Below are 57671 nucleotides of genomic sequence, written 5' to 3' on the forward strand. Positions count from 1 at the left end.
GCGCTCCGAGCGCTCGCCGATCGCCGCGCTCGTGACTGAGCTGCTCGAACGGGCCGAGATCTAGCGGAATCTGGCTGGCATTCCACGGAGTGAGGGGAGTCGTCGGATAGGGTCCAAGGGTGACCCTCCGACTCCCCGAGCTCTGGCAGACGAGCCCGGTCGCGTTCTGGCTCGTTGTCGCATGCCTCGCCTACTTCGTGTGGATGGCGGCACGCCTCGCCGTGATCGATATTCGCAGCCATCTCCTGCCGAATCGGATCGTGCTGCCGAGCTATTGGGCGGCCCTGCCGCTTTCCATTGCTGCCGCGTTCGGTTCGGCAGGGGCGTTCGACGGCGGCGCAGTCGTCCGGGTGCTCGGGGCGGGCGCGGTGCTGTGGGCCGTCTACTTCGTGCTCCGCGTCATCTACCCGGCCGGGATGGGCTTTGGTGATGTGAAGCTCGCCGGGGTCCTTGGCCTCTATCTCGGGTACCTCAGCTGGGAGCATCTCCTGTGGGGCACGGCAGCCGCGTTCCTCCTCGGGGGGCTCTACGGCGTCGTGCTCATCGTGCTCCGCCGCGCGACTGGGAAGACCGCCATCCCGTTCGGCCCTTTCATGCTCGTCGGCGCCGCGGTAGCGCTCCTCCTGCCCGCCTAGCCGTTCAGTGGTCATCTCCCGCCGGTTCGGGGACGAAGTGTGCCCTAGCGTGGGGATCGAGGGCCCATTCGATGGCGCGACGGTGCAGCGGCGGCAGCTCGGGGAGGGCATCCGACTCGAACCAGCGGACCTCGAGGTTCTCGTCGTCGTTGACGCGGGCCTCACCGCTGACGTATTCGCAGGCCATGACGACGTCGAGATATTGCGCGTGGTCCCCATTTGGGTAGACGACGGGGGCCGTCGTTCCCACGCCGGCAAGGTGGCTTACGCGGACAATGACGCCGGTTTCCTCCTGCACCTCGCGGACCGCCGTCATCGCAGGTTCCTCACCCGGCTCGACGATCCCCGCTGGAACCGTCCAGCGCCCGTTGTCGGCGCGGCGCACGAGGAGCAGCCGCCCGCCGTCGTCCGTAACCACCGCCTTGACGCCGGGCAGCCACAGCGGATGGACGCCAATCATGTCGCGGAGGGCCAGGATGAATTCGGGGGTGGGCACGCGCTCAAGAGTACCCGCGGGAGGTGACGGGTGGATGGTGGCGCACCCGCGGGAGGTGACGGTTGGATGGTGGGGCACCCGCGGGAGGTGACGGGTGGATGGTGGGGCACCCGCGGGAGGTGACGGGTGGATGGTGGGGCACCCGCGGGAGGTGACGGGCGGATGGTGGCGGACCCGCGGGAGGTGACGGGTGAATGGAACGACGACGACGGCGGGCGCCGCCGGGGGATGTTCCCCGAACGGCGCCCGCCGCGGTGTTGGGTTCTGGCTCTCGCCGAGTTGGCGGAAGACTTTAGGCCTTCGCCTGGCCCGTCATCGTGGTGACGTCCAGAGCCTTGTCGAGCTGCTCTTCGGTGAGCTCGCCGCGCTCGACGAAGCCGAGGGCGAGCGTCGCTTCGCGGATGGTGAGACCCTCCTTGACGGCCTTCTTGGCGATCGCGGCGGCGTTCTCGTAGCCGATGAACTTGTTCAGGGGCGTGACGATCGACGGCGAGGCCTCCGCGAGGAAGCGGGCGCGGTCGACGTTCGCGGTGATGCCGTCGACCATCTTGTCCGCCATGACGCGCGCGGTGTTGGCGAGCAGGCGGATCGACTCGAGCAGGTTCGCGGCCATGACGGGGATGCCCACGTTGAGCTCGAAGGCGCCATTGGTAGAGGACAGCGCAATGGTCGTGTCATTGCCGATGACCTGAGCGGCAACCATGATCGCGGCCTCGCAGATGACCGGGTTGACCTTGCCGGGCATGATCGACGAACCGGGCTGCAGATCGGGGAGGGCAATCTCGCCGAGGCCCGTGTTGGGCCCGGAACCCATCCAGCGCAGGTCGTTCGAGATCTTCATGATCGAGTACGCGATGTTGCGGAGCTGGCCGGACGCCTCGATGAGCCCGTCGCGGTTCGCCTGGGCCTCGAAGTGGTTCCGTGCCTCCGTGATCGGGAGCGCAGTGTCCTCGGCGAGGAGCTTGATCACGCGCTGCGGGAAGCCGGCAGGCGTATTGATGCCGGTGCCGACTGCGGTGCCGCCGAGCGGGACCTCGGCGACTCGCGGAAGCGAGGCTTCGATTCGCTCGATGCCGTACCGAACCTGGGCCTCGTAGCCCGAGAACTCCTGCCCGAGGGTCACGGGAGTGGCGTCCATGAGGTGCGTGCGGCCGGACTTGACGACGTCCTTGAACTCCTCTGCCTTACGTCCGAGCGCGGCAGCGAGGTGCGTCAGTGCGGGGACGAGGTCGTTGAGCAGGGCGTTGGTCGCGGCAACATGCACCGACGTCGGGAAGACATCGTTCGAGGACTGCGACGCGTTGACATGGTCGTTGGGGTGTACGACCTTGTCCACGCCCTTCTCCTGGAGCGCCCGGGTGGCGAGCTCGGCGAGGACCTCGTTCATGTTCATGTTCGAGGAAGTCCCGGAGCCTGTCTGGAACACGTCGATCGGGAAGTGGTCGTCGAATTCGCCTGCGGCCACACGGTCGGCGGCGTCAGCGATGGCGTCGGCGAGATCCCCATCGATCACGCCGAGATCCTCGTTGGCGCGCGCCGCGGCCTTCTTGACCCGGGCGAGGGCCTCGATGTGCTTGCGCTCGAGGGTCTTGCCCGAGATCGGGAAGTTCTCGACGGCGCGCTGCGTCTGGGCACGGTACAGGGCGGCCGCGGGCACCCGCACTTCGCCCATCGTGTCGTGTTCGATCCGGTATTCGGCAGAATCCTGCACGGCAGAGTCAGTCATGGCACCCAGACTAGCCCCCGGCAGAGACCGTTCCGAACCGGCTTTTCGACGTTGCGACGCGGCCTTGCGCCCTCAGACGTTGCCGAGGCCCGAAACGAGCTCGGCCTTGCCCTCGTCCAGGTGGTAGCAGACGCCGAGGACGGCGGTCCGGCCTTCCTCGACGGCGCGCGCGATGACCTGGGACGTCTCGAGGAGTCGCTCCCCGGTCTGCTTGACGTGTTCGACGACGGTTTCGTCCACGGTCGTGACGCCGTTGCGCTGGGCCGTGATGACGGATGGCATGATCCGCTCGACGAGGTCCCGAACGAAGCCCTGCGGCATGGTGCCGGAGGAGAACGCGTTCACGCTCGCCGTGACGGCGCCGCACGAGTCGTGGCCGAGGATCACGATGAGCGGGACACCGAGCGGATCGATGGCGTACTCGAGCGAGCCGAGCACCGCGTCGTCGATGACCTGGCCGGCCGAGCGGACCACGAACGCGTCGCCGAGGCCGAGGTCGAAGATGATCTCGGCGGCGAGGCGGGAGTCTGAGCACCCGAAGATGACGCAGAACGGATTCTGCGTCGAGACGAGCTCGCTGCGCCGGGCTGCGTTCTGATTGGGGTGAATCGACGTTCCGGCGACAAAGCGCTCGTTGCCGTCTCGGAGGGTCTGCCAGGCTTCTGCGGGAGTGAGGGTCTCAGACACGCCCTCCACTCTAGACCCATCTGTCTACCTGTGACTGTCAGTTACCGCCTGTTGCTGCCACACCGGCCGCGACGACGTCGAATTCGGTGAAGCTCGCCGAGCCGCTCACGATCACGGTCGTCTTGCCGACCTTGCCGACGTAGCTCTTCTCGACGCCGGGCTTGTCGTACAGCGTCCAGGTGACCCCGCCCGCGCTCCGGGTGCCGGTGACCGGGGCCTGGTTGACCTGCTGGGTGATCCACGTGGGGTTCGCAGATGCAGTCTGCTCGATGGACACGAATTGCTGCTGCGGAGTGACCCAGCCGACGTCCCAGTGGTTGACGCCGTCCGACGATCCCGACATCCACCGCGCGTAGTTCGCAGAGTAGCCAGCGGGCAGCGAGGGAGCCGCTGGCGAGAAGCCGGCCACGCCCTTCGCGTCTGCGGCGATGGCGGAGACGTTGACCGACGGACGTTGGACCTGAGTCCCTGAGTTGCCGCTGATGAGCCAAATGGGAACGATCGCGAGCAGGGAGACTGCGAGGGCCATGATCATCCCGGTCACCGAAGCGGTGGCGCGCTTGGCTGCGCCGGGGGTCAGGACGGGCTTGACCACTGGCTGATCGGTCTGGGCCTGGGCATCTTCGTGCGTGCTGCTCACCCGTCCATTGTCCCGCATATGGGACGTACCCCCCGACTTCGCGTTTCTCGTCACATCGCGACCCATGTGACTCCCGTCATCGCCGGGGACCGCTGCCGCCCCGCAGACTATGATCAAAAGAAATCCGACTCGAAGAAGAGGTCACCGTGTCCCCTGCGCCGATCGACAGCCAGTACTCGACCCTTTCCAGCTCTCTCACCCTCGGAGCCGACGAGCCGGACCGCAACCTTGCCCTTGAGCTCGTGCGCGTCACCGAGGCCGCCGCCATTGCCGGCGGCCACTGGGTGGGCTTCGGCGACAAGAACCGTGCCGACGGCGCCGCCGTCGACGCTATGCGCTCCTTCCTCCACACCGTCCACTTCAACGGCGTAGTGGTCATCGGCGAGGGGGAGAAGGACGAAGCCCCCATGCTCTACAACGGCGAGCGTGTCGGCGACGGCACGGGCCCGGAGGTGGACGTCGCCGTCGACCCGATCGACGGCACTCGCCTAACCGCGCTCGGAATCAACAACGCGCTCGCTGTACTCGCGGTCGCCGAGCGCGGCACGATGTTCGATCCGTCGGCTGTCTTCTACATGGAGAAGCTCGTGACGGGACCCGAGGCGGCGGACCTCGTTGACCTCCGCCTCCCGGTGAAGCAGAACCTCCACCTCATCGCGAAGGCGAAGGGCGTGAAGGTCAACCAGATCAACGTCTGCATCCTCGATCGGGATCGCCACAAGCCGCTCGTCGAAGAGATCCGGGCGGCGGGCGCGCGCACCAAGTTCATCATGGACGGCGATGTCGCCGGTGCGATCGCCGCGGCCCGCTCGGGCACCGGCGTGGACGCCCTCATGGGTATCGGCGGCACGCCGGAGGGCATCGTCGCGGCGTGCGCTATCAAGTCGCTCGGCGGCGTCATTCAGGGCCGCCTGTGGCCCACGAGCGATGAGGAGAAGCAGAAGGCGCTCGACGCCGGGCACGACCTCGAGCGTGTTCTCACCACCAATGACCTCGTGAAGAGCGACAACTGCTATTTCGCGGCGACCGGCATCACCGACGGAGACCTCCTCAAGGGCGTCCGGTATGAGAAGGACCGCGTCAAGACCCAGTCGATCGTCATGCGTTCGAAGTCCGGAACCGTCCGCTTTGTCGATGCCGAGCACCACTCGAGCAAGTGGGAGCCCTGGGCGCGCCAGGCGTGATTCCCGGCACGCTGGCCCACTTGCCGCGCGCCTGATTCACCCCTCGCGGCTAGACTGGCCCGCGGCCTTTGCCTTCCCCACAGCAGGAGGATCATGACCCCCGCCAGCAGCCCGACTTCCAGCAGCCGGACCGCCAGTAGCCCGACTTCCAGCAGCCTGACCGTCCGTGCCTGCACGGATCAAGGGGCCTGGGACAACCTCGTCAACGAGCACGGGGGGCACCCGCTGCAACTGTGGGGCTGGGGCGAGGTCAAGGCCGCGCATCACTGGCAGGTCGAGCGGCTCACGGTGTCCGACGGCGACACCGTGCTCGGGGGAGCCCAGGTCTTGTACCGCGCGCTGCCGTGGCCGCTCAGGTCGCTCGCGTACCTTTCGCGCGGGCCGGTCTGCGCGCCGGAGGACGCCGCGAAGGTCGTCGACGCCGTCGCCCGTCATGTGCGTGAGACGCGCGGTTCGGTCGCCCTCGTCGCTGAGCCCGACTGGGATGCGGGGTCGGTGGGGGAGCAGGGACTCGCTGCTGCGGGATTCCGCCGGACCGAGAGCACGATCCTCATTCCGCGCACTCTCATCCTCGACCTCGCCCAGAGCGAGGATGAGCTCATGGCGGCGATGTCCCGCACGACACGGGCGAACGTCCGCAAGAACCTCAAGAGCGATCTCAAGTTCCGCCGGGTCGCCGGCGAGGGGGAACTCGAGAAGGTCCTCGCCATCTACCGCGAGACGGCGGAGCGGGCGGGCTTCGGCATCCACTCGGACGCCTACTATCGCGACATCTGGCGATTCCTCGGGGAGGACTCGCCGATCGTCGCGGCGTTCGACGACGGCGAGCCAGTCGCATTCGTCTGGATCGCCAAGAGCGCCGGGACCGCTTTCGAGCTCTATGGCGGCGTGACGGCGGCGGGTCAGAAGGCCCGTGCGAACTACGGCGTCAAATGGGCCGCGTTCACCGAGATGAAGGCTGACGGGTGCACCCGCTACGACCTCAACGGTCTGCTGAACGACGGCATCTCGGACTTCAAGAAGCAGTTCGCGCCCCACGAGAACCTGCTTGCGGGAACTTGGGAGCTGCCCCTCTCGCCCCTGTACCCGGTGTACGCGACCGGGATGCCGCTGGCTCGCCGAACCCTGCAAAAGGGCAGGTCGGCGGCGAAGGCTGCGGTCGTGCAGGCGAAGAGCGCGGTGCAGCAGGCGAAGGGAACCGCCGCCCGCGCGAAGCAGCTCGTCCGCCGGTAGTCCAGGCCCGGGGCGGCCCGGCTGTCAGTCAGCCGAGCTTCGTCGCGAGTCCCGTTGTGACGGCGAAGGCGAGGACACCGCCGTCGCCCGGGTGCGCGAGTGCGGGAGCTTCGACGTCGGGCACGAAGGCCGCCTCGCCGCGGGAGAGGACGAGATCTCCCTTGGGCGTATCCAGCGTCAGTGATCCGTCCACGACGAGGACGACGGCGGCCCCCGCCTGCGCGACCGGCACCGGCTCCGGCCGGGGAGCGTCGAGCCCCGCCTCGACGGCTGGCACGTGGATGCGCTGGAGCTGGAACTCTGCGAACCCCGGCCGGTAGAGCTCCTGGCCGAGGGCAGACTCGTCCGGGCGCACGATCGGCACCGGGATCGACTCGAAGGCGACCGTCCTGAGGAGCTCGGGGACATCGACGTGCTTGGGGGTGAGGCCGCCGCGGAGCACGTTGTCTGAGGAGGCCATGACCTCGATTCCGAGCCCCGAGAGGTAGGCGTGGACGTTCCCAGCGCCAAGGGAGAGCGCCTCACCGGGTTCGAGCGTGATCCGGTTGAGCAGGAGCGAGACGAGGACGCCCGGGTCCTCGGGATAGTCACGGGCGAGTGCCGCGACGGTGAGGAGCGCGGCGTCGTCCGTTCCCGAGCCTTCGATCGCCCCGGCGGCTGCCTGGACTGCGGAACGGACCTGGCTGCCGCCCGTAAGAAGGCGCGCGAAGGCACCTCGAATCGCCTCGCCCTCGTCCGGGCCGCGCAGGAGTTCGGCGACCTGTTCCGTGACCTCGGCCGCCTCCTGGCCCGCGAGGAGCGCGGTGAGCAGCTCGAAGCGAGCCGCCGCATCGCCCGGTGAGCGGAAGCCGCACAGGGCCTCGAAGCGGCTCAGCGCAAAGATCATCTCTGGTTTGTGGTTGTCGTCCTTGTAGTTGCGGTGCGGCGCTCCGCGTTCGACGCCGGAGGCCTCCTCCGCCGCGAAGCCGGCCTGAGCCTGGGCGAGGGTCGGGTGGACTTGGAGCGAGAGAGGGCGCTCCGCGGCCAGGACCTTGAGGAGGTACGGCAGGCGAGGCCCGAAAGCGGCGACGCTCTCGGCGCCCAGAGCAGCCTCGGGGTCACGGGAGATGAGCTCGTCGAGCGCGGTGTCCTCGCGTTCGCCTTCGCCCCTCACCCTCGAAGGCGAGTCAGGGTGCGCGCCGATCCAGAGCTCGGCTTCGGGCCCTCCAGAGGGCGCCCGGCCGAGGAGCTGCGCGATCGCGGTCGTCGAGCCCCAGGCGTAGGGGCGGAGGGTGTTCAGCAGGAGGTGCATCGGCTGCTCTGGCTGCCTCTCAGGTAGGTCCCCTCAGAGGGGAGTGCACTGGCCGTTCCCGGCCATGATCGCATCGAGCGTCTGGTTCTGCCCTGTCTTGAACAGGTAGTCGAGGCGTGCCGCGTTGACCGGCACTCCGTCCGGCCCCACGAAGTTGTACTGGTTCGCGGGTGCCTGAGCTGTCACGAGCCGTGCGGGGATCGCGACGGGGACGGCGAGCCCAACGCCGCCGCGCGAAGGGCCGCCGGCTGCCTTCGGGCTCGGGGATGCGTTGGCGGCAAGGACGGCCTGCACCTTCTGATGGATCTGGCCGAAGTCGGGGTACGTCGGGAAGCTCGCATCGAAGTCGGGAGGACCGATGACGAGGCGGGTGACCGGCTGGCCCTTGCCCTTCATGGCCAGGTCCACGAAGCTTCCCAGCTGGGAGGCCGAGATGTTCGACTCGACGACTTTCGTTCCCGCGTTCGCAATCGATTCGAACTTGGCAACGACTGTCGCGGGATTGAGCTGCTTGATCATGGCCTGCTGGATGCACTGCTGCCGGGCGATGCGGTCGTAATCGCTCGCGAACTCGCGGGAGCGCCCGTACCAGAGGGCGTGGAAGCCGTCGAGCGTCTGGGGCCCTGGTGAGATCCAGCCCACGGGCTGGGCGTGATCGCCGCTGTCATCGAGGGCCGCTCCGCTCATCGGGACCCAGCCGCCTGCGTCGACCCGGATCCCGCCGAGGGCGTCGACGAGCTGGGCGAATCCGTCCATGTCGACGAGCACGTAGGCCTGCACTTTGATCCCGAGCGTTCCCGAGACCGCCTCCATGGTGGCCTGGGCCCCCGGGTCGCGCACCCCCGGGTACAGGTTCGCGTACTTCTGGGTCACCTCGGTGTTGATCGCGTTGATGAGGCAATCGTTGCCGCAGTTGTAGCCGTCCGGGTACACGGTTCGCATGGGCGATCCGTCCGCGAACTGCGCGTTCTGCAGGTTGCGGGGCACCGAGATGAGGGCAGTGCGCCCGGTCGAGGCATCGACGCTCAGCACGGAGAGGCTGTCCGGCCGGCGTCCCGTGCGGTCGGCGCCGGCGTCGCCGCCCATGATGAGGAAGTTGTAGCGACCGTCAACAGGTGCGATGGCGGGGCCGGCCGAGAAGATGCTCCCGACGGCGCCGCGAGCCACGTTCGTCAGGTAGGCGGCGTAGGCAAGCGTGCCGCTCGTAGCGACGAGGCATGCGACGAGGGCGACGACGGCGATTGGGCGCAGTCGGCGTGCCAGCAGCGGCACGCGCATGAGACGGAGCGTGTCGACCCAGAGGAACGCCCACCCGGCGGCGAGCGCGAGAAGGACTCCGATGAGCACAGCGGACGAGATGGGATCCGTCACGAGGGTCAGGAGGAGGCCGCGGTTGATGAGTCCGACAACGAGCGCAATGAGCAGGGCGGCCCACACGCCACACGTGACGGCTACGGCACGGCGTCCGAGCCTTCGGCTTCCGGCGACGAGCTGCGCGCTCCCGGGCAGCACGAGGGTGAGGGCTAGCAGGGCTATTGCGCGTCGGGTGCGAAGGCTCTCGGGGGCCTGCTCGGGATGCCTGAGCGGTTCGGTCAGTCGGCTCCGCGGGGGTGCGCCGTCGGGTGCTGTCTGCTGGCCGTAGATCACCGGGCCCCCTATCCGGGCTCTCCTGGGGCGGCTTCGGCTGTGCCGTGGCCCGAGGCTGCCGCGCTTTGGCCTGATGCTTCCCCTGGCGGGAAGACTTCGGCGACCTTGCGGCGCAGCGATTCACCCTTGCGGGTCGCGGTGGCGTTGAGGTCGTCGGCGAACCGGGCGAGGTCGGCAGCTAGCCGGTCCGCGAGCGCGTCGGTACCGGAGGCGAGGAGCCGCACGGCGAGGAGGCCCGCGTTGCGGGCCCCGCCAATGGAGACGGTCGCAACGGGAACGCCCGCCGGCATCTGGACGATCGAGAGGAGCGAGTCCATTCCGTCGAGCGTCTTGAGCGGGACCGGAACCCCGATGACCGGAAGCGTGGTGACGGCGGCGAGCATGCCGGGGAGGTGCGCAGCACCGCCGGCGCCCGCGATCACGACCCGCAGCCCCCGCTCGCGTGCGGAAGCGCCGTAGGCGACCATCTCGTGCGGCATCCGGTGGGCCGAGACGACGTCGGCCTCGAACGGCACGCCGAACTCGGCCAGGGCTTCGGCGGCTGCCTCCATGACGTGCCAGTCCGAATCGGACCCCATGACGAGGCCGACGAGCGGCTGGGCGGCTCCGGGGTTACTCATGGATCTCCTTCGGAGCATCGGAATGGTGAGCGCTCGGCGCTCCATCGCGGACGACCGCGGCCACGTGGGCCGCGCGGGTTCGGAGATCCTCGGGCTCGGAGCCCTCCCCGCCGACGAGGTTCACGTGGCCGATCTTTCGGCCCGGCCTGACGGACTTGCCGTAGGTGTGCAGCTTCGCCTCGGCATCAGCCGAGAGAGCAGCGGGGAACGCGGAATAGAGGTCGGTGTTCTCCCCGCCCAGGATGTTCTTCATGACGGCCCACTCGCCGAGCACGCCTGTGCCGCCTAGTGGGAGGTCGAGGACCGCGCGGAGGTGCTGCTCGAACTGGCTCGTGACGCATCCGTCTTGGGTCCAGTGGCCGGTGTTGTGCGGGCGCATGGCGAGCTCGTTGACGAGGAAGCCCGGACCCCGGCCAGGCGTTTCGAAGAGCTCTGCTGCCATGACGCCCGTGACTCCCAGTTCGGTCGCGATGGCGAGTGCGGCCGACTGCGCGGCTTGCGCGACGGCCGGATCGAGGCCGGGGGCGGGCGCGATGACTTCGTCGCACACGCCGTTGACCTGCACTGTGTGCACGACCGGCCACGCGCGGGACGCGCCGCTCGGCGTGCGAGCGATGAGTACTGAGAGCTCGCGGGAGAAGGGGACCATCTCCTCGGCGAGAAGCGGGCTCATCGCGCCGAACCAGTCGATGGAAGCTGCGGCGTCGGCGGAGAAGCCGAGGACCCGCACGCCTTTTCCGTCGTAGCCGCCCCGCGGCGTCTTGAGGACAATCGGCCAGCCGATCTGGTCGCCGAACGCGACGAGGTCGTCGACGTGGTGCACTGCGGCCCACCGCGGGTTGGGGAGGTCCAGCCGATCGACGGCAGCACGCATGCGGAGCTTGTCCTGGGCGTGCACGAGCGCCGCGGGGCCGGGCTGGACGTTGACACCCTCGGCGATGAGCGTCAGGAGATGCTCCGTGGGCACGTGCTCGTGGTCGAAGGTGAGGACGTCGACGCCACGGGCGAACTCGCGGAGGTCGTCCAGATTCCGGTAGTCGCCCACTGGGGCGGTCGCTACGGCTGGGACCGCCGAGACGTCTTCGGCCTCGGCGAGGACGCGCAGTTCGAGTCCGAGGGCAGTGGCGGGAGGGGCCATCATGCGGGCCAGCTGGCCGCCGCCGACGACTCCGATCACAGGGAAACTCACCCGCCAAGCCTACCGAACCGGGAGGCTCGTCCCTGTGAACCCTGAAAGCAGCCTGAGGGCGGCTCGGCTTCGCGCGTAGAATAGTTGCCTGAGCGCCGCGCAGCCAGATCTTCCCCGAGCTTCCATGGTTCACCGAGTCTGGCTTGCAGGACCGGCTTCTAACGGCTGGTGCCCAACGCGGCGACGGGCCCGAGGCAAGGGGCCGCAGTGCACGGACTCGGAGGAACATGATTAACGCCATCTCGGATCGACTGAACGGTCTCGTCTCGCTCTTCTGGCGGGAAGTGGCGAAGTTCGGAGTCGTCGGCGGCCTCGCGTTCGTCGTCGACTCCGTCATCTTCATCTGGCTCCTCAACGGCCCGCTCCACAGCGGCGAGGTCTGGGCCAAGTCGATCGCGACGATCGTGGCGAGCATCTTCTCCTGGGTCGCGAACCGGTACTGGACGTTCCGCCACCGGAAGCAGGCGAACGTGGTGCGCGAGGCGGTTCTCTTCGCCGTCATGAACATCGTCGGCCTTCTCATCGCCGATGGCTGCGTCGCCTTCACGAAGTACATCCTGCAGATGACCGACAAGGTCTCGATCTTCGTTGCCGGCAGCATCGTGGGTCTCATCCTCGGCACGATCTTCCGCTTCTTCGCCTACCGCTTCTGGGTCTTCAATCAGGAGCTCGACACGGAGCCCGGCTATCAGGGCGACCACGAGATCTTCGAACACGACCCCACCGGGAGCCTCGCCGCGACGGGGAAGCCTGCGCAGGGGGCTACAGCGCAGGGGGCTACAGCGCAGGGGGCTGCAGCGCCCGGGGCTACGCCACCTGGTGCGCCCCGTAGCGGGAACGAGCGGCACAAGGCCTGACGGCTACCCCACGCTGATTCGTTCCGTGGCCCGCAGCCTCGGGGTGTCCTCGACATCCGGATGACGGAGGACGGCCGAGCCGTCGGCTGCCCAGATTCCCAGGAGGGCCGCAAGGACTTCCCGGAGCGGCCGCCCAGCATCGACGAGGACTCTCGCGCCCGGCTCGGCCTTCTCCGCGAAGCTCTCGAGCAGCTCCGACTGCGTGAAGCGCTCCTCGCCGAGGTGGGCTGCGTCGTCGTCCGCGCCCGGCGGGTCGAACGGCTCGAAGGAGTCAGCGAATTGGCGCACGAGCGCCGCGTAGTCGAGGTCGCCGTCGGAGAGCTCCCCGCGGTAGGCGACATCGAGCGCGCCGAGGGCGACGACGATGTGCGCCGTGCCGCCCGAGGAGTCGCCACCGCGATCAGCGGAGAACACGATGTCCGCCTCGCCGTCCACGAGCACGCCCCCTGCCTGCCATCCCGCGAGGGCGATGACCGCGCTCTTCCAATGCGGTGGGAGGTCGAGGCGGATACGCGTGCCTGGTTCGGCGTCGAGTTCCTCCACAAGGAGGTTCGAGGTCTTCGCGGCCCAGTTGTCGAGCACGCGGCCCGAGAGCTCGACCCGCTCGCCAGCGGGTCCATACCAGGTGAGCCGAGGAGCCGACGAGTTGCCTCCTCGGAGACGGTGCAGGACGGACGCGACAGTGGATTCCATGGGTCTATTCTGGCCTGACCTCGGACATCGTCCTTCGGAGCTTCCCCGAATCGTCCATTTCAGCCCACGCGCTCGGGCGTGGCGAAGCGGCGGCCCAGCAATTTCGCTGGCTACAATTCCCGCCCCGCGCTTGACCGGACAGACTTACACACGTGTAATTAGAACCGGACAGTAACTGCGCCGGCAGATGGGGCCAAGCCGGGAGCCTCCCGGAGTCTGGTGCCTTTTCAGGCAGGCGGGCGTGGACGACCACCTAGGAGGAGCACCGTGGGACAGGCGGAGCGTTTCCAGAACGAAGAAATCGAGGCCGCACAGGCCATGTACGCGCGTCCCCGGGGCATCCCGGCGGACTGGTACGTGGACCCGGCCGACCCCGAGGCGGGTGAGCGGTACCGCGAGATGTCGGCCGCCGCGCTAGAGGACGCAGCGACCGCGTTCCTCTCCCAGCACGCCGCATTGGGGGACAGCGTGCTCGCCCCCGATGAGCTTGCCGACGATGAGCTTGCCGACGATACCGAGGAGCCGGGCGAGGAGCGCGAGGCCGAGGTCGTCTCGCTTCTCGAGCGGCAGTCGCCGGGCCGCGTGCCGATGGTGCGCCCGGCGGAGCCCGTGTGGCTCGGCCTCCTCCAGTCCGCGGCACCCATCGAGGGCGAACTCGCGTGGCAGGCCGACGCGCTGTGCGCCCAGACGGACCCCGAAGCGTTCTTCCCCGAGAAGGGCGGCTCGACCCGCGACGCCAAGAAGGTGTGCAGCTCGTGCACCGTCCGGGCGGAGTGCCTCGACTATGCGCTCTCCAACGACGAGCGCTTCGGCATCTGGGGTGGCCTGTCGGAACGCGAGCGGCGCCGCCTGCGCAAGCGGGCGGTCTGATCCTGGACAGCGTGCACGTTACCGCAGTCGTCGTCGCCCACGACGGCGTCGGCTACCTTCCAGACACCCTCGCGGCCATCGCCGCGCAGACCCGTCCTGCCGACGTCCTCATCGGCGCCGACGCCGCCTCGCGCGACGGCTCCGGCGACGTCCTGCGCCGTTCGCTCGGCGAGGGCTCCGTCGTCGACGCCCCGGCAGCTTTCGGCGCCGCGATCGCCGCAGCCCTCGCCGTCGCCCCCCGTCCCACGGGCGGCGCAGGGCCTGTCGAGGAGTGGATCTGGCTGCTCCGCGACGATGCCGCCCCCGAACCGCGCGCGCTTGCCGAGCTGCTCCTCGCCGTCGAGCGCGCCCCCGCAGTCGCGGTCGCTGGCTGCAAGCAGCTCGACTGGGACGAGCCGCGACGGCTTGTCGACGTCGGGCTCTTCGCGAGCAGGTGGGCCGAGCGCCTCCCGCTCATCGACGACGACGAGCAGGACCAAGGGCAATACGACGACCGCAGCGACATGTTCGCTGTCAACTCGGCCGGCATGCTCGTGCGGCGCGACGTATGGGACGCGCTGCGGGGCTTCGACCCCGCGCTCCCCTGGACGGGCGACGACGTCGACTTCTGCTGGCGCGCGCGCCTTGCAGGGCACCGGGTCGTCGTCGTGCCCGCAGCCCGCATGCGCCACGTCGCGGACCGCCCCGAGAACGCTCCGACGCCGTTCGCCGAGCATCGCGCCGAGGTCTACACGCGGCTCAAGCACGCCTCGTTCTGGTCGCTCCCGTTCCACTTTGTAGGGGCGTTCTTCGCCGGGTTCTGGGCGCTCATTGCTGCGCTCGTGAACAAGGAGCCGAGCGTCGGCGTGGCGCGCTGCGCCGCCGCTCTCGCCGCACTCGGCGGCGTCATGCCGCTGGCGCGGGGGCGCCGGGCTGCCTCCCGCAGCCGCGCCGTCGCACGCCGCACCGTTCGCGGGGTGCGCGCCTCGCGTGAAGAGATCCGCAGCCACCGGCGCGCGTTCCTCGAGTACTCCGATCCTGACCGGGTGATCGGCGACGGTTCCGGCAGCGATGACGCCCACGCCGAACCGACCGGCGATTCGGACGACGATTTCGCATCCCTCGCGGTCGCGGCGCGCGGCTGGGCGGGGACAGGCGCCATCGTCGTCGCGGTGCTCGCCCTCGCCAGTTCAGTGATCGCGCTCGTCCCGCTCCTCGGCGCGCAGGCCGTCACCGGCGGGGCACTCCTGCCGGTCTCGACGGACCTCGGTGCAATCTGGCAGCACGCAACATCGTGGTGGACCCAGCTCGGCGCCGGACAGCCGGGCCACGGCGACCCGTTCGACCTGATCCTCTGGGCGCTGGGCGTTCTCGGCGTCGGGGATCCGAACCGCGCCGTCGCCTGGACCCTCGTGCTTGCTCCCGCGATCTCAGGAGTCGGGGGCTGGGCTTTCGCGTCTGCCCTTACGTCACATCGCTGGCCGCGCGTCGTCGCAGGCCTCGTATTGGCGGGGGCGCCCGCACTCCAGGAGTCCGTAGCGCAGGGCCGGCTCGGCGCCGTCGTCGCGTATGTCTTCCTCCCGTGGGCCGCGCTCGGCGTGATCCGCTCTGTCGGAGCCGCGAGAGTCCGCGGGACCATCGGCGTGGAAAGGACTCCGCGCCCCGGTTCCGGGGGCGTCCCGTCCTGGACGGCTGCCGCTGCCGGCGGTCTCGCCCTCGCAGTCGTGACCGCCGGTTCGCCCTGCCTGCTCGCGCTCGCCATCGTCGTCGTTGTCGTCGCCACGGTCGCGCTGCGGAAGCGCGCTCGCTCGCTGTGGTTCATCCTTGCGCCTTCGGTCGTGCTGTTCCTCCCGGTCTGGTTCTCTGCTCCCGACGATCCGAGGGCATGGCTCGGCGATCCCGGAGTTCCCTCGGCCTACGCGCCCGCGGCGCCGTGGCAGCTTGTGCTCGGGCAGCCGGTGGCATTCGATGCCAGGGCCGGGCTCGGAGGTGTGGGGTGGCTGCCTTCAGGAGTGCCTTGGGCTGTCATTGAGGCGCTGCTCGTCGGCGTTCCCGTTCTTGCCGCGGCTGCCGCCGCTATGGTGGCCCTCCCAGGTCGTCGCGGTGCGCTCGCGCGCTCGGCTGGCGCCGTCGCGGTCGGCGCGCTCGCACTCGCCTGGGCGGTCTCGCGCTTGCCGGTGGCCGTTGCGGGAGACAGCCTCGTGCCCGCCTTCGCGGGCCCAGCGGTTGCAGCAGCCTTGATCGCCCTGCTCGCAGCGGCCGTGGTGGGCGTGGACCGAGTGCTGGATCGTCGTGAGGCAGCAGCCCAGATGCGGGGACTCAGGTCCGCCGGAGCCGACCGCCTCCTGATCGTAGGGACCGTCGGCCTTGTCGTGGCGCTCATCCTTGCTGTTGCGGGCCCAACGGTAGGCCTCGCTCGCTGGGCGGCGGCCGGGATCGCTCCCGTTGCGGCTCCCCAAGGAAGTCTCGGCAGCCCCCTCCAGGTCGCCCCGAGCCAAACCCGTACGCTCCCCGCGACCGCAAGCGACCTGGGTCTCGGGGGCGAAGAGACCAAGACGCTCGTCCTCCGCAGCACCGCTCAGGGCGGCTTCACCGCTGCGCTCATGCGAGGCTCGGGCACTACGCTCGACGCGCTGACGGCTGTCGCCTCGGCGAGTCGGGTCACGGGAGACCTCACCTCGCCTTCGATGGCAGCAGACGACGCCGCCGACTCCGCGATCCGCCGCGCCGTCGCCACGGTTTCGAGCTCCTCGGGCGTGGACCCGCGGCCGGATCTCGACGCGTTGGGCGTGGGCTTCGTCGTGCTCCAGCAGCGCGACTCCGCGGACGCGGTCACGGCGTCCCAGATGGACGCAGTTCCGGGCCTCGTGGCAGTGGGGCAGACCGACGTCGGGTGGTTGTGGCGCGTGACGCCTCCCGGCCAGCAGGGAGCCAAGGACACCGCGATCGCCCATCGGGCGAGCATCGTCGACGTGAAGGGCAACGTTCTCGGCACCCTCGACTCTGGACCGGAAGAGGTTCACGCGTCCGTCCCCGCAGGCCCCGAGGGGCGCCTCCTCGTTCTGGCAGAACGCAGCGATCCCCACTGGTCGGCGTGGATCAATGGCCACCGTCTCACCTCGACGACCCAAGGATGGGCTCAGGCGTTCACCCTGCCTGCCTCAGGCGGACAGGTCGACGTCCGTTATGACCAGCCGGCCGCCTTCCCGCTCGGCCTGCTCGCCGCCGTCGTCCTCGTCCTCGCCGGACTCACCGCTATCCCCACCCGTCCCGCGCCCCGGCGCAGGCCCGGGGGTTCGCAGGGGCGTGCCGGTGCCCGGCGAAGCACAGGTGCCCCGGGACAGGAGGGAGAGCCTGTTGAACGTCCCGCGAAGCCTGCCATGCAGCCCGCGGGGGAGCCAGCGGGGGAGCCAGCCGCTGAGCGTCCCGTGAAGCCTGTTGGTCCCGTGAAGCCTGCTGTGCAGCCAGCTCCCGCGGCGCGTCACAGAGACGCCCCCCGCGACGAGCGTGGCGATCGCGACCAGTCAGGCGAAGGCGACGAGCCGGGTCAACGCGACGAGCGTGTGGAACACAACCAACCGGGCGAACGCGACCAGTCGGGCGAAGGCGACGAGCCAGGTCAACGCGACGAGCGTGTGGAACACAACGAGTCAGGTGAACGCGAGCAGTCAGGCAGCCGCGACGAGTCAGCTCAACGCGACGAGTCAGGTCAACGTGGCGAGTCAGGCAAGCGGGACTCGCGGCGCGACGAGACAGCAAGGAAGACCAATGACGCGCGAGTCTAAGGCGAGTAACCAGACCAAGCGCCGTTTGCGGCGTGCCCTCGGTGTGGCTGCCGGTGTCGTTGTCTTGGGTGCAGGAACGGGGCTCGTGGTAGCGGCCAACGCCGTGCCAGCCCCTGCGGCGCTTCGCCCAGGAACGGCCCCTTCGGTTGATGTTCCTGTGGGCCAGACCGTGGGCGTCTGTCCGGGCCCTGCCGAGCTCCTGCAGGGAACCCCCGTGCAGGGCGACCCCCAATTCAGCCCAGCCAGCACCACGGCATCGAGCCTGCTCACGGCGGCCGTGCTCGGAGAGCCCTCGGGCGCACTTCCGGCAAGCTCGATCAACGGTGTGGACGGGTCCGTGCTCCAGAAGGTCAGCGACCCGCAGAAGGCTAGCGCCACTCCGCCGTCGTCTGCCCCCGCGGTCGTCGCGAGCCGAGCCACGACCGGCCCTGCGCTCCTGACTGCCTCGGCCCTCGAGGATCGGCCGTCCTCGGCCGCCGCACTGTTCCGGTACACCGCCACCGATGGTGACCTTCGCGGTCTCGCCGCCGGGCCCTGCGCATCGCCGTCGAACGACCTCTGGCTCGGCGGGGCGAGCACCACCGTTGGCCGTACATCGGTGCTCTACCTCACCAATCCGACGACGACTCCGGCGAGCGTCGACCTCGACTTCTACGGGGACCAGCCTCTCGGTCAGGTCCCGGCTGGGAGCCGGGGGATCCAAGTGCCGCCCGGGACAACCAAGTCGTTCGTGCTCGGAGGTTTCGAGCCGGGGCAGCGCAATCTCTCGGTGCACGTCCGCAGTTCTGGGGGACCCGTCGCGGCCGTCATCCAGCAGAGCACGCTCCGCGGGCTTACTCCCGGTGGCGTGGACTTCCTCACTCCGGTCGGTGCGCCCTCGACGCGCGCCGTCGCGACCGGGGTTGAGCTCCAGGATCCTGCGGCGTCGAGCGCTCTCGCATCGCAGGATGGGTTCGACGATGCGACGGCCGCGCTCCAGGTCACCGTGCCGGGGGCGGCCAACGCAATCGTCCAAATCCGCGTGTTCGGTCAGAACGGGCCGGTCACACTGCCCTCGGGGGCGGTATTCACGGCCAAGGCGGGGTCCGTGACCGAGATTCCACTCGCAGGCCTTCCTGCGGGCAAGTATTCGATCTCAGCGGCTTCCGATGTCTCATTCACAGCGAGCGTCCGAATGGTCAAGGGGACGAGTCCGGCGCAGCCCTTGGACTTTGCAGTCTCCGGAGCACAGCCGCGGCTCGGCGACGGGCACGTGGTCCCCGTCGGCGAGGTGGGCCAGCGTACCCTCGTCTTCGCCGTCCCTGACGGGAGGGCGCGGATCACGGCCACACCGATCAGCGACGACGGAAAGCTGCACGCGCCGGTGACTCTCGACGTAGCGGGCGGCACCACGGCTACGCTGCAGGTGCCCGACACGGTCGACGGCGCGAAGACGGCCGCCTACTCGGTCTCGTCCTCCGGGGATCCCGCTTACGGCTCACTGCTCCTCGAAGCAGACCAGGGCAACGGCATCTCGGTCGCGTCGATCCTGCCGCCCGCGGGCGGGCGGGAGTCCATCCCGGTCACGCTGGGCTACTGAGAACGGCGTTGGCCACGCTGAGATCGGCCCGCGTCCGGCTTCAGCGGTAGCCGCGGTAGTAGGGGTCGAGCGATTCGGGTTCGACGTTCAGGAGCACGGCGGTGTACTCGACGACGACGTCATGGACCAGATCCTGGGCCTCGCTCGGCGAGGGCGCCTCGGTCTCGACGACGCGGCGGTAGATCGTGATTCGCGCGGGGCGGCCTTGGGCGGCCCGCGCGACATTCCCCTGGGGGACGCGGCCGCCGTCGCGGAGGATCTTCTCGAGACCCGGTGGGATCTCCTCCACGACGTACTCGACGTTGTCGAGTTCGCTGCCTCGCAGTTCTTGGAGCCGATCTGCCGAGTCAAGCACCCAATCCTCGAATCGTTCCCCCCGGGTGCGGCTTCCCGGCAGGATCGCGGGCATGATCTCGCCCCGTAGTCCCCGTCCGTGCCGGTTGCGGCGGCGTTCACGGAATCCGCGGTGGCGGCCCCCGCCCTGCTCGCCGGCGGGCGGGAGAGGGCGAATGCTCAGGCCCAAGGGCCCCGGCGTGGAACGATCCTGCATGTATCGAGAGTAGTCCTGCCCTCGAACCCCGCGCTAACCGCGGCGCTCCGGCCGAGTCGCTCACGACACACGCGGCGAGCGCAGAGTAGGGTACTGGCTGTGCGAGAAGTCCGCCATTGTTCCCGATCGGCCTGCCGTGAGCCTGCGGTCGCCACGTTGACCTATGTGTATGCGGATTCCACGGCCGTGCTGGGACCGCTCGCCACGTTCGCGGAGCCGCATACCTATGACCTGTGCGCCAAGCACGCGGACAAGCTCACCGTTCCGCGTGGTTGGGAAGTCCTGAGGCTGGCGCTCCCGGCGCGGCAGCCCAGCCCCGATGACCTCCTTGCGCTGGCCGAGGCAGTGCGAGACGCGGGCGAGGACGACGACGTGCCCGCCGAAGCGCCCCAACGTCCCAACCGCGAGGGCCAGAGCATGCTGACGCCGCCTCCCGGGGTTGAAATGCCTTCCGGGGGACGCCACCTGCGGATCCTCCCCGAGATGTACTGAACCTGACACGCCGTGCTCTATGTGAACCTAGCTCTAAGTGAACCTAGCCGAGCCTGAACGGAGCGCTCTCCCTGCACCCGCGGCTGCCGGTAGGCTTGGGCACATGCCGTACATCAGCTCTTCGATCCTCGCTGTGCTGCGCTGCCCTGTGACTGGCAGCGCCTTGGTCCAGGAGGGTGACGAGCTTGTGGCCAGCGCAGCCGGACCCGACGGTGCTGTTCCGCGCTACCCGATCGAAGACGGCATTCCGGTGCTGCTCCCGCCAGCTGGCTCCTCGGTCGAATCCGGCGCCTAACTCCGGCGCCCGCCCGAGCCGGCAGCCCAAGTCTTTCTCTCCTCACCCCGCCACCCCTCCCGCCGTCAGGAGCATTCGTGACCTTCGACTACCGCGTTGCCGACATCTCTCTGCATGAGGCCGGCCGCCATCAGATTCGCCTGGCCGAGCACGAGATGCCGGGGCTCATGGCCCTGCGGGAAGAGTATGGGGAGTCGCAGCCGCTCAAGGGTGCTCGCATCGCCGGATCCCTGCACATGACGGTGCAGACTGCTGTGCTCATCGAGACGCTCGTCGCACTCGGCGCTGAGGTTCGCTGGGCGTCCTGCAACATCTTCTCGACCCAGGACGAGGCAGCGGCCGCGATCGTGGTGGGCACGGGCACTCCCGAGGATCCTCGTGGTGTCCCGGTCTTCGCGTGGAAGGGCGAGTCGCTCGAAGAATACTGGTGGACGGCCGAGCAGATCCTCACGTGGCCGGGCGCCGAGGAGAACCCCGAGCTCGGGCCCAACATGATCCTCGACGACGGAGGCGACGCGACGCTCCTCGTCCACAAGGGTGTCGAGTTCGAGGCGGCAGGAGCCGTGCCTCAGGCCACCCCTGATGACCCCGAGGAATACGGGATCATCCTCGACGTGCTTCGGGCAGCTCAGGAGCGCGACCCGAAGAAGTGGACCCGCATCGCAAGCAACATCCAGGGTGTGACGGAGGAGACCACGACCGGTGTCCTCCGGCTCTACCAGCTCGCCGAGCAGGGCAAGCTCCTGTTCCCCGCGATCAACGTCAATGACTCCGTCACGAAGAGCAAGTTCGACAACAAGTACGGCATCCGCCACTCGCTCCCGGACGGCATCAACCGGGCGACCGACGTGCTCATCGGCGGCAAGGTCGCCGTCGTCTGTGGCTACGGCGACGTCGGCAAGGGCGCTGCGGAAGCGCTCCGCGGCCAGGGAGCGCGGGTCATCGTGACCGAGATCGACCCGATCTGCGCGCTCCAGGCTGCAATGGACGGCTATCAGGTGGCCCGGCTCGAGAGCGTCCTGAGCGAGGGGCACATCTTCATCACGACGACGGGCGGCAAGGACATCATCATGGCCGAGCACATGGCTGCGATGAGGGACAAGGCGATCGTGGGCAACGTGGGCCACTTCGACAACGAGATCGACATGGCCGGACTCGCGAAGCTGCCCGGTGTGCGCAAGATCGAGATCAAGCCTCAGGTCCATGAGTGGGTCTTCCCGGCTGACGAGGGCGGTACCGGGCGCGGGGAGCACTCGATCATCGTCCTGTCCGAGGGGCGTCTCCTCAATCTCGGCAACGCGACCGGCCACCCCTCGTTCGTCATGAGCAACTCGTTCGCGAACCAGACGATCGCGCAGATCGAGCTGTGGACCAAGCGTGTCCGGCCCGATGCTGGGCAGGACGCCCCCCGTGAATACGAGAAGAAGGTCTACGTTCTGCCGAAGATCCTCGACGAGAAGGTGGCACGCCTGCACCTCGCGGCCCTCGGGGTGGAGCTCACCGAGCTCACGAAGGACCAGGCGGGGTACCTCGGCCTAGACGTGGCCGGCCCCTACAAGTCTGATCATTACCGCTACTGACTAAAATGGGGGGCATGCGGCTGAGCGGGAGGACGATCGCCATTCTGGCCGTCGTCCTCGCGCTCGTTCTCGGCGGCGGCGCGTTTGCGGCGTTCAGCGCACTCCGGCAGCCCTCGGTCGGATCCGAAGCCGCTTCGGCCGTCAGGAGCCAGCCGGGCGTCGTGTTCCCTGTGGTCCAGCCGGCCTCCGCTGTGACCGCCCCCGCGGCGGATGCAACCGAGGTGAACCCCGCTGCGCCGGTCACGGTCACGGCCAAGGACGGCACCCTCGACAACGTGAGCCTGCGCTCCTCCACCGGCGATGACGTGGAGGGCACGGTCGACTCCAGCCGCTCGGTCTGGACGTCCAGCGGGCAGCTCAAGTTCAATGAGACGTACACGCTCAGCTATACGACCCTCGACGCTGCAGGCCGCACAACGCCGTCGACCTCGACCTTCAAGACCGTCTCGACGTCAAATGAAGCCGATGCGGCGATGTATCCCCTCGACGGGATGAGCGTCGGGGTCGCGCAGCCTATCCAGCTCACCTTCAGCGAACCGGTCAAGAACAAGAAGGCCGTCGAGAAGGCCATCACGATCACGTCGACCTCGGGCCAGACGGGCGCTTTCCACTGGTTCAGCGACACCGTGGTCAGGTACCGCCCGGAGCAGTACTGGGCCGCCCATAGCACCATCAGCGTGAAGATGGACCTCTTCGGAGTGGACCTCGGAAACGGGCAGATCGGGAACTTCTCGAAGACGGACACGGTGCACATCGGCGACAAGCGCACCGCTGTCGCTGACGCTCAAGCCCATACCTTCACCGCCTACATCAACGATCAGCCGGTCCACACTTGGCCAGCCACACTCGGCGACACGCGTTTCCCGTCCGCGAAGGGCTTCCTCGTGCTCATGGAGAAGCAGCGCAAGGCGCACTTCGTGGCGGCGTCGATCGGCCTCAAGCCCGGCGACCCTGCCAACTACGGCGAGCTCGACGTCGAATACGCTACGCGCCTTACCCCGAGCGGGGAGTTCATCCACCAAGCCACAGACACGGCTATCCCTTACCTTGGCGTGGCCAACGTCTCCCATGGCTGCATCGGCCTCGGCCCCGACGGCGCCTCATGGGTCTTCAACAACATGACGACGGGCGACGTCGTGCAGATCATCAACACCGAGGGCGACTTCGCGAACTTCAACGACGGCTTCGGGGACTGGAACATCCCCTGGTCCCAGTACGCAAATGGCTGAACCGGAAACCGTGTGATTCCGAGCCGATAACGCTTCGGCCACAGGGCGGCCTACTTCCGGTCGGCGGCCGTCGTAACCCGCTACCGTGGGACGGAGGACAGACCATACCTCGGGTCCGCCCGCGTCGCGGGCCCACCAAGCTGCGAGCGGATGATGCATGTGACGGAAGACAGGCATGACCTGGAGCCGGAGGTGAACCTGGACGAGTCCCAGGACACCGAAGAGCCGGCCTTCGACTGGATGCGGGCCCCGGACCATAGCCGGGGGGCCCAGAATGCCGCCGCCCAAGATGAATCCTCCAACCACACGGGCAAGCCGGAGCAGGCGCATAACAGCGGTGACGTGAACCGGCGCAGAGAGGCCACCGAGAGCAACGGGCTGCGCCAGAGGCGCGAACTGCGCGAGAGCGGGGAGGCCTCCGACGCCGGCGAGCCTTCCGCGACTGGCGAGGGTTCCGCGACTGGCGAGCCTTCTCCGACTGGCGAGCCGATCGCAGCCGGGGCCGCTCCAGATGAGGGCGCCCTTGCAGCGTCCGGCTCTACCCAGGTTCCGACCACTGACCTCCGAGAGCCGTCCCCGACCTCCGCACTGCAGATGCGGCCGCCGGAGGACGAGGTCCGCCGCCGTACCGCCCAACGCGAGGCTGCTGCACAAGCGAAGCCCGTCGCTCCGCGCGTGCTGCAGGTGCTCATGGCGATCTTCCTGCCGTTCCTCCTCCTCATAGCTGCCGTGCGGGTCATAGCCACCCCTGCGTTCCTATGGCTCGAGTACTTCCGTCCAGGATTCCCCGGGGACGGTTACGGATTCTCGGTCGACGACCGCCTCACGTACGGCTCATATGCCGTGGACTACCTCTCCAACTTCGCCGGACGCCGCTACCTCGGAGACCTCGTCCAGTCCTCGGGGGCACCCCTGTTCACCGATGCCGAGGTCAGCCACATGGCGGACGTGAAGTCCGTCATCTTCATCGCGTATGCCGCGGGCCTCGTGCTGCTTGCGTTCTTCGTCGTCGCGTTCCTCGTCCTCAGGAAGCGTCCGGGCGCGTTCGCGCGCGGGCTGTTCGCGGGCGCGATCGTGACGTTTGTGATCGTGGTGGGCCTCGCCGTCCTTGCGTTCATGGGCTGGGAGCAGTTCTTCACCGACTTCCACCGCATCTTCTTCTCGCAGGGCAACTGGACATTCCAGCTTTCCGACACCCTCATCAGGCTCTTCCCGGCGCAATTCTGGATGGACGCCGCAATCGTGATCGGTGTGCTCACGCTCCTCGTGAGCTCGCTCATCATCATCTTCGCGTGGCCCATCAAGAGGAAGGTCGCCGACGTGCGGCCAGAGGCAGCGCGCAACGAGGCGACCTCAGACTAGGAGCGCGGTCTTCGGCCCAGCTTGTTCTCGGAGTCGAAGCGGGTTCTAAGTCGAAGCGCGCTCTACCTCGAAGCGCCCCTACGAGTAGAGCGCCTCGATCTCGTCGTGGCACTCGACGAGGATGGCGTCCCGCTTGAGCTTGAGAGAGGGAGTCAGGCTCCCGCCTTCGATGCTCGGCTCGATACCGACGACGGCGAACTTGCGGATGCTCTCGGCGCGCGAGACGAGGGCGTTGGCGGCGTCGATCGCGGCCTGCAGTTCCTCGAGCACCGCCGGGTCGTTGGCGGCGGTCTCAGCTTCGAGGGTCCGGCCGCGCTCCCGGCACCATGAGGCGAGCCCGTCGCGGTCGAGGACGATGAGCGCAGCGACGAACGGTCGGCCCTCGCCGATCACGATCGCATGCTCGACGAGGGGGCTCTCGCGTACGGTCTCCTCGAGAGGTTCGGGAGCCACGTTCTTGCCGCCCGCCGTCACAAGCACGTCCTTCTTGCGCCCCGTGATGGTGAGGAACCCGTCGTCGTCGAGACGACCGAGGTCGCCCGTGGGGAAGTACGCATCCTGAGCCGACGCGTCGGGGTGGCGCTCGGCGATCTCGTCAGATGACCCGTGGTAACCCGCGAAGACGCCGATGCCGCGCACGAGGATCTCGCCGTCGTCGGCAATCTTGACGGATGTACCAGGAATCGGCCGGCCCACCGTTCCGACCCGCACCGCGTCCGCGGTGTTGACCGTGCAGGGGCCAGTCGTCTCGGTGAGACCGTACCCTTCGAGCACCGGCACGCCGACGCCCCGGAAGAAGTGGGCGAGCTGCGGGCTCAGCGGGCCGCCGCCGCTCACAGTGGTCTCGAGGGCGCCACCGAACACGGAGCGCAGGCGTGCATAGACAAGGCGGTCGAACACAGCGTGCTTGAGCCGGAGGCTACGGCCGGGGCCCTCGCCACGGCCGGCAGCAGCGTCGTCGAGTGCGGCAGAGTATTCGCGCGCCACGGCCGCGGCGCGCGCGAAGACACCCGCCCGGCCAGAACGGATGGCCTGCTCGCGGGCGGCAGCATAGACCTTCTCGAAGATTCGCGGCACACCGAGGAGGAAGGTCGGCCGGAAGCTGCGCAGCGTCGAGAGCAGGTCGTTGGGGCTGCTGTACGCGACGGTCACGCCCGCCGCGAGACACACAACCTGGACGGCGTGCGCGAGGACATGGGCAAGCGGCAGGAACGTGACCATGCGCGGGTCGGGGGACCCGAGCGGGACGGGCAGATGGGGGATGAGGTTGTCGGCGAGGTCCACGAAGTTCGCATGGGTGATAACGCAGCCCTTTGGCCGCCCCGTCGTACCCGACGTGTAGACGATGGTTGCGGGGTCTCGAAGCCCTGGGGCTGCGCGATGCCGTTCGAGTTCGGCATCGCTGACGCCCTGCCCCGGTCCCGCGAGACTGTTGAGCGTCGCTCCCTCACCGTCCATTGCGAGGGACGTGACCTGGATGAAGCGCTCGGCGAGCTCGGCCGAACCCTCGATGACCCCGGCAACCATCGGCACGAGGCCGGGGTCGGCGAAGATCCGCCGTGCGCCCGAGTCACGGAGGATCCATTCGATCTGGGCAGGGGAATCGGTCTCGTAGACGGGCACACTCACCCCGCCGGCGAACCAGACGGCGAAATCGGCGAGCGTCCACTCGTAGCTGCTGGGGGCGAGGATCGCGACCCGGTCGCCGATGCCGAGCCCTCCCGCCACGAGGCCTTTTGTAAGCCAGCGGACGTCCTCGAGGAATCCGGATGCCGTGACGTCGCGCCACGACGTTCCGTCGCGCAGTGCGAAGACGGGGCGCTCGGGGGAAGCAGCGGCGCGCTCGAGGAGGAGGTCGGTGACGTTGGCACCCTCGGGTCTGGCCGGTGCGAGGAGCGCCGTGGCGAACTCGGTGCGCCCTGCGGCATCCTTCGTTGAATGGTCCACAGAGCCCTGCCTTCCGGTCGCCTCGGTCATGCCCATTCTGCCCGCCTTACACCCAGCTCGGCATCCACATATGCATCCTCCAGTCGAGGTAGGTGATGGTCTCGGCGGTCCAGATGGGCATGAAGTACGCCGAGACGACTACGACGAGGACGAGGTACACCCCGAGACCCAGAAAGCCTGCCTGTCGCCGCCACGGGGGGTCCGTCGGCCTGCCGAGGATGTGCCCGAGCACGTACACGAGGACGAGGATGAAGAACGGCTCGAACGAGACCGCGTAGAACGTGAACATTGTGCGTTCCGGGTACATGAACCACGGAAGGTAACCGGCTGCGACGCCGCACAGCGCTCCGCCCACGCGCCAGTCCCGGCGGCCGGCCCACAGGAGGATGCCGATCGCGAGTGCGATCGTGCCAGCCCACCAGATGAGGGGATTGCCGACGGAGAGGATGGCCGAGCTGCAGCGATCCGCTCCACAGCCACTGGGCTCGACGTAGTAGAACGACGTCGGACGCCCCTGGACGAGCCAGCTCCACGGGCTCGCCGCGTAGGGATGGCTCTCGGTGAGACCCGTATGGAACGCGTAGGCCTCGAGGTGATAGTGCGCGAGCGAGCGCAGCGACGCAGGGACCCAGGACCACGTGGGGTCGGGATTGGCCTCGGCCCAGTGACGGAAATAGGCATCCGAGGAGAGGAACCAGCCGGTCCACGTCGAGAGATAGACGGCGCCGCCGACGATCACGATGCTCACAAACGCAAGCGGGGCGTCACGGACGACGGCGGCCGGGAGCCACGCGCGGATTCCTGCCGTGCGGCGCGCGCTTGCGTCCCACAGCACGGTGAGGAGGCCGAACGCGAGGACATATGCAAGCCCCGACCACTTCACGCCGACGGCGCAGCCGATGCAGACACCGGCCGCGATGCGCCACCAGCGCACCCCGAGCCACGGCCCGGCCGCGAGGGCCGTCGCGGGAATCCGCCCGTTCGGCAGCGCCGACGCCGCAAGCCTGGTGGCCAGCCGCCGTCGTCCGTCCTCACGGTCCTTGAGGAGGGCGCAGAAGGCGGCGAGCAGCCAGAAGGAAAGGAAGATGTCCAGGATGCCGATGCGTGACATCGTGATGTGGTGGCCGTCGACGGCGAGCAGGAGGCCCGCGGTGCCGGCGAGGACGGCTGAGCGGAACAGCTTGTACGCGGCCCAGGCGACAAGTGCGACCGAGAGCGTTCCGAACAGGGCCGAGGAGAAGCGCCAGCCGAACGAGCTCGACGGGCCGAAGAGCCACATCCCGAGCGCGATCATCCACTTGCCCAATGGCGGATGCACAACGTATTCGGGCGAGGACTGGATGCCGCTGAAGTCCCCCTTGATGAACAGGGGGTTGGCGTTGTCGCTCCAGTTCTTCTCGTAGCCGAAGTGGAGGTAGGAGAAGGCGTCCTTGACGTAGTACGTTTCGTCGAACATGAGGGCGTGCGGTGCGCTCAGGTTCACGAAGCGGAGGACGCCGGCCACCACAGCGCACGCGAGCGGGATCGCCCAGTACAGGGTTCGCTCGAGGCGCGGCCATTCGCGCCAGCGGTCGAGGGGGCCAAGGAGACGCTCGCGAAGTTCGGCGGCGGTCTGGGCAGCGGGGGGCCTTGGGGCGACCCACCGGCGGCGGGTGTTCCAGCCGAGCTGCGGCTCGCGGGTGTCGGTGGCGGCGCTCATCCCGGCCCATGCTACCGGCGTAGTCTGAGCGGGTGCGTGAATCAGAGCCGGACCACGGGCGTGTGGTCCTCGCGGCGACCCCGATCGGCAATCTCGGTGACGCGAGCCGTCGGCTGGTCGAACTCCTCGGCGAAGCGGACGTCATCGCTGCCGAGGACACGCGCAGGCTTCACCGCCTCGTCCAAGGCCTCGGCGTGCAGCCCGCGGGCCGGGTGCTGAGCTACCACGAGCACAACGAGGCGTCGAAGACTCCTGAGCTCCTCGATGAAGTGAGGGCCGGCCGGACCGTCCTGCTCGTGACCGACGCTGGGATGCCGAGCGTGTCTGATCCCGGTTATCGGCTGGTCGAGGCGGCGGTCGCGGAGGGACTCACCGTGACTGCAGTGCCGGGGCCCTCGGCGGTACTCACGGCGCTCGCGCTCTCGGGGCTTCCGACTGACCGCTTCTGCTTCGAGGGGTTCCTGCCGCGGAAGGCGGGGGAGCGGGCTGCACGCCTCGGCGACCTCGTGACCGAGCGCCGGACCATGGTGTTCTTCGAGGCTCCCCACCGCCTCCCGGCCATGCTCCGAGCCGTTGCTGACGCCTTCGGGAGCGAGCGGCCTGTCGCTGTGTGCCGGGAGCTCACCAAGACGTACGAGGAGGTCCTGCGCGGATCGTCGGGGGAGCTGGCGGCCTGGGCCGAGGCCGGGGAAGTGCGGGGGGAGATCGCCGTCGTCGTCGGAGGTGCGGAGGAGACGGAACCCGCGAGTCCCGAGGAACTCGTGGAAGCAGTCAACCTCCTTGTTGCCGGAGGCGCCCGTCTGAAGGACGCGGTGGCGGCTGTCGCCGCCGACGCCCGGGCGAGCAAGCGCGAACTCTACGCTGCGGTGCTGGCCTCTCGGTGAGTGCAGGCTCCCCGGTGAGTGCTGGCTCCCCGGTGAGCGCTGGCTTCCCGGGGCCGGGCCCCGGCTGGCTTCTCGCTGAATCCGGTGCTCTTCTCGATCCGAGGTTCCCCGGAATTCCGGGGAAGCTGACTGTGCACTTGTACAGAGCGCCCTCGGTCTTCTCGTGCACGCGTGCGTAGACACCCCCGGTGCAGAACGCCTACCTTTGAGATGAACCCAGGGACCCGATGGTGAGTTCCGCACGGCGAAAGGAGCCGAGATGTCTGACACCAGCAAGAACGTCACGCCCCAGAGGATCGATGCAGCGCGCGAGGCCGAGCTCCTTGCGAAAGTTCCTACCGGCATTCTCATCAACGGCGAGTGGCGCGACGCCTCAGGCGGCAAGACTTTCGCCGTCGAGGATCCCGCGACGGGTAAGACCCTTCTCGAAATCGCAGATGCGACCAGCGAAGACGCCGTTGCGGCCCTCGACGCCGCTGACGCCGTCCAGACCTCCTGGGCCCGCACGGCGCCCCGCGAGCGTGCCGAGATCCTGCGCCGCGCGTTCGAACTCGTGACCGAACGGGCCGAGGACTTCGCCCTCCTCATGACCCTCGAGATGGGCAAGCCGCTCGCCGAGTCCCGCGGCGAGGTCACCTACGGGGCCGAGTTCCTGCGCTGGTTCTCAGAGGAGGCCGTGCGCGACTATGGCCGCTACGTCACGACCCCCGAGGGCAAGAACAAGATCCTGGTCCAGCGCAAGCCCGTCGGGCCGTGCCTGCTGATCACCCCGTGGAACTTCCCGCTCGCGATGGCGACCCGCAAGATCGCTCCCGCCGTCGCCGCCGGCTGCACGATGGTCGTCAAGCCGGCGAAGTTCACGCCGCTCACGACCCAGCTCTTCGCCGCCGTCATGCAGGAAGCGGGACTGCCGGCCGGCGTCCTCAACGTCGTCTCGTCGTCGTCCGCGTCGGGCATCTCGGGCCCCCTCCTGAAGGACTCCCGCCTGCGCAAGATCTCGTTCACTGGCTCGACGCCGGTTGGCCGGCGCCTGATTGCCGATGCCGCCCAGAACGTTCTGCGCACGTCGATGGAGCTCGGCGGGAACGCCCCGTTCATCGTGTTCGAGGACGCCGACCTGGACAAGGCCGTCGAGGGAGCAATGGCCGCGAAGATGCGCAACATGGGCGAGGCGTGCACCGCGGCGAACCGCTTCCTCGTGCAGGAGTCGGTCGCGGAGGAGTTCACGCGCAAGTTCTCGGAGGCGATGGCCGCGCTCAAGCCGGGCCGCGGCACTGAGGCTGACTCGAAGGTCGGGCCGCTCATCGACGGAGGTGCCCGCAAGGACGTCCACGCCCTCGTCACGGAGGCCGTCCAGTCTGGCGCCCGCGTGGCGACGGGTGGCGCCCCGATCGAAGGCGACGGCTACTTCTACGCGCCGACCGTACTCGCGGACGTCCCGAACAACGCCGAGATCCTCAGGAACGAGATCTTCGGCCCGGTCGCGCCCGTGACGACGTTCAAGACCGAGGAGGACGCCATCCGCCTCGCGAACGCGACCGAATACGGCCTGGCCTCGTACCTCTACACCCGTGACTACGCACGCATGTTCCGAGTGGCGGAGCAGATCGAGTACGGCATGGTCGGCTTCAACGCGGGCGTCATCTCGAACGCGGCTGCGCCTTTCGGCGGGGTCAAGCAGTCCGGCCTGGGCCGGGAGGGCGGCGCCGAGGGCATCGCGGAGTACACGACGACGCAGTACATCGGCATCGCGGACCCGTACGCGGGCTAGCAAACGTCTCCGGCCTACGCAACCGTCCCCTAAAGGCATAATCGGTGTTCGCAACCGCCGGTTATGCCTTTGGGGGACGGTTGTGTCGTTAAGCGGCGGCTGTCGGTGTCCCTGGGGCCGACCGGTCCCTAGGGACGACCGGCATGTCGGCCCTCACCTAGACCGTCACATCGACCGACGTTTGAGCAGCTTGCCGAGCCCACTCCGAAGGGCGTGGATCGCGCTCTTGGCCGATCGGCGCAGCAGCCGCCTCCCGTGGCTTGTCCTGGCGAAGGCCGACGGCGGGAGGGCGGCTATGCGGGCGCGCGCGAGCGGAGAGCGGCTCGCGCGCCCGGCCCGGGCGACTTCCGCGAGCGCCTCGCGTGCCGCGGCGTCGTCGGGCTTGTAGCCTGGCCGGCCGTACTCGTGGCGCTCGTACTCCTGGGTGAGGGTTGCGAGCGCGCCCCTGAGGGATTCGCCCCTGAGGGATCCGCTCTGGGGCGAGCCGCCGTCGTCGGCCTCCCATCGCTCAAGCCTCCGTGCGTAGGTCCGCGGTGTGTCCGCAGGATCGGCGGGGAGGCCGTGATCCAGGCCGAGCGCCTCGAGTTCTTCCCAAACGCCCTCCATGCCGCGGGCGAGGCGGCGCCGTCGCTGGCCAGCGCGGACGGCCGCTGGGAGGATGATGAGCGCCGCGAGGACCGCTGCCCCGAGCGCAAGGCCGGTGATCTCGGTTCCGGTTGCCGCGGCAGGCGCCGGGCTTGCGGCGTGGGAGGGGGTGGCGGTCGGCGTTGGGGTTGCTGCCTTGGGAGCGGTCGCGGGTCGGAGGGCGTCGTTGGGGTTGTCGAGGTTCGTGCTGGCGCCGGCGGGGGTGTCGGTCTGCGCGTAGGAGGGCACAGAGCCGCGCGATGGCGTGGGCTCGAACGGCACCCAGCCGAGGCCTTGGAAGTAGAGCTGGGGCCACGCGTGCGCGTCGCGTGCGTCCACTTGGTACTCGGGCAACGACCCGAGGCCGGCCACGGCCACGGTTGCCCCTGTCGGGTGCCCGGGCGCGAAGCCGACGGCGATGCGGCTCGGAATTCCGACGAGGCGCGCCATCACCGCCATCGCCGCAGCGAAGTGGATGCAGTAGCCAGACTTCTTCTCGAGGAACTTCTCGAGGACGTCCATGCCCGTGCCGTCGTACCCCTGCTGCACGGGCGCCTGCTCCGAATAGGTGAACGTTCGCAGATAGGCCTGGATCGCGAGGGCCTTCGCGTACGGGCTCGTTGCCCCCTTGGTGATCGTGGCCGCCGTCGTTCGGACGAGGGCCGGGACATTGCTGGGCACCGCGGACGTCTCGAGCCCGATCCCGCGCGGCGCCGTGCTGACGGCCTCGAGCTCTGCGGGGGTGAGGTTGGGGGCCACGGAGCGCACGATGTAGTTCTGCCCGAGGCTTGCCCCCGGATCCCCTTTGATGCTGAGGTTGAGCGGGTCCCAGCCCATACGCCCCTGCACCCCGGAGACCGAGACTGGCGCGTAGGGCACGGGGAGATAGGGACTCGTGAAATTCCCGGTCGAGATCACGGTGGTCGTCGTGTTGAGCTGCGCCGTCTGGGCCGTCTCGGGGCTGATGACGCTCAGGTCGTACTGCCGTTCGTCGTCGCGGTTGTCGGGCCCCCACGTGCTGCCCTCGAACGAGTCGACTGTCGTGGTCTGGAGGTAGACGGGCTGAGTCGAGTCGGTCGCGTAGCGGATGATCCCGACGCCCTGGGCGCTTCGGAGGTCGTTTCCAAGGCTGATGAACGGGTTGAGTCCGACGTTCTGCCCGAAGTACTTGAGCCTCGAGCCCTCGGGGAATGAGCCGCTGTCGAAGCCGGGGATGAGGGCAGGCAGGACGAGGGCTCCGACGACGACGGCGGCGACGAGGGTGATGACGCGCGACGGCGAGACCGCGGCACCCGTGGGCCCCGCGCGCCCAGCGCGCCCCGAGCCTGCGTCGGTCGAAACCACCTCCGCTCGCGCGAGTGCGAGCGCTGCGAGGTAGGCGGCGCCTCCGACCGCGAAGCCCCAGCCTCCCGGCCCGTCCGTCTTGAGGAGCGCCGGCACGGTGAGCACTGAGAGCGGCGCGACCCCGGCGACGGCCGGCATACGGCACGAGACTCCGATCGCCTCGCCGATGAGGGCGGTGAGGCCGAGGGCTCCTGCGAGGAGGGCGACGATGCCTACATTGGGTGACGCCGGCACCGCTTCGAATGAAATGGTGTTCCACGCCTCGTCGAGGGCCTCGCGGGCGCCCTCAAGGGTCTGCGCTGTCGGGATGAACCCGAGCAAGGTCGTGTCGCGCAGGAACATGAAGCACATCGCGAACGCCCACACGGCCAGGCCCACAAGCGAGGGCACGATGTGCGGGGCGCGCAGGAGCCGTGCGGCCGCGACTGCGACTCCTGTCGCGAAGACGACCACGACGATCGGGTAGAGCCAAGCCCAACCGCGGAGTACGCCGTCGTACGAAATGGCGGCACCCGCCACGGAAGCGGCAAGCAGAAGGCCGACGGCGGCAGGTCGCCACGCGAGGAAGCGCCAGTCGGGGAGGGGCCCCCGGGGGCGACGTTGCCGGGGAGGGCCTTCCGGGAGGCCGGGGGCGGGCCGAGTTGGGGCACTCGTCACCATGGAAGGACCTCCGCTGTGAGGGCGAGCCACGCGGCGTCGATTCGCGTTGATGGGGTGGCCTCGACAGCGAACCAGCCCGCTGCGCGGAGGGCCTCGACCGCACCCCGGCAAGCGCCGGGGCGGTCGGCGACGACGAGCGCGAGGGCCCGCTCGGATGCGGAGCCGGCGGGCGCGAGGACGCGCGCGTCGTCGGCCGTCGTTCGCCCAAGGACGGCGACTATGGGCCCACGCTGCCCGTGCGCTTCGAGGCGGTCGAGGAGCAGATCGCCGAAGCCTTCCCCCGTGCGCGGGGCCGCGGTGCCGTTCTCGCGGCCTCGGGGAAGGATCGCCGCGAGGCCCTCGGCAACGGAAGCGAGGCCAGTTCGGCCCGAATAGTCGGGCGCGTCAGGTTCGGACGACGACGGCGAGTGCGAGAGCGCGAGGCTTCCGTCCGTGTCGAGGAGGCGCAGCGAGTAGTCGAGGTCGGCGAGATGAGCGGCTATGGACAAGGCCGCTGTAACGGCCCACTCGAATTCTGGTGGCCCCGGTGCCCACTCGCCCGGAGGAACGGCTCGTCCCGAGGCGACTGGGAACGCGTCGCGCCGAAGGTCGAGGATGAGTGTCGCCTCAGGAGAGGTGGCTGACTCCTCCTGGCGGACCATGAGTTCGCCGTGCCGCGCAGTGGCCGCCCAGTGGACGCGGCGCATGGGGTCGCCGTGGCGATACTCGCGGGTCATGACGTCGTCCTCCGAGGGGTTCGCCTGCATGCGGGTGGCAATGACTCCCTCGATTCCTCGGAGCCCCGAAAGCACGGAGGCTGCGAGCGGGACGGGCGCGGGCGTGACCGTGAGGATGGTCCCGCCGTCGATCCGCGTGCGCTGCTCAGTCACGCCGAAGACGTCGGTCGAGTGGGCCTCGACGGGGCCAAGAAGGTAGAGGCCTCGGTGCGGGCACGAGAGCTGGTACCGGTAGCGGCTCACGCCGTCGGAACCGACCGTGTGGCCCGGGTAGGCGAAGTCCGGGCCGGTGCCGAGGGCAGAGGGGAGCTGTTCCGCCATCGACATGCGGCCCACTAGGACGCCGGCGTGACGGATGGCAAGATGCACCTCTGCCCGCTGCCCCGATTCGACGACGGGCGGCTCGGTGGAGCGCTCGATCGTCAGGCCGGGCCGGAACAGCCGAGTTGAGATCCACGCGGTCGCGGGGATGAGCAGCAGGAATGCCGAGAGGTGGAGGAGATCGCGCCGTCCCATGGCTTGAGCGGCGACGAGCACGACCGCTCCGGCAACGACGAACCCCCAGCCCACACTTGTGAGGCGGCCCTGCCACGGTACTCGCGGGGCGGCCATGGCGAGTCAGGCCTGCCGGCGAAGGCGAGCGGAACCGTCCGATGGGAGCGGCACCGTCGCAATGAGGGCATCCAGAACCCCCGCCACGGTGTGGCCCGCGGCCGCAGCCCGACGGTCCAGGATGAGGCGGTGGACGAGCACGGCCGGAGCCATGGCCGCGACGTCGTCGGGGAGGACGAAGTCACGGCCGTCAAGCGCGGCGCGTGCCTTGGCAGCACGCAGAAGCTGAAGGACGGCCCGGGGGCTCGCGCCGAGACGCACCCTTTCGCTCGTCCGTGTGGCACGGCCGAGCGCTACTGTGAACTGCTTGACGGGGTCGGAGACGTAGACGGCCTTGACTGCCTCGATCATGGACGCGACGTCGGAGGCCTCGGCCACGGGTTCGATTGAGAACAGCGGGGAGTTGGATTGGTGGCTCTCGAGCATCTCGATCTCGGCGGCCTCGTCGGGGTAGCCCATGGAGATCCGTGCCATGAACCGGTCGCGCTGGGCCTCGGGAAGGGGGTACGTCCCTTCCATCTCGATGGGGTTCTGGGTCGCGATGACCATGAACGGCCCGCTCAGCCCGTATGACGTGCCATCGACCGTGACCTGATGCTCCTCCATGCATTCGAGGAGGGCGGACTGGGTCTTTGCAGATGCCCGGTTGATCTCGTCACCGATCACTATGTTCGCGAACACCGCGCCCGGGCGGAACTCGAACTGGCGGGTCGCCTGGTTGTAGATCGACACTCCTGTCACATCGCTCGGCAGGAGGTCTGGCGTGAACTGGATGCGGCTCACGGAACAGTCGATTGTCCGCGCGAGCGTCTTGGCGAGCATCGTCTTGCCGACGCCGGGGACGTCCTCGACGAGTAGATGGCCCTGGGCGAGCAGCACCGTGAGGGCGGTCCGCGAGGCTTCTGCTTTCCCGTCTATCACCCTGTCGACTTCCGTGAGGATGTTCTCGCAGAGTTCGCGGAAGCGTAGGGGCGGCATGGGTGCCGGAGGGGCCGCTCTCAGCGGCGTAAGGGCCGTTGCCGCCGCGTGGTGCACGTCCATGCATTCCCCCTGAGCCGGTGGGAGTGTGACCACTGACGAGACGTCTGTCACACCTGTGTCCTGTCCACGTTACCCGCAACCTGACCCTTCTGGACTGCCCTATTCTGTGACCCCGCTGTGACCTAATGCGGGTCCCGAGCCGCGGCCGGTCGTCTTGCGCGTGAAGCAGGGGCGGGATCTCGGGGGTTGGGGGCTCCGCCTTTTGCCCAAGCGGTGCGAAGGGCTTACGGACAGCCCGCTTATTTTGTCGGAGGTGGGTGAGAGGGTTCATTCATGGCTGAAGGCGCGGGTGACAGCATGGGGGAAGACGCTATGGGCGATGGGGGAAAGGCCCCACCTAGCGAGGCCTCTGAGGCGAACGGAGGAGAGAAGGCAGCCGACGGCGGCGGGCAGAATCGCCTGCCCGTGCCCGCCGACGGTGCTGAGTTGCCTGAGAGTCCTGGCGCGTCCGACGGCGTTGGCTTGCCTGAGAATCCTGGCGCGTCCGACGGAGGGCTAGTCACGACTCCGGCCGGTCTCGAGCACGAGGCACGTGAACTCTTCGTGGGCTCCTTGATCACGACCGTTCGAGGCTTGGAGTTCGTGGAGGCGCAGATGCATGCGCTGCGCTTGAAGGCGGTCGCCGCGCTTCATGCCGAGATGCGCCGCGTGGCCGCCGGTGCGCTCGAAGCAGGCGAAGCAGCGTCCATCACCGCTGCCGAGATCGCTGCCGCCCTGAATGTCTCGCAGCGCGCAGGGCGGGTCCTGGTTGAGGAGGCGTTGGTGCTGACGAATCCGGGGCTCACCCCCGTCCTCGACGCGATGGAGGAGGGAAGAATCGACCGTCGTCGGGCGCGCTCAGTGATGGAGTACGCCTGCGTGCTCCCGCCCGGCAAAGACGCCGAGTTCTGCTCGGCCGCGGTCGACATTGCGTGCCCTGAGGACGCGGATCGTGCTCCCAGTCCAGCTGCCCTCTCGCGCCGTCTGCGGCGGCTCGCCGAGGACTACCATGACGAGCCGTTGGCGGCACGCAAGGAGAGGGCGACAGCATTCCGAAAAGTTGAGATCGAGCCCTCGAAGGATGGGATGTGCTGGATCACCGCGCACCTCCCAGTCGAGGTTGGCGCAGCGATCGATACACACCTCGAGGCCCTCGCGAGGTCTTTGCAGGGGCCGGGAGAGTCGCGCGGGATCAGCCAGCTTCGCGCGGACGTCTTTCGGGACCTGCTTATCGACCCGGGCCAGTTCCTCGCCGACGTCGCCTGTTCAGCGGACGGGCGTCTGAGAGATGCGGGCGGAGTAGGAAGCGGCGCGAAAGGCGAAGCGCGAGGCGGAGTGGAAGGCCGAGCGATAGGCGGCGCGCGAGGCGGAGTGGAAGGCCGAGCGATAGGCGGCGCGCGAGGCGGAGTGATAGGCGGCGCGAAGGGTGGACTGAAAGGCGGAGTGAGGACCGAGGTGATCGTGACTGTGCCAGCGCGGAGCCTTTCTGGAGAGTCGGAAACGCCAGGCGAGATCCTCGGTTACGGGCCCATCGACGCACCCGCAGCACGGCTGCTTGCGGCTGAGGCCGCGACCTGGATGACCATGTACGTCGATCCGGAGTCAGGGGCTCCTTTGGCGCTAGGCAGGAAGAGGTACACGCCGTCGCTGGCGATACGACGATTCCTGGGAGCCCGGGACAGGACGTGCCGGTTTCCGGGGTGCGACAAGCCAGCCCCTGCTACCGAGGCGGACCACACCGAGGAATGGCACAACGGGGGCGAAACAGATGTGGCAAACCTCGCACTCCTGTGTCGCGAGCACCACTGGCTCAAGAGTTCGGGCTTCTGGAAGCTGCGACAGGTTCCCGGACTGAAGCAGGTCGATTCGGCTTCCGCGCCCCCCGGCGGCTCATCCCAATCACCGACGCCCGGGGAGTTGCCCACGCCCACGGAGTTGCCCACCCTCACTGAGGGGCCGCCGGGCGGAGTCCTCGAGTGGACTTCGCCGACGGGGCGTCGCTACGTCACGCACCCTGAGCGTGACCTTCCGCCGCCCTTCTAGTTGCCAATCCTCCTCGTGGCCAATCCACGCCTAGAGTTGAATCCATGTGTGCATCCCTACCGCCTGCTCCTTACCGCTTGATCGAGTCTGAAGAAGCGCGAGAAGGCGATCGGTCGGGCAACGATGTGCTTGGCAACAGCCAGCCGGGCAACAGCCAGCCCGGCAACGATGTGCCTGGCAACAGCCGGCCCGGCGTTGGCAACGAGGTGCGCTCGTCGCGTGACGAGACGGGTCGGAAGCGCCGGCTGGAGTACCCGCCTGCGCCCGAGCCGCTTCCGGTCCCGGTGATCGACAACCACACTCATCTGAACTTCCGGGACGGACTGGTTGAGGTTGGAGTGCGGGAGGCGCTCGACGCCGCGGAGGCGGTAGGCGTGCATCGTGCTGTCCAAGTGGGGTGTGACCTTCCGTCGTCACGATTCACTGTCGAGGCGCTCGACGCCGACTCTCGCCTCCTCGGCGCCGTCGCGCTCCACCCGAATGATGCACCGCGTTACGCGGAGCGCGGGGAGTTCGAGACAGCACTCGCAGAAATCGAGGAACTCGCAGCACATCCCCGGGTGCGTGCCATTGGGGAAACGGGCCTCGATTACTTCCGCTCTCACGGGGATGCCCTCAAGGTCCAACAGGAGTCGTTCCGGCGGCACATCGACATTGCGAAGCGGCTCGGCCTCACCCTCCAGATCCATGACCGGGACGCACACGACGACGTCGTCCGCATCCTCCGTGAGGAAGGGGCGCCGGACAGGGTCGTCTTCCACTGCTTCTCCGGAGACGAGGACCTGGCACGTAAGTGCAACGAGCAGGGCTGGTTCCTCTCTTTCGCAGGGACGCTCACGTTCAAGAACGCAGACAATCTGCGTCGGGCCATCGCTATCGCAGAGCCCTCGCGCATCCTCGTCGAGACCGACTCGCCGTTCCTCACACCGCATCCCTTCAGGGGGCGCCCCAACGCGAGCTACATGGTCCCGTACACGGTGCGGGGGATGGCCGAGGTGCTTAGCCTCGACCTCGCGGAGCTGTGCACCAGGCTCGGCGAGAACACCGTCGAGGCGTACGGCAGCTGGGACTAAAGTCGGGCCCGGCATCCGCCTTTGCTCCGAACTTTGCTCCGAACCTTTGCTCCGAACCTTGCTCCGAACCTTTGCTCTCAACCTTTGCTCCCCAACATTGCTGGGACTCGAATCTCACCTGCTGTGGCCGAACCGTAATCTTTTCTTGCCCCTTGGTAACGCTTCGGTTACGCTCGGTTCTCAGTAGCCGGGGTCGGGGAAGGCCCGCGGACGAGTAGAGCCCCGTGCAGTTGTGCGAGCAGCTGCGGTCGCGGGGCCCGGTCACTCCTGTGCCCGCGTCCGCTGCACCCGTGCCCGGACCCTGTGAGGTTAGGGCCCACGTGAGTAGATACTCCGCCGAGAGCGCCACGGCGAAACCGTTTCGGATCGCAGGCCAGGTCGCAGTCGTCGGTGCGCTCGTGCTGGGCACGACCGCGTTCGTCGCAAATGCGAAGACCGTCACGCTCAGCGTGGACGGCAAGGCCAGCACCATCCAGACGTTCGCCGGGACAGTGGATCAAGTGGTCCGAGGCGCCGACGTGGAGGTCAACTCGGCTGATGTCGTGCAGCCGGCCCTCTCCGATTCAGTGCGCAGCGGCGCGGTGATCACCATCAATCGCTCCAAGGAGGTCACCGTTCGGCTCGACGGCGCGCAGCGCACGGTCGAGACGACGGTTCCCACCGTCGAGGCGCTCGTCCGCCAGCTCGGCGTCGCTTCGAACAGCGTCGTCTCTTTGGCGGGCTCCACCGAGCTAGCACCTCAGGGGAGTGTCGTGGCCATCTCGACCCCGAAGGACGTCACTGTCCTCGTCGACGGGCAGGCAGTGACCCGGACGACCGCCGCAGCGACAGTCGGAGCCCTCCTCACAGAGCTCGGACTCACGATTGCCCCGAACGACACCGTCTCCCTGCCCAGCAATACCCCGGTCGTCACTGGCCTCGTGCTCAAGGTGACTCGCGTCGATGCTGGCAAGGCGGACACCGTCACCGAATCGATCCCGTTCAGCACCGAGAGAACTGACAGCCCCGACCTCCCCCTGGGCCAGACGAAGGTCGTACAGCAGGGCGTCCCCGGGACGCTGGTTAAGAACTACCAAGTGCTCGCGGTAGACGGCCACGAGGCCAGCCGCACCCTCCTCTCGCAGAACGTCACGGTCCAGCCGGTCTCCCAGAAGATCCTTGTCGGGACGAAGAAGCCCGACCCCCAGCCCTCGCCGTCTTCGTCGTCGTCGGCCGCTTCCACAGCGGCTCCTCCGGTGGCGAACGAGGCGATGTGGGACAAGATCGCGCAGTGCGAGTCGGGCGGCAACTGGGCGGCCAACACGGGCAACGGCTACTACGGCGGCCTCCAGTTCGATGTCTCGTCCTGGATGGCGAACGGCGGCGGCCAGTACGCGCCGAACGCCGCCCTCGCGAGCAAGGCGCAGCAGATCGCGGTGGCCAACACCTATTACGCCAAGTCGGGCCTGTCTCCGTGGGGCTGCGCGTGGGCGGCAAACAGCTGAGGTTAGCCCCGGGGTGACAGCCTGGCAGTGAAGTCCATCAGCGACAGGCCGGCAGTGACACGGATGCTGCCCGATAGGATTCTCGGGTGACTGAACCCGCGCACCTGCTGGGGGCGGCCGACATCCGGGCGCTCGCCGAGGAACTCGGCATCCGCCCGACCAAGACTCTCGGCCAGAACTTCGTGATCGACGGCAATACGATCCGCAGGATCGTCGCTTCAGCAAAGGTCGATCCGACCGAGACGGTCCTCGAGGTAGGCCCGGGGCTCGGGTCGCTCACCCTAGGGCTTCTCGATGCTGCGGCCCACGTCGTCGCGATCGAGATCGATCCCGTCCTCGCGCGCAGGCTTCCCGAAACGGTCGCGCGGTGGCGCCCGGACGCCGTCGGCCGCTTCGACCTGGTGCTGGCCGACGCGCTCAAGGTCAAGGAACTGCCCCCGGGGCCCTCTTCCCATCCCAGCGCCGTTGTTGCGAACCTTCCGTACAACGTGGCTGTTCCGGTGGTCCTCCACCTGCTCGAGCATTTCCCGAGCCTTCGTCACGGGCTGGTCATGGTTCAGGACGAGGTCGCGGACAGGCTTGCTGCCGGCCCCGGGTCCCGCATCTACGGTGTTCCGAGCGTCAAGGCTGCGTGGTACGGCACCATGCGCAAGGCCGGCGTCATCGGCACCAATGTCTTCTGGCCCGCGCCCCGCATCCATTCGGGGCTCGTCGCCTTCGAGCGGCAAGAGCCCCCGCGGACGACGGCGACACGCACCGAAGTCTTCGCCGTCGTCGACGCCGCGTTCGCCCAAAGGCGCAAGACGCTTCGTGCAGCCCTGTCCGGATGGGCTGGTGGCGGCCCCGCCGCTGAACGGGCGCTGATCGCTGCTGGCGTGGACCCGAGCGCCCGCGGCGAAACCCTGGGCGTCACGGAGTTCGCGCGCATCGCGGAGCAACGCCCGGCTCGTTCTGGGGGAGAGGCTGCCTCCGGGGGAGAGGCTGTGGCCGGGGGAGACGCTGCGCCAGGGGGAGAGGCTGCAGCCGGGGGAGACGCTGCAGCCGGGGGAGAGACACTGCGCTAGCGTGGGGTCATGCGTTCAGGGAGCGGTGGCGGCCGCAGATCAGTGCGGGCCAAGGCCCCCGGCAAGATCAACGTCTCGCTCTGCGTAGGGCCGCTTCGGGCTGATGGCTACCACAGCGTGGCAAGCGTCTACCTCGCCGTCTCGCTGTTCGAAGAGGTGCGGGCTACGGCTTCGGAAGAACCCGGCATCACGGTGAGCCTGAGCCCTGAGAGCACGCTCGACATCGACGAGCTCGCGATCCCCCTCGACGAAAGCAACCTCGCAGTACGGGCCGCGGCGCTCATGGCCGAAGTCTCGGAGCACGCAACCGGGGTCCATCTTGAAATCACGAAGCGGGTTCCGGTCGCCGGAGGCATGGGCGGCGGTTCTGCTGACGCCGCCGCGGCGCTCGTAGCGTGCGACGCCCTCTGGGGGAGCGGGCTCTCAAGGGAAGAACTCGCCCACCTCGCGGCCGAACTCGGCGCCGACGTGCCGTTCGCGCTCCTCGGAGGCGCCGCCGTCGGCCTCGGCGTCGGAGACCGACTCTCTCCAGCGCTCGCAACCGCGCGCCTCGACTGGGTGCTCGCGCCCGCCGAATTCGGACTCAGCACCCCCGCGGTCTTCCGCGAACTGGACCGGCTCCGAGCCGAGGAAGGCATCGAAGCGGAGGAACCGGTCGACGTCGAGCCCGGCATTCTCGCGGCCCTCCGCGCGGGTGACGCGCCAGCCCTGAGCCACCTCCTCGTGAACGACCTCCAGCGCGCCGCGGTCTCGCTCGCCCCTGGGCTCCGCGACACCCTCGGCTGGGGAGACTCGCACGGTGCTCTCGCGTCGATCGTGTCCGGTTCGGGGCCCACCGTTGCACTCCTCGCGGAGGATGCGGTGGCAGCCTCTGAGCTGGCCGAAGCGCTCACTCACCGGGGGGCCGAGGCCGTAGCAGTCCACGGGCCTGTCCCTGGCGCCCGGATCGTGAGCGATACCCTGCTGTAGGCTCATTGCTGGCCGGGCTGGCCAATCCCGCCCAGCCCCATTCATCTCCAGAAAGCGATTCGTGGCACACCTGCTCGGCGGCGAGAACCTCAGTATTTCCTTCGGAACCCGCACCGTCCTCGACGGCGTGACGGTGGGTCTCAACGAGGGCGACCGCGTCGGCATCGTGGGCCGCAATGGCGACGGGAAGTCGACCCTCATGCGGCTTCTCTCGCAACGAGCCGAGCCCGATGGAGGCCGCGTAACCAAGCGGCGCGGCGTCGACGTGGGCTACCTCGACCAGGGGGACGTGCTCGACGGCGACCTTGATGTGGGCCGCGCGATCGTGGGCGACCGCTCCGCCCACGAATGGGCGGCCGATCCCCGCATCCGCGAGATCATGGCCGGACTGGTGGGCGACGTGGACTGGCGCGCCGAAGTGCGTTCCCTTTCGGGCGGACAGAAGCGCCGCGTCGCGCTCGCCAAGCTCCTCATCGAACCACACGACGTGATCATGCTCGACGAGCCCACGAACCATCTCGACGTCGAAGGCGTCGCGTGGCTCGCGCGTCACCTCAAGACGCGATGGCGCGCCAATGAAGGGGCGTTCGTCGTCGTGACCCACGACCGCTGGTTCCTCGACGAGGTCTGCACGAGCACGTGGGAAGTCCACGACGGCATCGTCGAGCCTTTCGAAGGCGGCTACGCGGCCTATGTCCTGGCGCGCGCCGAGCGCGACCGGATGGCCGCCGTCGTCGAGGGCAAGCGGCAGAACCTCGTGAAGAAGGAGCTCGCATGGCTCCGCCGAGGCGCCCCCGCCCGAACCTCGAAGCCCAAGTTCCGGATCGACGCCGCGAACGCCCTCATCGCAGACGTCCCCGAGCCCCGGGACGCCGTCGCGCTGTCGAAGATGGCGACAGCTCGGCTCGGCAAGGACGTGGTCGACCTCGAAGGGGTGACGCTCGCGTACGGGGATCCGGGCCCGCCCGCTGCGGCGCCCCTCTTCGACAATGTCACGGTGCGCCTCGCGCCTGGCGAGCGCGTCGGTGTCGTCGGAGTCAACGGCGCCGGGAAATCGACCCTTCTCCGGCTCATCGCGGGGGAGATCGCGCCGACGGCGGGGCGCGTCAAGCGCGGCAAGACGGTCGTGCCCGCGGTGCTGAGCCAAGACGTCCGAGAGCTCGACGACGTTGCCGACCTCCGGGTAATCGAGGTGATCCAGCGGGAGAAGCAGACCTTCACGGTTGGGTCAAAGGAGCTCACGGCGGGCCAGCTCGTCGAGCAGCTCGGATTCACGAACCAGAAGCAGTGGACGCGTGTCTCCGAGCTCTCCGGCGGCGAGCGCCGAAGGCTCCAGCTCCTGCGCCTGCTCGTCGGCGAGCCCAACGTCCTCATGCTCGACGAGCCCACAAACGACCTCGACACGGACACCCTCGCCGCAGTCGAAGACGTCCTGGACGGCTGGCCGGGGACGCTCGTCGTCGTGAGCCACGACCGCTACCTCCTCGAACGCGTCACAGACCATCAGCTCGCTTTGCTGGGCGATGGGAAGGTCCGGGCGCTGCCCGGTGGAGTCGAGCAGTACCTCGAATTGCGCGAGGCGAGTCTTTCCGGTGCCGGTGCACCCGGGACGGAGGACGCCGGGGCCCGGGCTTCGCAGACGGAGGGCGGCGTAGGCGCCGGCTTAGGCTCAGGCTCGGTCTCAGGCGGCGCGGCAGGCGGGGCCACAGGCGGCGCGACAGCCGCGGGTTCAGGAAAGGGCTCGGCCGCAGCGGCGGGTGCGAGCGAGACGGAGAAGCGCCAGGCCCGCAAGGAGCTCAGCCGCGTGGAACGGCAGCTCGGGAAGAATGCCGAGCAGGAGACGAAGCTGCACGCCCAGATGGCCGACGTGGCCGACGACTACGGTCGTCTCGCCGAGCTCAACGCCCAGCTTCAGGCCCTGCTCGCTGAGAAGGAGGAACTCGAGCTCGCGTGGCTCGAGGCCTCGGAGGTGCTCGAGTAGGCAGGCTGGACTTCGGGCAGGCTGGGCTTTGGGAAGCCCGGCGGTCCCGGCTGTTCATCCTCACGTCATCTCCGGGTCCTACTCCGCCGATAGCGTGATCTCGTACGCGAGAACGGGCATGGGTGACTGGGGCATGGGTGACTGGGGCATGGGTGACTGGGGCATCGGGAAACGCACCGACGATTTCACGCGGCTCGTCCGCGGAGACGCTGTGACGGTCGAGGGAAGCAGCGTGTCCATGCAGGGCACGGTCGAAGAGGTCGCCCCTGACCGCTCAGTTCTCTGGGTGCTGGAGCACGGAGGCCACAGCCGGTACATGGTCCACCGAACCGACACCGTGGTGGTCACACGGGTGGAAGCGGGCTGGACCCCCGCGGCGGGCGCCGAGGCCGAGCTCTAGGAGTCACCAGCCGCTCTGGAAGCGTCCAGTGCCGGTCAGTAGGATCACCCCAATGGGTTCCTTCGTGAGCGCGATCCTTGGCATGCCTCCGCAGCTGGCCTACCTCCTTGTGTTCGCCCTGGTCTTCGCGGAGGACGCGATTTTCGTCGGCTTCGTGGTGCCGGGCGAGACGGCGGCCGTCCTCGGCGGTGTCCTCGCGAATCAGGGGCACGCCGATATCTGGCTTATGGCCCCGTTCGTTGTGGTCGCCGCGATCGTGGGGGACACCGTCGGGTACGAGATCGGGAAGCACCTCGGTCCCCGCCTGCTCGGCTTCCGAGTGTTCGACAAGCACCGGAGAAAGCTCGAGGATGCCCAAGCGTTCCTGCGGAGGCGAGGCGGCTGGGCCGTGTTCCTGGGGCGATTCGTGGCCTTCTTCCGCGCCATGATGCCGGCCCTCGCAGGAGCCTCGAAGATGCGCTACCCGCGGTTCCTCGCGTTCAACGCGCTCGGGGGCCTCGCATGGGGGGTCGGCTTCACGCTCCTGGGCTACGTCGCAGGGGCCTCGTACGACGTCGTGGCGAAGGCTGCGGGACGCGACATCGCCGCCGTCGTGCTCGCCATAGGGGTTGTCGCCTTCGTCGTGTGGCGCGTGCGCAAGAGCCGCGCCGAACGGCGCAACGAGCGAAACTATCGTGGCGGAAACGCCGAAGCTGAAGCTGGGCCCGAGGGCGAGGGGTAGCACGCCCTGGCGGCCGGCCTTCGTCGGCTGCCCTTCGCCCGAACTGGTCTCGGGACGTGGCAGAATGGACGACTGTGCCGAGTGCTGCGGCTGGGATTCCCCGGAGCGGCCACGGCGCCCTCCGCCCTGGTGTAATGGCAGCACGCCGGCCTTTGGAGCCGTGCAGTCTAGGTTCGAATCCTAGGGGCGGAACGCGAAAGGCCCTCGGACCGCTGTGGATAGAATGGCTCCGGCCTTGCAGCAGCACGCATCGCGACGATCAGGAGAACCAGCGACAGTGAATGCGGAGAACCCCGGACAGCGTCCCCCAGCCGACCGCCCGGAGTCCCCGCAGGCCGGAGCGAGCCCAGTTCCCTACGGCACCGCGCGGCAGCCTACCGCCGTCATCGTTCTCGCTGCCGGTGCAGGTACCCGCATGAAGTCCCGCACCCCCAAGATCTTGCACGAGCTGGGGGGCCGCTCCATGATCGCCCATGCCCTCGCCGCCGCTCGCGGGCTCGACCCCCGCAGCCTCGCCGTCGTCGTTCGCCACGAGCGTGACCGGGTCGCCGAGCATGTCGCGGCAATCGACGCCGAGGCGCTCATCATCGACCAGGACGAAATCCCGGGGACGGGCCGCGCCGTCGAGGTCGCGCTCGACGCTCTCGCCGCCGCGAATCCTGCGGACGGGCTCGAGGGCGCAGGGCTTGAGGGCAAAGGGCTTGAGGGCACAGTCGTGGTCACGTACGGCGACGTGCCGCTCCTCAGTTCCGAACTCCTCCGCGACCTCGTGGCGCTTCACGAGGCCGACGGCAACGCCGTCACAGTCCTGACTGCGGTCCTCGACGACGCGACAGGCTACGGTCGGATCCTCCGCGACGCTGACGGCGGCGTTGCTGCCATCCGCGAGCACAAGGACGCGAACGAGGACGAGCGGACGGTCCTCGAGGTCAACTCGGGCATCTACGCGTTCGACGCCGCGATCCTCGCAGACGCGCTGCGGCGCGTCACGACGGAGAACGCCCAGGGCGAGAAGTACCTCACCGATGTCCTCGGGATCGTACGCGAGGACGGCGGCAGGGTTGCTGCCCTTGTGACCGAGGACCGGTGGCAGGTGGAGGGCGCCAACGATCGCGTCCAGCTCCAAGCCCTCGCTGCGGAGCACAACCGCCGGATCGTCGAGGAGTGGATGCGAGCCGGCGTCACGATTGTGGATCCCGCGACGACCTGGATCGATGGCAGTGTTCGTCTCGCAGAGGACGTCACGATCAAGCCCAACACCCAGCTCCACGGGGCCACCGTCATCGAGCGCGACGCGGTCATCGGCCCCGACACGACGCTCGTGGACGTGATCGTGGGGGAGGGCGCCACGGTGCGGCGCACCGAGGGCACCAAGTCGGAGATCGGGCCAGGCGCGACCGTGGGCCCCTTCACGTACCTCCGTGCGGGCACAGTGCTTGGCGAGGCGGGCAAGATCGGAGCGTTCTACGAGACGAAGAACGCTCAGATCGGCAGGGGAGCCAAGCTTTCGCACCTCGGCTACGTCGGCGACGCCGAGGTGGGCGAAGGCACCAACATCGGCTGCGGCAACATCACAGCCAACTACGACGGCGTCAACAAGCACCGCACGGTCATCGGAGCCCACGTCCGCACCTCCTCCAACACCGTCTTTGTCGCCCCGGTCACCGTGGGTGACGGCGCCTACACGGGAGCCGGCGCCGTCGTGCGCAAGGACGTCCCGGCAGGTGCCCTCGCGCTGAGCGTCGCCCCTCAACGCAACGCCGAGGGATGGACCGAGGCGAAACGGCCCGGATCGCCGTCGGCTATCGCGGCAGCGGCAGCGCGTGCGCTGGCAGAAGAAGCTGCCCTCGGCACCCCTGAAACTCTCCCCTCCGCCAGCACTCCCCCAACAGAAGAAGGCAAGTAGATGACCGAGATCACGGCCAACGGCGAGAAGCGCCTCGTCGTCGCGTCAGGCCGGGCCCATCCCGAACTCGCGCAGGAGATCGCCAAAGAGCTCGGCACGGAGCTGCTTCCGACGTCGGCCTACGACTTCGCGAACGGCGAGACCTACGTTCGGTTCGAGGACAGCGTCCGCGGCGCCGACGCGTTCGTGATCCAGGCCCACCCGGCTCCGATCAATGAGTGGATCATGGAGCAGCTCATCATGATCGACTCGCTCAAGCGGGCGAGCGCGAAGCGGATCACGGTCGTCTCGCCCTTCTATCCCTACGCGCGGCAGGACAAGAAGCACCGCGGCCGCGAGCCGATCTCCGCACGACTCATCGCGGACCTCTACAAGACCGCCGGCGCCCACCGCCTCATGAGCGTCGACCTGCACACCGCGCAGATCCAGGGCTTCTTCGACGGGCCGGTGGACCACCTCATGGCCATCCCCCTCCTCGCCGACTACGTCCGCACCCGTGTGGACCTCAACAAGGTCACCGTCGTCTCCCCGGATACGGGCCGCGTCCGTGTGGCCGAGCAGTGGGCCGAGCGCCTCGGCGGCGCCCCGCTGGCGTTCGTCCACAAGTCGCGGGACGTGAACGTGCCGAACCAAGCCGTCTCGAAGCAGGTCGTCGGCCAGATCGAGGGGCGTGACTGCGTACTCATCGACGACATGATCGACACCGGCGGAACCATCTCCGGGGCCGTCCAGGTGCTCAAGAACGCCGGCGCCCGGTCTGTGATCATCGCCGCAACGCACGCCGTGTTCTCGGATCCGGCTCCGCGTCGGCTCGCCGAGTGCGGGGCGCGTGAGGTCGTCGTGACCAACACCCTGCCCATCTCGCCAGACAAGCGCTTCGAGCAGCTCACGGTGCTCTCGATCGCGCCGCTCATCGCCCGCGCCATCCACGAGGTGTTCGACGACGGTTCCGTGACGAGCCTCTTCGACGGCCGCAGCTAGACAGGCAGCTGCGCCTACGGCGTCTGGCCGAGGTTCGCCGTCCGTCCGATCTGCTAGGATTGTCGGCGAACCTTGGCGAGGGATCGGCGCATGCGCCGGACCGTGATCGACTGGGTCTGGACTTCTTCGATGGGGCCTTCTGGCTCGATGGTGCTTCGGTTCAGACGCCCGTCTGCGCCAAGCCACCCGATCCATCGAAGGAGCATTCCATGAGCGACAAGCTTGCTGCCCAGAAGCGCACCGAGTTCGGCAAGGGCTACGCCCGCCGCGCCCGCGCCGCCGGCAAGATCCCTGCTGTCATCTACGGCCACGGCGCCGAGCCGCTGCACGTGAGCCTCCCGGGGCGCGAGACCACCCTCGCCGTCCGCGTGGCCAACGCCCTCCTCACGATCGATATCGAGGGCGCCGAGCACCTCGCGATCGTCAAGGACATCCAGCGTGACCCGGTCCGCCAGATCATCGAGCACATTGATCTCCTCACCGTTCAGCGCGGCGAGAAGGTCCAGGTGGACGTTCCTGTCCATGTCGTCGGTGAGGCTGCCCCGGGCACCGTCGTCACCCACGAGACCGTCGCCGTGACGGTCGAGGCCGAGGCCACCCACCTTCCGACCGCGCTCGAGGTAAACATCGAGGGCCGTGGCGTCGGCGAGCACGTCCACGCCTCCGACGTCCAGCTCCCGCAGAACGTCGCCCTCGTGACCGATGCGGAGACGATCATCGTCAACATCGCCGAGGCTGTGGCCGTCGCCCCCGAGCAGCCGGCCGAGGCTGGCGAAGAGGCTGCTGCCGAGTAGCTGAGGCCGCTGCAGCAGGAGGGACCGGTCGGTCTAGGAGCTGCCTGGTCTAATAGCTCGTTGGCTTAATAGCTCGGCCTCATGAGCTGCCGGACCTGGCCCATGGGCTGCTGGAGTGGGCGGTAGCCTGCTGGAAGACCTCGAGGCGGCTCGCCCTGATGGGGCGGGCCGCCTTTTCCGCGCCCGAGCAGCAAGACCCGCGCAACGCGCGCGAGCGGCAAGACCGGAGTAACGCGCGCGAGCGGCAAGACCGGAGTAACGTGCCCCGAGCGACGCGCCCTCAAGAACACGCCCCAACAACTTCACGATCTGAAGGAGCAGCCGCATGGCGGAGACCTGGTTGATCATCGGGCTCGGCAACCCGGGTCCGAAGTACAGCGGCAACCGGCACAACGTGGGCCAGATGGTCCTTGACGAACTTGCCGGACGGGTCGGAGGAACGTTCTCCTCCCACCGTTCCCGGGCCATGGTCCTTGAGGGGAGGCTCGGCATCGGTGGGCCGCGCGTTGTGCTCGCGAAGCCGCTCACCTACATGAACGAGTCCGGCGGCCCCGTCTCAGCGGCGGCGAAGTTCTACGGGATCGAGGCCGACCACGTGGTCGCGGTCCACGACGAGCTCGATATCCCGTTCGATACCGTCCGCCTCAAGCTGGGCGGGGGAGAGGGCGGCCACAACGGGCTCCGCGACATCTCGAAAGCTCTCGGCACCAAGGACTACTACCGAGTGCGGGTAGGGGTTGGCCGTCCCCCCGGGCGCATGGACGCCGCCGACTTCGTGCTGCGCGACTTCTCGCCGACCGAGCGGAAGGACCTCCCCTTCGTCCTGGGGGAGGCGGCCGACGCCGTCGAACTCCTCGTGCGCGAAGGCCTCCTGGCCGCCCAGCAGAAGCATCACCCGGCCAAGGCGTGAGGGCTTGCCTGTAGTGACTCCCTACCGCGGGCTTTTACGAGGTCTCGGGTCCCAGGTGAAGCGCTGGCGTCACATTCGGGACCAAAGTCCCTAATTTCGGCGCGTCGCGCGCCACTTTTCACTCCTTGGTGAAAAGTCGCTCCCCCTGCCCTACTGAATAGTCGCTTCGACGGGGTATCTTTTGGACACCTGCATGCGTGGGGGACACGGGGAGGGGCAATGCGGTGGACGGCTGGGGTGTCTGAACGGCACCAAGCTGGCGCTCGCCCGTTGGCTTCGGATCGGGTCCAGTGGGCCCGAAGCGTCCGAGGCGACGAGTTGCGAGCAGCGCGCGAGGCGTTGAGCAGCGCACAGAGCTATGGCATTGTCGTGACCGGAGCGCGCGACATCGGCAAGGGTGCTTTCCAGACGGCTTTGGTCCGCTCTCTTGCCCCGGACATGTACGCCCAGACCCTCCGCAGCACAATGGGTGGAACAGAGACCCCGTACGGCGCGCTCGCCCCCTTCCTCGCACGGCTTCCTGATGACGCGCTCGAGAATCCCGCCGCCACCATGCGCGGCATCCTGGAACTCCTGAGCGCCGACGCCGCTGGGCGCAGGGCCGTGATCGCGCTCGAAACGCCGGGCGGCCTCGACGAGCTCAGCACCGCGACTCTCGTCAACCTCATGACGACCGGCACGGCGAAGGTCGTCGTCGTTGCCAACCGCACAAGCGATCTGCCTCAGGACTTCCACTGGATGCTCACGGAGGGCCGCATCCGCGAGATCCAGCTCGACCTGCTCCCGGAGGACAAGACCGAGGAGGTCCTCGGCGAGGTTCTCGGCGGCATCGTCCCCCGGACCGTGGCCCGCATGCTCCACGCCATGGCCCACGGCAACCCCGAGCTCCTCTACCGAATCATGAGCGACTTCCTCCAGACCAGCCAGCTCCGCTCGACCGATGGTGTCTGGACCCTTTCCGAGGACGCCGAGACGAGGCGCAGCCGGGAGATCGACGACGTCGTGCGCTCGCGTGTAGAGCGAGAGTCGCCGGAGGTGCAGACCGTCATCGAGGCGCTCGCCTGCGCGCGGCGGCTCCCGCTCGAGCGCATCACGAGCGTGTTCGGGGTGGACGTCGTCTCGGTGATGGACGAGGCCGGGCTCATCGCGGTGGAGGAGAACGAGAACCACTCGGTTTCGCTCTCGGACCCGGTGATGGAGGAGGTCGTGCGCGGATGGCTGAGCATTCCACGCCGTCGTGAGCTCCGGGCGAAGATCATCGGGAACCAGGAGCCCTCGCTCGCGAGCCTCGGCGTCGTCGAGCTGCTCGGCTACGCCGCGTGGACCCGCGAGTGCCAGACCCCGCTCGCGCCCTCGCACGCGGTGGCCGCCGCGGGTGCCGCGCTGCGCCTGCACGACCCGCATTTCGCGCTCGACTGCCTCGAAGACGTCCCGCGGTCTACCGCGACATGGGCTACCGTCCAGCTCCTGCGTGCCTACGCGTACCTCGCCCTCGGCCTTCCGGTGCAGGCCCACCTCCTCCTCGAACAGGTCACGGAGGAGGAGCTTGAGTCCATCGGGCCCGTGGCGTACGCGCACTTCGTCGAGGCCATGGCCGCCGTCAAGCGTTCGACTCCGGGCCGCGACGGCGAGGTGGCTGCGGTGTTCGAGGAGGCCCGTGCCCGCCTGCTCGTGAACTCCGGCCTCAGTGAAGCGGCCGACGACGAGGTGCGTAATGCACGCTCGGTGCTCGACCTCGCCGAGTTCGCGGACGCCGTCTACCGCGGCGACCACGCCCGAGTCATCGAACGCCTCGAGGCCGCGGCGGCCGGCACCCCCGGCGGTGATGACGAGCTGAGGCTGCGCTCGGCGTGCCTGCTCATGCAGGCGCAGGTCGTCGTCGGGCGTGAGGACGAGGCGCTCGCGACGCTCCACCGCATCTCGAGCGAGCTCGCGGGGCCGGCAGGGACAAGCCGGGTTCGGCAGGACTTTGTGAGCCGCGGGTTCGACGTCCTCCTCTTCAACGGCCATTGGCGGCAGGCCGTCGCACTCGTGCGCTCGGCTGGCTTCGAGACTGTCCCGAGCCTGCGCTTCGCGGGCGCCCATTACGAGTTCGCCTCGGGTCTCGCGCTCGTCTACGCGGGCCGTGGATCGGATGCTATCTCGCCCCTGCTCGCCGCGATTGCGCAGCTCGAGCAGGGCAATGTCCGGGCCACTCTCGGCTGTGCGTACGCGGCGACCGCGTTCGCGTTCGCCCAGCAGGGAGACAGCGCGGCAGCCAGGACCTATCTCGATCGGCTCGAAGGGTGGTCCGCGCCCACAAGCTACAGTCTCCGTTCCTCGACAGAGTTCTGCGCGGACATGGCGCGCCGCTGGATCGGCGAGCGGGGTGCGTCGCAGCGCCTCGTCGAAGCGGCTCAGGCCGACATCGCCGCGGGCCGCTGGACGATGGCGGGCATTCGGCTCGTTGGGGCGACAGTCGAGTCGGGGTCAGAAGAACTGGCCCTGCTCGAGGAAGTCTGCGCCCATCGGCAGGGAGCCCTCGCCGATATCGGAAGGCGGCTGGCCCGCGGCACGAGGCTCCGCGAACTCCAGGACCTCGTGACGGCCTCGGATCTCGCCGCGGGACTCGAACTCGACACGCTCGAGTCGCGATGCACCGCCGTCGCCCTCGACATCGCCCGGGACACCGGCGACGTGCGCGCGGCAAGGATCCTGCAAGCCCGGCTCGACCGGCTCACCGGACTCGTGGAAGTCCTCCCGGTGGTGCCACAGAGCCTCGGACCGCTGCTCACAGCGCGGGAAAGGGAGGTGGCCGTGCTCGCAGCGCGGGGCGAGTCGAACCGGACGATCGCAGAGGAGATGGGCTTGTCAGTCCGGACGGTCGAAGGCCATCTCTACCAGGTCTTCTCGAAACTCGGCATCACCTCCCGCGCTGAGCTGGCGGGACTCCTGTGAGCGGCCTAGCGTTCGTGGGGCGCGCGCGGGAGGTCGCGCAGTGCGCTGCGATGCTCCGCGACAACGTGCCGGCCCTCCTCATCCTCGGTGAGACCGGTGTCGGCAAGTCCGCGCTCGTAGCCGCCGTGCGCGCGGAGCTCGGGGACTACGCCGAAACCTTCGAGATCCACGGGAGCCCATCGCTCCAACGCGTTCCGTACGGCGTCCTTGCGCCCTTCCTAGGCGGCCTCCCCACGGAGAAGGCCGGATCGCGGATCGCCGTGCTGCGCACGTTCTGGCGCCGGGTCGAGGAGCTGAGGACGCACAGCGCAGGACGCCTCGTCCTTGTCATCGACGACGCGCACTCGATCGACACGCTCACCGCCGAGGTCGTTGCCGAGCTTGTCGGCGCAGGCTGGGCGCAGGCGCTCGTCACCTCCCCCGATGGCGCCCTGCTTCCCCCGCCCCTCATGCAGCTCTGGATCGACGGAGGGGCTGAGCGGCTCGACCTCGAACCGTTCACCGCAGCCGAGGCCGCGACCTTCCTCGAGACCGCGCTCGGCAGCCGGGTGCTTCCGTCCACGGCACGGCGCCTGTGGCGAGATTCGCAGGGCAACCCGATGCTGCTGCGCTGCCTCATGGAGGAGGCGCAGCGAGCAGGCGCCCTCGTGGCGCGGCGCGGCACGTGGCTGCTCGCTTCCGAGCCTGAACGGCGCAGCGATGGGCTCGTCGGGCTAGTCCGCGACCAGCTCCAGCGGCTTTCGGCGGAGGAGCGCGAGGCGCTCATGCTCACCGCGATCGCGCAGCCCGCGCCTCTGAGCCTCATCGAGGGCAACTTCGGCGGGGACGTGGTCCGCAGCCTCGTGATGAAGCGGCTGGTCCTCCCGCCCGAAGGCCCGGACGGCTCGCTCCGGCTGCGCCACGTCGTCTACGGCGAGGCCATCTTCCAGCTCATCCCGCTCATTCGCTCGCTCAAGCTCCAGCAACTGGCCGCAGTGCACCGCGCCGAACAGATCTCGACCGCCGACGGTCTCCTGTGCGCTGTGTCCTGGGCCCTCGGCTGTGGCCTCGCCCTCGAGGAGACGACCTTCCTGAGGGCCGCGAGGCTCGCCGCGAGATTGGGTGAGAACTCGCTCGCCCTCCGCGCCGCGGACGCCGTCACCTCGCCGGGGCTCGCCGCCCAGGCCCGATTCGTGCGCGGCCTCGTGGCCTACACCGCGAACCACTACGGGGAAGCAGTCCCGCTCCTCGAGCCCTCCGCAGACCTCGGGCCCGAGGGCGTGCTCGCATCCGGCCTGCTGTGGCTCTACAGCCGGGACGCGCTCGGCCATGCGCACGACGACGTGGCACAGGACCTCGAGCGCCTCGCCCAGGACGCCGGTCAGGGGCCGTGGGACCTGCTTCGGCTTGTCTTCGCTTCTGTCCGCGGGGACTACGTGAGCCTTGAGGTCGGCCTTGCCGCGTGGCGGACGGCGTGGCGCGCAGGGGGAGCGACGGAACGCACCGCCGCGGAGCGCGGCGTGGCGGCAGCGCTCGAGGCAGAGGTCCTGGCTTGCCGGGGACTCCTGCTCGAGGCGATGGCGACCGCCTCGCAGGCGCTCGAGCTCCTCTCCTCCGACGAGACCATGGGTTCCCTCTCCGAGTTCGCGGCCGTCCGGTTTGTCTACGCTGCCGTCTCCGCGGGCCACTGGGACGCACTCGAGTCCGTCCCCTCGTGGTTCGCGACCCCGCCACTGCACGAGGACTCGTTCCAGCTCGGCGCGACCCTCCAGTGTGCACGCGGTCTCGCGCTCCTGCGCCAAGGACGCTTCGGACCGGCGCTCGAGCTCCTCGAGCCGACGCTCGAGGAGCTGCGCATCTGCGACTCGCAGCACGTGTTCCGGCTTTGCGCCGCGGGCGCCGCCTACGCCGCGGCGCGTCAGGGCGACTGGGAACAGGCCTCGGACTTCCTCGAGGACGCGCGTGGGCCCCACCGGGTCGCGGCGTCGATGATCCGTCCCATTGCCGAGTTGTTCGAGGTCGCGGCCGGCTGCGCGATCGAAGCCGACACGGGTTCGCTCGCCGCTCTCGAATCGGCCGTGGACGCGGCATCCCAAGGCGCGCGCCGCGACGTCTGCCTCCAGGGCCTCTTCCTGTGGTTCGACGCCGGACGGCGGGACCGCCTTGATGAGCTTCTCTCCGTGGCATGGCCCATGGAAGGGCAGTGGGCGGAGGCCGGCGTACTGCTCGGCGCGGCGTTCGACGAAGGCGGCGCCGACTCGCTGCGCGCTGCAGGCGACGCCCTGCGGAGCGCCGGTTTCCCCCGGCTCGCCCGGGAATGCTACGCCGACGCCCTCGCGCAGCTCGAGAACACACCGTCGCGCGCGGAGGCCCGTGCCGTGTGGGAGGGCCAGCGCGCGTGCGATGCGGAGCTGGGGGAGACGGCAGCCGTCCCACAGCCCGCGGCCCCAGTCGGGGAGCTCACGCGCCGCGAGCGCCAGATCGTTGCATTGGCCATCAGCGGCCTGAGCGACCGGGAGATCGCAGACCGGCTGACCGTCTCCGTGCGCACCGTCGAAGGCCATCTCTACCGCGCCTATTCGAAGCTCGGGGTGAGCAGCCGCGAGCAGCTTTCCTCCGCCGTCGGCCTCGCTCCGGAGAATGAGTACACCTCTCCACAGAGCAAGTAGCGGCCGCTCGGCAGGTTCATGGCAAACGCGTAGTCGCCACTCATGCCCTCTGACTCCGATCGTGCGAGAGTTGTCCCACAGCCGATCGGGATGGCTGATGGCACCGCCACCAAGGACGGAGCCGGCGACGACGGAACCTCCCCGAGACCAAGGTTCCTCCCCCAGCCGTCGCCGGCTCTTCTTGCTGCTGACTCTTCTGCCCCAGAAGTTAGGCTGGCCAGACCCGCCGGGTCACGTGGGAGAATGGATTGCGGCACAAAGCCGTACCGTAATTCTCGAACCGAATTTCGGGTCTCATTCTTCCTGTGAAGGAGCCGCCACAGTGGCCCTCGTCAGCGTCCCGGCCCCACTCCGGCCGGCCTCAGTCGGCACCGCGCATTCCTCTGAGCTCGACGACTCCGAGGCGGAACGCATCCGTCACGACTTCCCCGCTCTTGACCAAGCCGTCAACGGGCGCCCGCTCGTGTACCTCGACTCGGGGGCGACGTCGCAGAAGCCCCGCAGCGTCCTCGAGGCCGAGCAGGACTTCTACGAGACGCGGAACGCGGCGGTCCACCGAGGTGCCCACGAGCTCGCCGTGCGGGCAACGGATGCGTACGAGGAGGCCCGCGCAACCGTGGCGGCCTTCGTCGGCGTCGACCCTGCGGAACTCGTGTGGACGTCGAACGCTACGGAGGCGCTCAATCTCGTCGCCTACGCGTTCTCCAACGCCACCGTATGGGCCGAGCGTGGCCGAGGAACTGCCGAACTGCGCCGCTTCGCGCTCGGCCCCGGCGACGAGATCGTCGTCACGGAACTGGAGCACCACGCGAACCTGATCCCGTGGCAGGAGCTCGCCTTCCGCACGGGGGCGACCCTCCGCTACATCCCCGTCGACGACGACGGCCGGCTCGACCTTGCCGAGGCCGCACGGATCATCGGACCCAACACCCGCCTCGTCGCCTTCTCGCACGCCTCCAACTTGCTCGGGACCGTGAGCCCCGTCGAGGAGCTCGTCGGCCTCGCCCGCGGGGCCGGCGCCTTCACCGTGCTCGATGCGTGCCAGTCCGTCCCGCACATGCCGGTCGACTTCAAGGCACTCGACGTGGACTTCGCCGCGTTCTCCGGCCACAAGATGCTGGCCCCCACGGGGATAGGCGCGCTCTATGGGCGCCGCGAGCTGCTCGACGCACTTCCGCCGTTCCTCGTGGGCGGCTCGATGATCACGACGGTGACGATGGAGCGCGCGGAGTACCTTCCCGCCCCGCAGCGTTTCGAGGCGGGGACGCAGCGGATTTCGCAGGCCGTCGCGTTCGCCGCCGCGGTCGACTACCTGCGGGAGACGGGGATGCAACGCATCGCTGCACGGGAGGCGCGCCTGGGCGAGCGACTCGCCCAGGGCATCGCCGCCCTCGACGGCGTGCGGCTTCTCGGCCCCGCGCCGGGCGAGGAGTGGTACGTGCACCCCCGGTTCGGCATCGCCGCCTTCGACGTCGCCGGAGTGCATGCGCACGACGTCGGGCAGTACCTCGACAGCCGCGGCGTCGCCGTCCGCGTCGGCCACCACTGCGCGCAGCCACTGCACCGCCGACTCGGTCTCACGGCTTCGACCCGGGCGAGCGCCTACGTCTACACGACCGAAGCCGATATCGATGCCTTCCTCGCGGCCCTGGCTGAAGTCCGTGGCTTCTTCGGCGTGACCTCGAAGGCGGGTTCATGAGCCTCGACGCCCTCTACCAGCAGGTCATTCTCGACCACGCGAAGGAACGCCACGGGAGCGGCTTCGCGGAGAGGCTCGCGGAGGCTCAAGCGGCTGGCTTCGGCGAGTCCCACCAGCTCAATCCCGTCTGCGGGGACGAAGTGACCGTTCGCGTCGCCGTCGCCG

The 57671-nt window shown here is 68.7% G+C and carries 46 protein-coding genes and 1 tRNA gene (2 of these 47 running past the window's edge); 32 read left to right on the plus strand and 15 right to left on the minus strand.

Annotated elements, in window-relative coordinates; all coding sequences use genetic code 11:
- Positions 1-64, plus strand: partial view of a PhoH family protein gene (locus LK10_RS13205; RefSeq protein WP_081998534.1) — the final stretch only. The gene continues 1256 nt to the left of window position 1, outside the view; only the last 64 of its 1320 coding nucleotides appear in the window; its start codon lies beyond the left edge, outside the window; its stop codon occupies positions 62-64.
- Positions 65-119: 55 nt separating this feature from the next.
- Positions 120-635, plus strand: coding sequence for a prepilin peptidase (locus LK10_RS13210; protein WP_043124453.1), 516 nt, complete (start codon positions 120-122; stop codon positions 633-635).
- Between the two features lie 4 nt (positions 636-639).
- On the opposite strand, the gene LK10_RS13215 is transcribed toward LK10_RS13210, so the two are convergent.
- The 4 genes from LK10_RS13215 to LK10_RS13230 form a co-directional block, all read right to left on the minus strand.
- A complete protein-coding gene (locus LK10_RS13215; protein ID WP_043124456.1) occupies positions 640-1131 on the minus strand; it encodes an NUDIX hydrolase in 492 nt (163 codons plus the stop codon).
- A 292-nt stretch (positions 1132-1423) separates the two neighbouring features.
- Positions 1424-2857, minus strand: a complete 1434-nt coding sequence (locus LK10_RS13220; RefSeq protein ID WP_043124458.1) for a class II fumarate hydratase — start codon at positions 2855-2857, stop codon at positions 1424-1426.
- Between the two features lie 72 nt (positions 2858-2929).
- The gene (locus tag LK10_RS13225) at positions 2930-3544 is read right to left on the minus strand and encodes a carbonic anhydrase (protein ID WP_043124459.1); all 615 of its coding nucleotides are present in this window, start codon (positions 3542-3544) and stop codon (positions 2930-2932) included.
- Positions 3545-3581: 37 nt separating this feature from the next.
- Positions 3582-4184 carry a DUF4245 domain-containing protein gene (locus LK10_RS13230; RefSeq protein WP_043124546.1) on the minus strand — a complete coding sequence of 201 codons (603 nt, stop codon included), beginning with the start codon at positions 4182-4184 and terminating at the stop codon, positions 3582-3584.
- A gap of 146 nt (positions 4185-4330) precedes the next feature.
- Here LK10_RS13230 and glpX point away from each other — a divergent pair, with 146 nt between their 5' ends.
- Positions 4331-5368 carry a class II fructose-bisphosphatase gene (glpX, locus tag LK10_RS13235; protein WP_043124462.1) on the plus strand — a complete coding sequence of 346 codons (1038 nt, stop codon included), beginning with the start codon at positions 4331-4333 and terminating at the stop codon, positions 5366-5368.
- 93 nt (positions 5369-5461) lie between these two features.
- On the plus strand, positions 5462-6601 hold the full coding sequence (locus LK10_RS13240; RefSeq protein WP_081998521.1) for a lipid II:glycine glycyltransferase FemX: 1140 nt from the start codon (positions 5462-5464) through the stop codon (positions 6599-6601).
- 28 nt (positions 6602-6629) lie between these two features.
- Here LK10_RS13240 and manA read toward each other — a convergent pair whose 3' ends face one another.
- Genes manA through LK10_RS13260 form a run of 4 tightly spaced genes read right to left on the minus strand, consistent with a single transcriptional unit; the run spans position 6630 to position 11348 of the window.
- The gene (gene manA, locus LK10_RS13245; RefSeq protein WP_043124463.1) at positions 6630-7892 is read right to left on the minus strand and encodes a mannose-6-phosphate isomerase, class I; all 1263 of its coding nucleotides are present in this window, start codon (positions 7890-7892) and stop codon (positions 6630-6632) included.
- Between the two features lie 33 nt (positions 7893-7925).
- A complete protein-coding gene (locus LK10_RS13250) occupies positions 7926-9539 on the minus strand; it encodes an LCP family glycopolymer transferase (RefSeq protein WP_231567760.1) in 1614 nt (537 codons plus the stop codon).
- An 8-nt stretch (positions 9540-9547) separates the two neighbouring features.
- Complete coding sequence (gene purE / locus LK10_RS13255; RefSeq protein WP_156144166.1) at positions 9548-10159, minus strand: 5-(carboxyamino)imidazole ribonucleotide mutase; 612 nt, start codon at positions 10157-10159, stop codon at positions 9548-9550.
- Entirely contained in the window at positions 10152-11348 is a 1197-nt protein-coding gene (locus LK10_RS13260; protein WP_081998522.1) for a 5-(carboxyamino)imidazole ribonucleotide synthase, read from the minus strand. Before LK10_RS13260 ends, purE begins: the two co-directional genes overlap by 8 nt.
- A gap of 227 nt (positions 11349-11575) precedes the next feature.
- Here LK10_RS13260 and LK10_RS13265 point away from each other — a divergent pair, with 227 nt between their 5' ends.
- Positions 11576-12205 (plus strand): GtrA family protein, encoded by a 630-nt coding sequence (locus LK10_RS13265; RefSeq protein WP_081998523.1) that lies wholly within the window; start codon positions 11576-11578, stop codon positions 12203-12205.
- A gap of 3 nt (positions 12206-12208) precedes the next feature.
- Here the strand turns inward: LK10_RS13265 and LK10_RS13270 are convergent, their stop codons facing one another.
- Positions 12209-12898 (minus strand): TIGR03089 family protein, encoded by a 690-nt coding sequence (locus LK10_RS13270; RefSeq protein WP_043124465.1) that lies wholly within the window; start codon positions 12896-12898, stop codon positions 12209-12211.
- Between the two features lie 267 nt (positions 12899-13165).
- On the opposite strand from LK10_RS13270, the gene LK10_RS21440 reads away from it, so the two are divergent.
- The 3 genes from LK10_RS21440 to LK10_RS13285 are packed head-to-tail and all read left to right on the plus strand — an operon-like array spanning position 13166 to position 19111.
- On the plus strand, positions 13166-13768 hold the full coding sequence (locus tag LK10_RS21440) for a WhiB family transcriptional regulator (RefSeq protein WP_081998524.1): 603 nt from the start codon (positions 13166-13168) through the stop codon (positions 13766-13768).
- Between the two features lie 11 nt (positions 13769-13779).
- Entirely contained in the window at positions 13780-17532 is a 3753-nt protein-coding gene (locus LK10_RS13280) for a glycosyltransferase family 2 protein (RefSeq protein ID WP_081998525.1), read from the plus strand.
- Positions 17516-19111, plus strand: coding sequence for a DUF5719 family protein (locus LK10_RS13285; RefSeq protein ID WP_043124468.1), 1596 nt, complete (start codon positions 17516-17518; stop codon positions 19109-19111). The genes LK10_RS13280 and LK10_RS13285 overlap by 17 nt, the downstream gene beginning before the upstream one ends.
- A 40-nt stretch (positions 19112-19151) precedes the next feature.
- Here the strand turns inward: LK10_RS13285 and LK10_RS13290 are convergent, their stop codons facing one another.
- The gene (locus tag LK10_RS13290; protein WP_156144167.1) at positions 19152-19661 is read right to left on the minus strand and encodes a metallopeptidase family protein; all 510 of its coding nucleotides are present in this window, start codon (positions 19659-19661) and stop codon (positions 19152-19154) included.
- A 99-nt stretch (positions 19662-19760) separates the two neighbouring features.
- Here LK10_RS13290 and LK10_RS13295 point away from each other — a divergent pair, with 99 nt between their 5' ends.
- The 5 genes from LK10_RS13295 to LK10_RS13315 all read left to right on the plus strand — a co-directional run bounded on the left by LK10_RS13295 (position 19761) and on the right by LK10_RS13315 (position 24619).
- Positions 19761-20153 (plus strand): DUF3499 domain-containing protein, encoded by a 393-nt coding sequence (locus LK10_RS13295; protein ID WP_043124471.1) that lies wholly within the window; start codon positions 19761-19763, stop codon positions 20151-20153.
- 103 nt (positions 20154-20256) lie between these two features.
- Positions 20257-20448 carry a Trm112 family protein gene (locus LK10_RS13300; RefSeq protein ID WP_043124473.1) on the plus strand — a complete coding sequence of 64 codons (192 nt, stop codon included), beginning with the start codon at positions 20257-20259 and terminating at the stop codon, positions 20446-20448.
- A gap of 77 nt (positions 20449-20525) precedes the next feature.
- Positions 20526-22028, plus strand: a complete 1503-nt coding sequence (ahcY, locus tag LK10_RS13305) for an adenosylhomocysteinase (protein ID WP_043124476.1) — start codon at positions 20526-20528, stop codon at positions 22026-22028.
- A gap of 14 nt (positions 22029-22042) precedes the next feature.
- A complete protein-coding gene (locus tag LK10_RS13310) occupies positions 22043-23257 on the plus strand; it encodes a L,D-transpeptidase (RefSeq protein WP_043124479.1) in 1215 nt (404 codons plus the stop codon).
- Positions 23258-23407: 150 nt separating this feature from the next.
- Positions 23408-24619 (plus strand): TIGR01906 family membrane protein, encoded by a 1212-nt coding sequence (locus tag LK10_RS13315; RefSeq protein ID WP_043124480.1) that lies wholly within the window; start codon positions 23408-23410, stop codon positions 24617-24619.
- A gap of 78 nt (positions 24620-24697) precedes the next feature.
- On the opposite strand, the gene LK10_RS13320 is transcribed toward LK10_RS13315, so the two are convergent.
- Both LK10_RS13320 and LK10_RS13325 read right to left on the minus strand, forming a co-directional pair.
- Entirely contained in the window at positions 24698-26602 is a 1905-nt protein-coding gene (locus LK10_RS13320; protein ID WP_231567761.1) for an AMP-dependent synthetase/ligase, read from the minus strand.
- Positions 26603-26612: 10 nt separating this feature from the next.
- On the minus strand, positions 26613-28265 hold the full coding sequence (locus LK10_RS13325) for a dolichyl-phosphate-mannose--protein mannosyltransferase (RefSeq protein WP_052207321.1): 1653 nt from the start codon (positions 28263-28265) through the stop codon (positions 26613-26615).
- A gap of 32 nt (positions 28266-28297) precedes the next feature.
- On the opposite strand from LK10_RS13325, the gene rsmI reads away from it, so the two are divergent.
- Both rsmI and LK10_RS13335 read left to right on the plus strand, forming a co-directional pair.
- The gene (gene rsmI, locus LK10_RS13330; RefSeq protein ID WP_043124484.1) at positions 28298-29149 is read left to right on the plus strand and encodes a 16S rRNA (cytidine(1402)-2'-O)-methyltransferase; all 852 of its coding nucleotides are present in this window, start codon (positions 28298-28300) and stop codon (positions 29147-29149) included.
- Positions 29150-29408: 259 nt separating this feature from the next.
- On the plus strand, positions 29409-30920 hold the full coding sequence (locus LK10_RS13335; protein WP_052207322.1) for an NAD-dependent succinate-semialdehyde dehydrogenase: 1512 nt from the start codon (positions 29409-29411) through the stop codon (positions 30918-30920).
- A gap of 165 nt (positions 30921-31085) precedes the next feature.
- On the opposite strand, the gene LK10_RS13340 is transcribed toward LK10_RS13335, so the two are convergent.
- From LK10_RS13340 to LK10_RS13350, 3 genes are read right to left on the minus strand one after another with little or no spacing between them, the layout of a single operon-like run.
- The gene (locus tag LK10_RS13340; RefSeq protein ID WP_052207323.1) at positions 31086-33548 is read right to left on the minus strand and encodes a transglutaminase TgpA family protein; all 2463 of its coding nucleotides are present in this window, start codon (positions 33546-33548) and stop codon (positions 31086-31088) included.
- Complete coding sequence (locus LK10_RS13345; RefSeq protein ID WP_081998526.1) at positions 33542-34876, minus strand: DUF58 domain-containing protein; 1335 nt, start codon at positions 34874-34876, stop codon at positions 33542-33544. The genes LK10_RS13340 and LK10_RS13345 overlap by 7 nt, the downstream gene beginning before the upstream one ends.
- Before the next feature lie 6 nt (positions 34877-34882).
- The gene (locus tag LK10_RS13350; RefSeq protein WP_052207325.1) at positions 34883-35917 is read right to left on the minus strand and encodes an AAA family ATPase; all 1035 of its coding nucleotides are present in this window, start codon (positions 35915-35917) and stop codon (positions 34883-34885) included.
- Positions 35918-36190: 273 nt separating this feature from the next.
- On the opposite strand from LK10_RS13350, the gene LK10_RS22860 reads away from it, so the two are divergent.
- From LK10_RS22860 to sufU, 17 genes are all read left to right on the plus strand, one after another.
- Positions 36191-37939 (plus strand): HNH endonuclease signature motif containing protein, encoded by a 1749-nt coding sequence (locus LK10_RS22860; RefSeq protein ID WP_081998527.1) that lies wholly within the window; start codon positions 36191-36193, stop codon positions 37937-37939.
- A 44-nt stretch (positions 37940-37983) separates the two neighbouring features.
- Positions 37984-39012 (plus strand): TatD family hydrolase, encoded by a 1029-nt coding sequence (locus LK10_RS13360; RefSeq protein WP_231567762.1) that lies wholly within the window; start codon positions 37984-37986, stop codon positions 39010-39012.
- Between the two features lie 320 nt (positions 39013-39332).
- Positions 39333-40496, plus strand: a complete 1164-nt coding sequence (locus LK10_RS13365) for a resuscitation-promoting factor (protein ID WP_052207326.1) — start codon at positions 39333-39335, stop codon at positions 40494-40496.
- Positions 40497-40582: 86 nt separating this feature from the next.
- Positions 40583-41560 (plus strand): 16S rRNA (adenine(1518)-N(6)/adenine(1519)-N(6))-dimethyltransferase RsmA, encoded by a 978-nt coding sequence (gene rsmA, locus LK10_RS13370; RefSeq protein ID WP_081998528.1) that lies wholly within the window; start codon positions 40583-40585, stop codon positions 41558-41560.
- A gap of 9 nt (positions 41561-41569) precedes the next feature.
- The gene (locus LK10_RS13375; protein WP_043124489.1) at positions 41570-42529 is read left to right on the plus strand and encodes a 4-(cytidine 5'-diphospho)-2-C-methyl-D-erythritol kinase; all 960 of its coding nucleotides are present in this window, start codon (positions 41570-41572) and stop codon (positions 42527-42529) included.
- Between the two features lie 61 nt (positions 42530-42590).
- The gene (locus tag LK10_RS13380) at positions 42591-44510 is read left to right on the plus strand and encodes an ABC-F family ATP-binding cassette domain-containing protein (protein ID WP_043124492.1); all 1920 of its coding nucleotides are present in this window, start codon (positions 42591-42593) and stop codon (positions 44508-44510) included.
- A 118-nt stretch (positions 44511-44628) separates the two neighbouring features.
- Entirely contained in the window at positions 44629-44910 is a 282-nt protein-coding gene (locus LK10_RS13385; RefSeq protein WP_043124495.1) for a hypothetical protein, read from the plus strand.
- A 52-nt stretch (positions 44911-44962) separates the two neighbouring features.
- Complete coding sequence (locus LK10_RS13390; RefSeq protein ID WP_052207327.1) at positions 44963-45631, plus strand: DedA family protein; 669 nt, start codon at positions 44963-44965, stop codon at positions 45629-45631.
- Between the two features lie 120 nt (positions 45632-45751).
- Positions 45752-45823, plus strand: a tRNA-Gln gene (locus LK10_RS13395).
- Positions 45824-45908: 85 nt separating this feature from the next.
- Complete coding sequence (gene glmU / locus LK10_RS13400) at positions 45909-47537, plus strand: bifunctional UDP-N-acetylglucosamine diphosphorylase/glucosamine-1-phosphate N-acetyltransferase GlmU (protein ID WP_269429511.1); 1629 nt, start codon at positions 45909-45911, stop codon at positions 47535-47537.
- On the plus strand, positions 47538-48518 hold the full coding sequence (locus LK10_RS13405) for a ribose-phosphate diphosphokinase (protein WP_043124496.1): 981 nt from the start codon (positions 47538-47540) through the stop codon (positions 48516-48518).
- A gap of 209 nt (positions 48519-48727) precedes the next feature.
- On the plus strand, positions 48728-49312 hold the full coding sequence (locus LK10_RS13410) for a 50S ribosomal protein L25/general stress protein Ctc (RefSeq protein WP_043124498.1): 585 nt from the start codon (positions 48728-48730) through the stop codon (positions 49310-49312).
- A gap of 325 nt (positions 49313-49637) precedes the next feature.
- The gene (pth, locus tag LK10_RS13415; protein WP_043124501.1) at positions 49638-50222 is read left to right on the plus strand and encodes an aminoacyl-tRNA hydrolase; all 585 of its coding nucleotides are present in this window, start codon (positions 49638-49640) and stop codon (positions 50220-50222) included.
- A gap of 339 nt (positions 50223-50561) precedes the next feature.
- Complete coding sequence (locus LK10_RS13420) at positions 50562-53159, plus strand: helix-turn-helix transcriptional regulator (RefSeq protein WP_197061938.1); 2598 nt, start codon at positions 50562-50564, stop codon at positions 53157-53159.
- Entirely contained in the window at positions 53156-55807 is a 2652-nt protein-coding gene (locus tag LK10_RS13425) for a LuxR family transcriptional regulator (RefSeq protein ID WP_043124506.1), read from the plus strand. Before LK10_RS13420 ends, LK10_RS13425 begins: the two co-directional genes overlap by 4 nt.
- 322 nt (positions 55808-56129) lie before the next feature.
- On the plus strand, positions 56130-57506 hold the full coding sequence (locus tag LK10_RS13430; RefSeq protein WP_043124508.1) for an aminotransferase class V-fold PLP-dependent enzyme: 1377 nt from the start codon (positions 56130-56132) through the stop codon (positions 57504-57506).
- On the plus strand, positions 57503-57671 hold the start of the coding sequence (gene sufU / locus LK10_RS13435; RefSeq protein WP_043124509.1) for a Fe-S cluster assembly sulfur transfer protein SufU. 287 nt of this gene lie beyond the right edge of the window; 169 of the gene's 456 nt are visible here — the first part of the coding sequence; the start codon lies at positions 57503-57505; the stop codon falls past the right edge of the window. Before LK10_RS13430 ends, sufU begins: the two co-directional genes overlap by 4 nt.

Origin of the sequence: Sinomonas humi, from assembly GCF_000802235.1 — a bacterium.
Classification (GTDB): Bacteria; Actinomycetota; Actinomycetes; order Actinomycetales; family Micrococcaceae; genus Sinomonas; species Sinomonas humi.

Coding starts and splice junctions, on each gene's coding strand:
- LK10_RS13220 (WP_043124458.1), bottom strand. CDS start 2,857: ATGACTGACTCTGCCGTGCAGGATTCTGCCGAATACCGGATCGAACAC.
- LK10_RS13240 (WP_081998521.1), top strand. CDS start 5,462: ATGACCCCCGCCAGCAGCCCGACTTCCAGCAGCCGGACCGCCAGTAGC.
- manA (WP_043124463.1), bottom strand. CDS start 7,892: ATGCACCTCCTGCTGAACACCCTCCGCCCCTACGCCTGGGGCTCGACG.
- purE (WP_156144166.1), bottom strand. CDS start 10,159: ATGAGTAACCCCGGAGCCGCCCAGCCGCTCGTCGGCCTCGTCATGGGG.
- LK10_RS13265 (WP_081998523.1), top strand. CDS start 11,576: ATGATTAACGCCATCTCGGATCGACTGAACGGTCTCGTCTCGCTCTTC.
- LK10_RS13270 (WP_043124465.1), bottom strand. CDS start 12,898: ATGGAATCCACTGTCGCGTCCGTCCTGCACCGTCTCCGAGGAGGCAAC.
- LK10_RS13285 (WP_043124468.1), top strand. CDS start 17,516: ATGACGCGCGAGTCTAAGGCGAGTAACCAGACCAAGCGCCGTTTGCGG.
- LK10_RS13290 (WP_156144167.1), bottom strand. CDS start 19,661: ATGCAGGATCGTTCCACGCCGGGGCCCTTGGGCCTGAGCATTCGCCCT.
- LK10_RS13300 (WP_043124473.1), top strand. CDS start 20,257: ATGCCGTACATCAGCTCTTCGATCCTCGCTGTGCTGCGCTGCCCTGTG.
- LK10_RS13310 (WP_043124479.1), top strand. CDS start 22,043: ATGCGGCTGAGCGGGAGGACGATCGCCATTCTGGCCGTCGTCCTCGCG.
- LK10_RS13315 (WP_043124480.1), top strand. CDS start 23,408: ATGATGCATGTGACGGAAGACAGGCATGACCTGGAGCCGGAGGTGAAC.
- LK10_RS13320 (WP_231567761.1), bottom strand. CDS start 26,602: ATGGGCATGACCGAGGCGACCGGAAGGCAGGGCTCTGTGGACCATTCA.
- LK10_RS13325 (WP_052207321.1), bottom strand. CDS start 28,265: ATGAGCGCCGCCACCGACACCCGCGAGCCGCAGCTCGGCTGGAACACC.
- LK10_RS13335 (WP_052207322.1), top strand. CDS start 29,409: ATGTCTGACACCAGCAAGAACGTCACGCCCCAGAGGATCGATGCAGCG.
- LK10_RS13340 (WP_052207323.1), bottom strand. CDS start 33,548: ATGGTGACGAGTGCCCCAACTCGGCCCGCCCCCGGCCTCCCGGAAGGC.
- LK10_RS13345 (WP_081998526.1), bottom strand. CDS start 34,876: ATGGCCGCCCCGCGAGTACCGTGGCAGGGCCGCCTCACAAGTGTGGGC.
- LK10_RS13350 (WP_052207325.1), bottom strand. CDS start 35,917: ATGGACGTGCACCACGCGGCGGCAACGGCCCTTACGCCGCTGAGAGCG.
- LK10_RS22860 (WP_081998527.1), top strand. CDS start 36,191: ATGGCTGAAGGCGCGGGTGACAGCATGGGGGAAGACGCTATGGGCGAT.
- LK10_RS13360 (WP_231567762.1), top strand. CDS start 37,984: ATGTGTGCATCCCTACCGCCTGCTCCTTACCGCTTGATCGAGTCTGAA.
- LK10_RS13375 (WP_043124489.1), top strand. CDS start 41,570: ATGCGTTCAGGGAGCGGTGGCGGCCGCAGATCAGTGCGGGCCAAGGCC.
- LK10_RS13385 (WP_043124495.1), top strand. CDS start 44,629: ATGGGTGACTGGGGCATGGGTGACTGGGGCATGGGTGACTGGGGCATC.
- LK10_RS13390 (WP_052207327.1), top strand. CDS start 44,963: ATGGGTTCCTTCGTGAGCGCGATCCTTGGCATGCCTCCGCAGCTGGCC.
- LK10_RS13405 (WP_043124496.1), top strand. CDS start 47,538: ATGACCGAGATCACGGCCAACGGCGAGAAGCGCCTCGTCGTCGCGTCA.
- LK10_RS13410 (WP_043124498.1), top strand. CDS start 48,728: ATGAGCGACAAGCTTGCTGCCCAGAAGCGCACCGAGTTCGGCAAGGGC.
- pth (WP_043124501.1), top strand. CDS start 49,638: ATGGCGGAGACCTGGTTGATCATCGGGCTCGGCAACCCGGGTCCGAAG.